General features: G+C 73.5%; 48 protein-coding genes and 1 pseudogene (1 of these 49 cut by a window edge). 16 read left to right on the forward strand and 33 right to left on the reverse strand.

What is annotated here, in order from left to right; all coding sequences use genetic code 11:
* Positions 1-264: 264 nt before the first annotated feature.
* Both OG823_RS02665 and OG823_RS02670 read left to right on the forward strand, forming a co-directional pair.
* Positions 265-603 carry a DUF1232 domain-containing protein gene (locus OG823_RS02665; RefSeq protein ID WP_371477110.1) on the forward strand — a complete coding sequence of 113 codons (339 nt, stop codon included), beginning with the start codon at positions 265-267 and terminating at the stop codon, positions 601-603.
* Between the two features lie 246 nt (positions 604-849).
* On the forward strand, positions 850-2,490 hold the full coding sequence (locus OG823_RS02670) for an FAD-dependent monooxygenase (protein WP_371477113.1): 1,641 nt from the start codon (positions 850-852) through the stop codon (positions 2,488-2,490).
* Between the two features lie 87 nt (positions 2,491-2,577).
* Here OG823_RS02670 and OG823_RS02675 read toward each other — a convergent pair whose 3' ends face one another.
* Complete coding sequence (locus OG823_RS02675; RefSeq protein WP_371477114.1) at positions 2,578-2,889, reverse strand: hypothetical protein; 312 nt, start codon at positions 2,887-2,889, stop codon at positions 2,578-2,580.
* A 286-nt stretch (positions 2,890-3,175) separates the two neighbouring features.
* On the opposite strand from OG823_RS02675, the gene OG823_RS02680 reads away from it, so the two are divergent.
* A complete protein-coding gene (locus OG823_RS02680; RefSeq protein WP_371477117.1) occupies positions 3,176-5,206 on the forward strand; it encodes a hypothetical protein in 2,031 nt (676 codons plus the stop codon).
* A 38-nt stretch (positions 5,207-5,244) separates the two neighbouring features.
* Here the strand turns inward: OG823_RS02680 and OG823_RS02685 are convergent, their stop codons facing one another.
* Both OG823_RS02685 and OG823_RS02690 read right to left on the reverse strand, forming a co-directional pair.
* Positions 5,245-5,985 (reverse strand): class I SAM-dependent methyltransferase, encoded by a 741-nt coding sequence (locus tag OG823_RS02685; RefSeq protein WP_371477119.1) that lies wholly within the window; start codon positions 5,983-5,985, stop codon positions 5,245-5,247.
* Positions 5,986-6,135: 150 nt separating this feature from the next.
* A complete protein-coding gene (locus OG823_RS02690) occupies positions 6,136-7,350 on the reverse strand; it encodes a C40 family peptidase (RefSeq protein ID WP_371477122.1) in 1,215 nt (404 codons plus the stop codon).
* A 422-nt stretch (positions 7,351-7,772) separates the two neighbouring features.
* On the opposite strand from OG823_RS02690, the gene OG823_RS02695 reads away from it, so the two are divergent.
* A complete protein-coding gene (locus OG823_RS02695; protein ID WP_371477125.1) occupies positions 7,773-8,531 on the forward strand; it encodes a methyltransferase domain-containing protein in 759 nt (252 codons plus the stop codon).
* 145 nt (positions 8,532-8,676) lie between these two features.
* Here OG823_RS02695 and OG823_RS02700 read toward each other — a convergent pair whose 3' ends face one another.
* Together OG823_RS02700 and OG823_RS02705 are read right to left on the reverse strand one after the other, a co-directional pair.
* Positions 8,677-10,224, reverse strand: coding sequence for a VWA domain-containing protein (locus tag OG823_RS02700; RefSeq protein ID WP_371477127.1), 1,548 nt, complete (start codon positions 10,222-10,224; stop codon positions 8,677-8,679).
* Between the two features lie 140 nt (positions 10,225-10,364).
* On the reverse strand, positions 10,365-12,095 hold the full coding sequence (locus tag OG823_RS02705; RefSeq protein WP_371477129.1) for a discoidin domain-containing protein: 1,731 nt from the start codon (positions 12,093-12,095) through the stop codon (positions 10,365-10,367).
* Positions 12,096-12,494: 399 nt separating this feature from the next.
* On the opposite strand from OG823_RS02705, the gene OG823_RS02710 reads away from it, so the two are divergent.
* Complete coding sequence (locus OG823_RS02710) at positions 12,495-15,707, forward strand: discoidin domain-containing protein (RefSeq protein WP_371477132.1); 3,213 nt, start codon at positions 12,495-12,497, stop codon at positions 15,705-15,707.
* A 29-nt stretch (positions 15,708-15,736) separates the two neighbouring features.
* Positions 15,737-17,296 (forward strand): beta-1,3-glucanase family protein, encoded by a 1,560-nt coding sequence (locus OG823_RS02715; protein ID WP_371477135.1) that lies wholly within the window; start codon positions 15,737-15,739, stop codon positions 17,294-17,296.
* Between the two features lie 228 nt (positions 17,297-17,524).
* On the opposite strand, the gene hypE is transcribed toward OG823_RS02715, so the two are convergent.
* The 15 genes from hypE to OG823_RS02790 all read right to left on the reverse strand — a co-directional run bounded on the left by hypE (position 17,525) and on the right by OG823_RS02790 (position 33,034).
* Positions 17,525-18,616 carry a hydrogenase expression/formation protein HypE gene (gene hypE / locus OG823_RS02720; protein ID WP_371477137.1) on the reverse strand — a complete coding sequence of 364 codons (1,092 nt, stop codon included), beginning with the start codon at positions 18,614-18,616 and terminating at the stop codon, positions 17,525-17,527.
* Positions 18,609-19,733, reverse strand: a complete 1,125-nt coding sequence (gene hypD, locus OG823_RS02725; RefSeq protein WP_371477139.1) for a hydrogenase formation protein HypD — start codon at positions 19,731-19,733, stop codon at positions 18,609-18,611. The genes hypE and hypD overlap by 8 nt, the downstream gene beginning before the upstream one ends.
* Entirely contained in the window at positions 19,730-20,014 is a 285-nt protein-coding gene (locus OG823_RS02730; protein WP_371477141.1) for a HypC/HybG/HupF family hydrogenase formation chaperone, read from the reverse strand. The genes hypD and OG823_RS02730 overlap by 4 nt, the downstream gene beginning before the upstream one ends.
* Positions 20,015-20,110: 96 nt before the next feature.
* Positions 20,111-22,603, reverse strand: coding sequence for a carbamoyltransferase HypF (gene hypF / locus OG823_RS02735; protein WP_371477143.1), 2,493 nt, complete (start codon positions 22,601-22,603; stop codon positions 20,111-20,113).
* A complete protein-coding gene (gene hypB / locus OG823_RS02740; protein ID WP_371477146.1) occupies positions 22,600-23,469 on the reverse strand; it encodes a hydrogenase nickel incorporation protein HypB in 870 nt (289 codons plus the stop codon). The genes hypF and hypB overlap by 4 nt, the downstream gene beginning before the upstream one ends.
* 4 nt (positions 23,470-23,473) lie before the next feature.
* A complete protein-coding gene (gene hypA, locus OG823_RS02745) occupies positions 23,474-23,854 on the reverse strand; it encodes a hydrogenase maturation nickel metallochaperone HypA (RefSeq protein ID WP_371477149.1) in 381 nt (126 codons plus the stop codon).
* A 234-nt stretch (positions 23,855-24,088) separates the two neighbouring features.
* A complete protein-coding gene (locus OG823_RS02750) occupies positions 24,089-24,190 on the reverse strand; it encodes a hypothetical protein (protein ID WP_371477152.1) in 102 nt (33 codons plus the stop codon).
* Entirely contained in the window at positions 24,175-24,771 is a 597-nt protein-coding gene (locus tag OG823_RS02755; RefSeq protein ID WP_371477154.1) for a hydrogenase maturation protease, read from the reverse strand. The genes OG823_RS02750 and OG823_RS02755 overlap by 16 nt, the downstream gene beginning before the upstream one ends.
* The gene (locus OG823_RS02760; protein ID WP_371477157.1) at positions 24,768-26,213 is read right to left on the reverse strand and encodes a hypothetical protein; all 1,446 of its coding nucleotides are present in this window, start codon (positions 26,211-26,213) and stop codon (positions 24,768-24,770) included. Before OG823_RS02760 ends, OG823_RS02755 begins: the two co-directional genes overlap by 4 nt.
* On the reverse strand, positions 26,210-26,905 hold the full coding sequence (locus tag OG823_RS02765) for a DUF6084 family protein (protein WP_371477160.1): 696 nt from the start codon (positions 26,903-26,905) through the stop codon (positions 26,210-26,212). Before OG823_RS02765 ends, OG823_RS02760 begins: the two co-directional genes overlap by 4 nt.
* Positions 26,902-27,555: a DUF5947 family protein gene (locus tag OG823_RS02770; RefSeq protein WP_371477162.1), complete on the reverse strand. Its 654-nt coding sequence runs from the start codon at positions 27,553-27,555 to the stop codon at positions 26,902-26,904. Before OG823_RS02770 ends, OG823_RS02765 begins: the two co-directional genes overlap by 4 nt.
* On the reverse strand, positions 27,552-28,106 hold the full coding sequence (locus OG823_RS02775) for a hypothetical protein (RefSeq protein ID WP_371477163.1): 555 nt from the start codon (positions 28,104-28,106) through the stop codon (positions 27,552-27,554). Before OG823_RS02775 ends, OG823_RS02770 begins: the two co-directional genes overlap by 4 nt.
* Entirely contained in the window at positions 28,103-29,887 is a 1,785-nt protein-coding gene (locus OG823_RS02780) for a nickel-dependent hydrogenase large subunit (protein ID WP_371477165.1), read from the reverse strand. Before OG823_RS02780 ends, OG823_RS02775 begins: the two co-directional genes overlap by 4 nt.
* Before the next feature lie 82 nt (positions 29,888-29,969).
* Entirely contained in the window at positions 29,970-31,052 is a 1,083-nt protein-coding gene (locus OG823_RS02785; RefSeq protein ID WP_371477167.1) for a hydrogenase expression protein HypE, read from the reverse strand.
* A gap of 260 nt (positions 31,053-31,312) precedes the next feature.
* A complete protein-coding gene (locus tag OG823_RS02790) occupies positions 31,313-33,034 on the reverse strand; it encodes an enoyl-CoA hydratase-related protein (protein WP_371477170.1) in 1,722 nt (573 codons plus the stop codon).
* A 371-nt stretch (positions 33,035-33,405) separates the two neighbouring features.
* Here OG823_RS02790 and OG823_RS02795 point away from each other — a divergent pair, with 371 nt between their 5' ends.
* A complete protein-coding gene (locus OG823_RS02795; protein ID WP_371477172.1) occupies positions 33,406-33,960 on the forward strand; it encodes a YceI family protein in 555 nt (184 codons plus the stop codon).
* Positions 33,961-34,162: 202 nt separating this feature from the next.
* Here the strand turns inward: OG823_RS02795 and OG823_RS02800 are convergent, their stop codons facing one another.
* Positions 34,163-34,882, reverse strand: coding sequence for a GntR family transcriptional regulator (locus OG823_RS02800; protein WP_371477174.1), 720 nt, complete (start codon positions 34,880-34,882; stop codon positions 34,163-34,165).
* Between the two features lie 150 nt (positions 34,883-35,032).
* On the opposite strand from OG823_RS02800, the gene OG823_RS02805 reads away from it, so the two are divergent.
* The 4 genes from OG823_RS02805 to OG823_RS02820 all read left to right on the forward strand — a co-directional run bounded on the left by OG823_RS02805 (position 35,033) and on the right by OG823_RS02820 (position 39,189).
* Positions 35,033-36,118 carry a bile acid:sodium symporter family protein gene (locus OG823_RS02805; protein ID WP_371477177.1) on the forward strand — a complete coding sequence of 362 codons (1,086 nt, stop codon included), beginning with the start codon at positions 35,033-35,035 and terminating at the stop codon, positions 36,116-36,118.
* A 175-nt stretch (positions 36,119-36,293) separates the two neighbouring features.
* Complete coding sequence (locus OG823_RS02810) at positions 36,294-37,061, forward strand: (Fe-S)-binding protein (protein ID WP_371477180.1); 768 nt, start codon at positions 36,294-36,296, stop codon at positions 37,059-37,061.
* Positions 37,058-38,545 carry a lactate utilization protein B gene (locus OG823_RS02815; RefSeq protein ID WP_371477181.1) on the forward strand — a complete coding sequence of 496 codons (1,488 nt, stop codon included), beginning with the start codon at positions 37,058-37,060 and terminating at the stop codon, positions 38,543-38,545. The genes OG823_RS02810 and OG823_RS02815 overlap by 4 nt, the downstream gene beginning before the upstream one ends.
* Complete coding sequence (locus tag OG823_RS02820; protein WP_371477183.1) at positions 38,542-39,189, forward strand: lactate utilization protein C; 648 nt, start codon at positions 38,542-38,544, stop codon at positions 39,187-39,189. The genes OG823_RS02815 and OG823_RS02820 overlap by 4 nt, the downstream gene beginning before the upstream one ends.
* Positions 39,190-39,330: 141 nt before the next feature.
* On the opposite strand, the gene OG823_RS02825 is transcribed toward OG823_RS02820, so the two are convergent.
* The 8 genes and pseudogenes from OG823_RS02825 to OG823_RS02860 form a co-directional block, all read right to left on the reverse strand.
* Positions 39,331-40,194 carry an alpha/beta hydrolase family protein gene (locus tag OG823_RS02825; RefSeq protein WP_371477185.1) on the reverse strand — a complete coding sequence of 288 codons (864 nt, stop codon included), beginning with the start codon at positions 40,192-40,194 and terminating at the stop codon, positions 39,331-39,333.
* A 38-nt stretch (positions 40,195-40,232) separates the two neighbouring features.
* Positions 40,233-40,403, reverse strand: coding sequence for a hypothetical protein (locus OG823_RS02830; protein WP_371477188.1), 171 nt, complete (start codon positions 40,401-40,403; stop codon positions 40,233-40,235).
* A gap of 332 nt (positions 40,404-40,735) precedes the next feature.
* Complete coding sequence (locus OG823_RS02835) at positions 40,736-41,812, reverse strand: right-handed parallel beta-helix repeat-containing protein (RefSeq protein WP_371484277.1); 1,077 nt, start codon at positions 41,810-41,812, stop codon at positions 40,736-40,738.
* 36 nt (positions 41,813-41,848) lie between these two features.
* Positions 41,849-42,298, reverse strand: a pseudogene (locus OG823_RS02840) (carbohydrate binding domain-containing protein); the annotation flags it as partial.
* 324 nt (positions 42,299-42,622) lie between these two features.
* Positions 42,623-43,513, reverse strand: coding sequence for a beta-glucanase (locus OG823_RS02845; protein ID WP_371477190.1), 891 nt, complete (start codon positions 43,511-43,513; stop codon positions 42,623-42,625).
* A gap of 258 nt (positions 43,514-43,771) precedes the next feature.
* A complete protein-coding gene (locus OG823_RS02850; protein WP_371477193.1) occupies positions 43,772-44,083 on the reverse strand; it encodes a hypothetical protein in 312 nt (103 codons plus the stop codon).
* A 78-nt stretch (positions 44,084-44,161) separates the two neighbouring features.
* Positions 44,162-44,986, reverse strand: coding sequence for a hypothetical protein (locus tag OG823_RS02855; protein WP_371477197.1), 825 nt, complete (start codon positions 44,984-44,986; stop codon positions 44,162-44,164).
* Between the two features lie 27 nt (positions 44,987-45,013).
* Complete coding sequence (locus OG823_RS02860) at positions 45,014-45,631, reverse strand: hypothetical protein (protein ID WP_371477199.1); 618 nt, start codon at positions 45,629-45,631, stop codon at positions 45,014-45,016.
* A 292-nt stretch (positions 45,632-45,923) separates the two neighbouring features.
* On the opposite strand from OG823_RS02860, the gene OG823_RS02865 reads away from it, so the two are divergent.
* The 3 genes from OG823_RS02865 (at position 45,924) to OG823_RS02875 (ending at position 47,653) form a co-directional block, all read left to right on the forward strand.
* A complete protein-coding gene (locus tag OG823_RS02865; RefSeq protein WP_371477201.1) occupies positions 45,924-46,151 on the forward strand; it encodes a hypothetical protein in 228 nt (75 codons plus the stop codon).
* 74 nt (positions 46,152-46,225) lie between these two features.
* Positions 46,226-46,675 carry an ATP-binding protein gene (locus OG823_RS02870; RefSeq protein WP_371477203.1) on the forward strand — a complete coding sequence of 150 codons (450 nt, stop codon included), beginning with the start codon at positions 46,226-46,228 and terminating at the stop codon, positions 46,673-46,675.
* 225 nt (positions 46,676-46,900) lie between these two features.
* Positions 46,901-47,653: a DUF4230 domain-containing protein gene (locus OG823_RS02875; protein ID WP_371477205.1), complete on the forward strand. Its 753-nt coding sequence runs from the start codon at positions 46,901-46,903 to the stop codon at positions 47,651-47,653.
* Positions 47,654-47,959: 306 nt separating this feature from the next.
* On the opposite strand, the gene OG823_RS02880 is transcribed toward OG823_RS02875, so the two are convergent.
* The 4 genes from OG823_RS02880 to OG823_RS02895 form a co-directional block, all read right to left on the reverse strand.
* A complete protein-coding gene (locus OG823_RS02880) occupies positions 47,960-48,523 on the reverse strand; it encodes an ATP-binding protein (RefSeq protein ID WP_371477207.1) in 564 nt (187 codons plus the stop codon).
* Positions 48,524-48,784: 261 nt separating this feature from the next.
* Positions 48,785-49,174 carry an STAS domain-containing protein gene (locus OG823_RS02885; RefSeq protein ID WP_371477209.1) on the reverse strand — a complete coding sequence of 130 codons (390 nt, stop codon included), beginning with the start codon at positions 49,172-49,174 and terminating at the stop codon, positions 48,785-48,787.
* A 240-nt stretch (positions 49,175-49,414) separates the two neighbouring features.
* Positions 49,415-50,320: a SigB/SigF/SigG family RNA polymerase sigma factor gene (locus tag OG823_RS02890; RefSeq protein WP_371477211.1), complete on the reverse strand. Its 906-nt coding sequence runs from the start codon at positions 50,318-50,320 to the stop codon at positions 49,415-49,417.
* Positions 50,321-50,570: 250 nt separating this feature from the next.
* A complete protein-coding gene (locus OG823_RS02895; RefSeq protein ID WP_371477213.1) occupies positions 50,571-51,638 on the reverse strand; it encodes an anti-sigma factor RsbA family regulatory protein in 1,068 nt (355 codons plus the stop codon).
* 378 nt (positions 51,639-52,016) lie between these two features.
* Here OG823_RS02895 and OG823_RS02900 point away from each other — a divergent pair, with 378 nt between their 5' ends.
* Together OG823_RS02900 and OG823_RS02905 are read left to right on the forward strand one after the other, a co-directional pair.
* Positions 52,017-56,351, forward strand: a complete 4,335-nt coding sequence (locus OG823_RS02900; RefSeq protein ID WP_371477214.1) for a HAMP domain-containing protein — start codon at positions 52,017-52,019, stop codon at positions 56,349-56,351.
* Positions 56,352-56,425: 74 nt separating this feature from the next.
* Positions 56,426-57,671, forward strand: partial view of a SpoIIE family protein phosphatase gene (locus OG823_RS02905; RefSeq protein ID WP_371477217.1) — the 5' end (the start) only. The gene runs 1,262 nt beyond the window's last position; the window shows 1,246 of its 2,508 coding nt (coding positions 1-1,246); its start codon is at positions 56,426-56,428; its stop codon lies beyond the right edge, outside the window.

The raw sequence follows: 57,671 nt of genomic DNA on the forward strand, positions 1-57,671 counted from the left end.
GACGAATCGGCGGCCGGCCGGCGATCGGACGCGGAGGGGCGACGATCGGACGCGGACGGGCGACGGCGGAGCACCGCCCGGGCCCCCGGGCAGGGGCGACCGGCCACCACCAGCGACCGTCCACCCGCGACCGGCCGAGAACGGCGCGGCCCCGGTGCGGGCTTCGGGACGTGCGAGAGTTGACGGAACCGCCTTCCGCGCACGGTATGCCGAAAGCGGGGCAGGCTCCGGGAGGAACCAGCGGATCGGGCGAGAGGTGGACCGGTGGACGGCAAGGGGATGTTCTGGCTGGTGGCCGGCGGGGTGGTGATCGCGGCCACCATCGCCGTCGCGGTCGTCCTGGTGGTGAAGCTCGTACGCGTGCGGCGGGTGCTCGGGTCCACCGGCATCCCGATGTCGAACAAGGTCCTGTTCTGGTCGTCGATCGTCTATCTGGTCAGCCCGGTCGACCTGCTGCCGGATCCCGTCCTGCTGGACGACATCGCCTTCCTGCTGGTCGCCCTGCGCTCGCTGAACAAGGCCGCGCTCCGGGCGGGCGTCCTGGGCGCCGGCCGCCGGCAGGCCGGCCAGGGGGACGGGCTGCCCGCCCGGCCGACCCGGTAGCGGACCGGACGACCCCGGCGGCGGACGCGAGCGGGTGCCCGGCACAGCACGGGGCTCCGACGCAGCCGGCGGCGCTCGGGGCGCGGGTGACGAAGCCGCAGACGCAAGCGCAGGCGCAAGCGCAAGCGCAAGCGCAAGCGCAAGGGGTGCGAAGTCCGGCCGGGCCGGCCTCGCAGGCGCGCGCCCACCACGCGGTGCAGACTGGCGAGGAGGGTCCGTCACCGTCCCGACGCACGGGAGGCCGTCATGGCCGATGCCGATACCGAGACCGATGTGCTGGTGGTGGGCGGGGGCCCGGTGGGCCTGACCGCCGCGGGTGAGCTGCGCCGCCGGGGTGTGCGGTGCCGCGTCGTCGACAGGCTGGCCGCCCCGATGCCGTACGCCAAGGCCGTGGGCGTCCAGCCCCGCACCCTGGAGATCTGGGACGCGATGGGGCTGGCCCGCCGGGTGCTCGACGAGGCCGTGCCGATGCGGGGCCAGCTGATGTTCGTCGACGGGCGGCAGACCGCCCGGATCACGATGGACTTACCGCCCGACATCCCGTACGGCTTCGCAGCCCTGCCGCAGTACACCACCGAACGGCTGCTGGCCGATTACCTCGCCCGCTACGGGACCGCCGTCGAGCGCGGGACGGAGCTGCTCTCCTTCGAGCAGGATCCGGCCGGTGTGGACGCCGTCCTCGCCACGGCCGCCGGACGGCGCACCGTGCGGGCCCGCTACCTGCTCGGCTGCGACGGCGCCCACAGCACCGTGCGCCGGGGCGCCGGGCTGGGCTTCGAGGGGGGTGCCTTCACCGAGCAGTACATGCTGGGTGACGTGGAGGTGGACTGGGACATGCCGGCCGGGTTCGGCATCCGCTCGGTGCACCTCGACGCCGAGGGCCGGATCGACGACGTGCTGGTCTGCATCCCGCTGCCCGGTCACGGCCGCTACCGGATGAGCATGCTCGTCCCGCCGGAGTTCACCGCGCCGACCGGCGGGCCGGAGAGCGAGCACGGTCTCCAGGACGGCGGCGGTCCGCGACTGCCGGACATCCAGGCGGTGCTCGACCGCCTCGCACCGCAGGCCACCACGGCCTCCGCGCTCCGCTGGTCGTCGGTGTTCCGGATCAGCCACCGACTCGCCGACCGCTACCGCGCAGGCCGGGTCTTCGTCGCCGGCGACGCCGCCCACATCCACCCGCCCACCGGCGCCCAGGGCATGAACACCGGGATCCAGGACGCCTACAACCTGGCGTGGAAGCTCGCGCTGGTCCTGCGCGGGCACGCCGGTGAGGCCCTGCTCGACAGCTACCACGCCGAGCGCCACCCCGTGGGCCAGGAGGTGGTCGGGCGGACGGTCCGGCACGCCCGGGACGGGTTCGAGGCCGAGCCGGCCGACCCCACCACCATGATGCTGCGCGAGGCTCAGCTCCTGGTCGGCTACCGGGACGGCCCGCTGACCGGCCCGGCTCCGGGTGGTCCCGGTCCTGCACCCGGTGACCGCGCACCGGACTGCGGCGGCCTGCACCGGGACATCGCCGCCTACCCACTACGCCTGTTCGACCTGCTCAGGAGCCCCGCGCACACCCTGCTGCTGTACGCCGGCCACGACACCCGTCCCGAGGAACTCCGCGATCGCGCGGCGGCGGCCCGCGGCGCCGCGGACGGACTGCTGGACGCGTACGCCGTCCTCGCCCCGGGTGCGCACCCGGGCGGCCTCGGCGTGCCGGTCGTCCGCGACAGCGAGGACGCGTTCCGCGACGCCTACGCCGCCCGGGCCGGGGAGGCGATCGTGATCCGCCCCGACGGATATCTCAGCGGGCGCTTCACGGCCGCCGACCCCGACGAACCGGCCGCCCACCTCCGGCGGATCTTCACCGCGCCCGGTGGAGCCGTCCGGCCCTGACGGCCCGCCCGGGGCTCCCGCCGTCGGATCGTCCGGCCGTCGGATCGTCCCGCCATCGGATCGACCGACTGTCGGATCCACGGGCCGTCAGATCGTCCCGCCGGCCGCCGGGCCCGGGGCGAGCGCCGGGGCCGCCCCCGGGCGCTCCAATCGCAGCCGCAGCGCCAGGGCGGGCTCCGACGCCTGCCGCTCCCAGTGGACCTCCGCGACCGTGTACGCGGGCCCGTCGGCCAGCCAGTCGGCGGCGGCCCTGAACAGGACGGCGGGGTCGGCGCCCGCCAGGATCAGGGTGCCGTCGTCCTCCACCGCGACCCACAGATCCACATGGTGGTTCACGAATGCGCCTGCCCGCGTGCGAAGCTCCTCCGCCACGGACATGTCTTCCAAATCGGTGATCATCCGGCCTCCTCGATAGCGTCCGAACAGCGACTACCGTGCGTATGCCCCGGTCACTGCGCGTCCATCCCTGCTTCGGGAGCGATCTTTCGGGAACCCCGCCTGCCGCGGTCCGGCGCCGCCCGGACGGTTCCGGCGGACGGGCGACGGACGGGCGACGGACGGGCGACGGACAGCGGACGGGCGACGCCCGCCGGACCGCGCCGCGGCCGGGGGCGCCGCTCCGGCGGCCGGCCGGGGCGTCTAGCCTCGTCGCGGTACGGTCGGAGTGGATCACCGGGGAGGAACCATGCAGCACGCGGAGTGCGGCGACGGGCGGTTGGCGGCGGAGGGCGAAGTGGCGGTGGCCCGGCTGGCCATCGACGGCGGAGATCTCCCGCACGCGGCGGACCACCTGGCCGACGCGATGGCGAGCGCACCACAACTTCCGGAGCTGCACGAGGCGTTGGCCGAGTTCTGTGCCCGGGCGGGCGGCCCGGCGGCGGCACTGGAGTTCTTCCCGCTGGACGGCGAGGTGTACCTCGGGACGCTGGCCTGCGCGGCGCATCTGCGGGCCGCGGCGGGCGAATGGTCCCACGCGGTGGGGCTGCTGGCCTCGGCGATCCGCTTCGCACCGGCCCTGCCCTGGGCCCAGGCTGCCTGGCTGACCCGTGAGGACCTTCCGGAGCTGCTGTCGCCGGACGACGTGGCGCAGGCCGTGGCCCGGGCGTCGGGCGGGCTCCCCGATCCGGTGGCCGAGGAGTCGCGGTCGGCGCTGCTCCCGTTCGAGGCGTTCGTCCGGGCCGTGGTGGCCCGCCACCCCGGGCATCCGATGCTCCTGGCGCTGGCGTCCGGGCTGACCAGACGACTCGGCGACACGGCGCGCGCGGTGGAGCTGGCCGAGCGCGCGTACCGGATCGCCCCCGAGCACATGTCCGCCGTCCTGCTCGGCTGCGCGCTGCGGGCGGACGGGCGCCCGCAGGAGGCTCTCGCGGTCTGGGAGAAGGAGGTGGCCCGCGATCCCGGCGACGGCTACCTGGCGGTGGACATCGCCGAGCTCCATGCCGCCACCGGGCGCCCCGACCTGGGCCTGCCCTGGCTGGAACGGGTGCTCGCGAAGACGCCGGAGCACCCCAAGGCCGGCCCGGCGCTGCACGCGCTGCGTCACGCGCTGGGCGGCGGCACCGCCCACCTGCTCGGGCTGACGGACCATCTGCGGGCCGAACCCGAGCACGAGTACGCGGCCGAGTTGCTGAACCGCCTCAGCCACCGGGAGGACTGGCTCGGCGCGGTACCCGGCGCGACCGAGGCGACCGTGAACGTCCTGCACCGGTTCCTGGCCTCACCGGGCTCGGACCGCTCCAGCCGGATCGACTTCGCGGCCTCCGTGCTGGAGCCGCCGAGTTCGCAGCTGGCCGTCCAGCTCGCCTTCCCCGAGGCCCGGGTGGCCTACGGCGCGGTGCCCGAGCCGGACCCGCGGCTGCCGGTCCGGGAGGTCGGCGTACGGGTCTGGCGGTACGAGGGCAGCGATCCGCGGCCGGCCGTCCCGGCGCCCTCGGCGCGGGCGGCGGAGCTGGTCCGGGAGACCGCGAAGATCGTCTGGCCCTCCCTCCCCGCGGCGTACGACCACGCGGTACGGCTGTCCGGGCTCTCCCCGGAGGACCTGCTCGGGGTGCTCGTCCACCCGCCGCTGCCGCGCGAGGACGAGTTGGGGCGGGCCCTGCTCGCCCACCAGCCGGAACTGTGGGTTCGGGCCGTCCAGTCCTTCGCCTGCCTCGGCATCGCCCACCACCGCACCGACCAGCCGTGGCCGGAGTCGGATCGGCGGCGGATCCTGGTGGACCTGCTCCTCGGCCCGGAGGACTGGGTGGCGGAGGCCGCGGGCTTCGCGCTGGTCGCACTGGCGTGGGTGCACCCGGAGGACCGCGAGGACATCGGGCAGCGGCTGCTGGAGCGGCTGCTGGCGGTGGCGGAGGCCTTCCGGCGGCGTGAGGTGAGCATCCTGCGGTCCGTCTGCACGCTGGTGCTGGCCTGCCCCTGGCTGGACGCCTCCGCCCTGGATCTGGCGAGGGGCCTGATCGCGGCCCGCGAGCGGGAGCTCGCCGAGCAGGCGTCCGCGCAGGAGCAGCAGGCCGGACCACGGGAGACGGCCGAACACGCCGGGTCGAGGCCGGCGGACGACGCCGCCCGGCCCGGCGGCGCGGCCGATCCGGCGGGAGCGGCCGGCGCGACAGCGGCCGGCGCGACAGCGGGCGGCACGACAGCGGGCGGCACGACAGCGGGCGGCGGCGTGGCCGACGCTCGTCCGGCCCTGCTGCGGCGGCTGTTCCGGCGGGGCTGAGCCCGGCCTCCGGGAACGGCCGGGCGGGCGGGGCGCGGTCAGGCCAGCACGAGCAGGTCCAGCCAGGACATCACCGGCTCCTGCGGCGCGACCGCCGCCTCGGCCCGCAGCCGGGCCATGCCGTCCTCGAACTCCTGGTCGGGGATGGCGCGCAGCTTGCTGTCCGTCTCACGACTGATCCCCTCCGCGAACTGCCGCAGGCTCGGCGCCGCCCGGTGCGGCACGGCCTGCAGCGCGACCCTGGCGAAACCGGCCCGGGCGAAGGCGGCGCACACCTGGTCGACCGTCCGGTACCCGTCGATGACGCGCGCCGTCCCGGGGAAGTACCGCACTCGCAGATCCCGTTCGCAGCGACCGGGGAAGGCGTTGCGGATCAGCACCGGTGCCCCGGGCCGCAGGGCCCGGCGCAGCTCGGCGACGGCCGCGTCGAGATCCGGCACGTGATGCAGCACCGACCCGAGCCACGCCGCGTCCGCACTCGCGTCCGGGACGGGGAGTTCGCCGGCGTGGCCGTCCAGGACCTCGATGGCCGGGCCGGCCGGGATCGCCGCCCGCATCCCCCTCGCCGGCTCGACCGCGACCACCCGGGTGCCGAACCACCGGTGGAAGGCCACCGCGAACATGCCGGTGCCCGCTCCGACGTCCAGCACCGTGGTGTCCGGGCCGAGTTCGGCGTGCGCGGCGACGGCCTCGCGCCAGTGCGCGAGGCCGTCCAGCGGAATCTCACGGGCCCTGCGGTACGCCTCGGCGCCCGCGCTGTCGTAGCCGATCTCCGCCACGCTCTCCCTCGTCCTCCGGCCGTGGGGCCGCCCTCGCGGTCGTCGTGGGCGGCCCGTCTGGCCAGGAGGATAGCGAAAGCGGGACGGGCGTACCCGGTGGGTGGCCGTCCGTCTCGGATGCCGGTCGGGCGCGCCCGCGGTCCGTCCCTCTCAGCAGTCGGGGATGGTGGTGCCGTTGTTGTCCTTCGCCACGTCGTTGCCCCACCGCGACAGATAGAACGCCGACACCCACTGCCCACCCGGACCGACGTCCGGATCGGTCTTCAACCACCAGTGGTTGAAACTCGACCCACTGGAGACCTCCCGCCCCCACGCCTTGCAGAACACGTAGTCGGTGCCCTGGTACAGCGTCCCCGTACTGGTCGTACTGCTCGGGGACGCGTAGACCGGGGCGTTGGCGAAGGTGTCCACCCAGTAGCGGCCGGTGGCCGGCGGCTGTCCGCCGCCCGCACAGTCGGGGACGGTGGTGCCGTTGTTGTCCTTGGCCACGTCGTTGCCCCACCGCGACAGATAGAACGCCGACACCCACTGCCCACCCGGACCGACGTCCGGATCGGTCTTCAACCACCAGTGGTTGAAACTCGACCCACTGGAGACCTCCCGCCCCCACGCCTTGCAGAACACGTAATTGGTGCCCTGGTACAGCGTCCCCGTACTGGTCGTACTGCTCGGGGAGCCGTAGACCGGGGCGTTGGCGAAGGTGTCCACCCAGTACTGGCCCGCGGTCGGCGGCGGTGTGGTGGAACCGCCGCCGGGGCCGTACAGGCGGATGGCACCGTAGTAGTCGCCGTGCGAGGAGAGCGCCGCGACCTGCACGTGACCGCCGGAGTAGGGCGCCTCGGCGATGTAGCCCTGTCCGAGGTAGAGGGCGACGTGATGGATGGTGGAGGGGGTGTTGCCGAAGAACACCAGGTCGCCGGGGAGCAGCGGGGCCGTCCCGTCCCCCCGGTAGTAGCGGGCGACGGCCCGCGCGGAGGGCCACTGGGTGGTGGTCACCCCGTTGATCACGTCGGAGCCGACGGCCAGGTAGTAGGCGTAGCGGACCATGCCGGAGCAGTCCAGGCCCCGGACGTGGCAGTCGTTGGGCGCGCCGTTGGAGGCGTCGCAGATCCCGTACGAGAGGCCCGGGTTCGCGCCGTGGCCGCCGCCCCAGGAGTACGGCGTGCCGATCAGCCCGCAGGCTGCGTTCACGGCCGCGTCGGCCTGCGGCGCGGCGCCCGAGGAGAGCACCGCACAGGCCGGGGCGGCGTGTGCCTTCGGGGCTCCGGAGAAGAAGACGACGAGGGAGGCCAGCATCGCCAGCAGTGCGGCGTACCGCAGCACCTGCGCGGCCCGGCGGGGTAAGAAGTCGACGCGCGTAGTCATGAGGGCGTCCTAGGCTCTTGTGCCGTAAGTGGCAGTGGAGGGGCAGGAGTTGATGGCGGCCATTCAAGCACTGCGAGGCTCCGGCCGGTAGGCCCGGACGGCACATTCGCGGCGACGTTCCGGCGCCGCCGAGCGGGGCACCCGGACCGGCCGGGGACACGCCGGCGCCGTCCCGTCGGCCACGGCGGAGCCGTCCCGTCGACCGCGGCGGTCCGGGCACGGCGGTGCGGCCACGGCTGTCCGGCCACGGCTGGTCCGGGCACGGCGGTGCGGCCACGGCGGTGCGGCCACGGCTGTCCGGGCACGGCGGTACGGGCACGGCGGTACGGGCACGGCGGTACGGATATGGCTGGACGCCCGGCGGACACTCGGCCCGTGGGACCTCCCGTGGATCACGTCGACCGCCCTGCGAGAATGACCCGATGGCCGCCGCTCCCGTCACCTCCGGAACACCTGTCAGCCCGGGGACGACCGTCGGCCCCGGCACGGCCCGCACCGTTGCTCCGCCGACGCCGCCTCGACTGCTTCCCGACGCAGAGTTGGAACGGTCCGACGTGGTGGCCAACAGCACCATGAACCGGGGTCGCGGCCTCACCGGCGTCAACAGCTATGCGCGCGAGCTGGGTTTCGACCCGGTCGTCCACCTGCTGGCCGGCCCGGGCCCGGCGCACTGGCTCGACCTGTGCAGCGGGGAGGGCCACGCCCTGCGCGCCGCGGCGCGCCTGCTGCCGGACAACGCCGTGCTGACCGGGGTCGACCTGGTCGGGCCACTCACCCCCCGGCCGCTGCCGCCGACCCTGGACCTGGTCACCGCCTCCGCCGCGTCCTGGCGCCCCACTCTCTCGTACGACCTGATCACCTGCGTCCACGGGCTGCACTATCTCGGGGACAAGCTGGCGCTGCTCGCCCGCGCCGCCGGGTGGCTGACCGCCGACGGCCTGATGGTGGCCGACCTCGACCCGGCCTTCCTTCGCCTCGCCGACGGATCGCCCGGTGCCCGACCGGTCCTGGCCGCCCTGCGCGCGGCCGGATTCGCGTACCACCCGCGGCGGCACCGGCTGACGCTCCAGGGGCGGCGGGAGGTCCGGCTTCCGTTCGACTACCTGGGCGCGGACGACGCAGCGGGCCCCAACTGCACCGGCCAACCGGCCGTCGCCTCGTACTACCGTCCGCGGGGGTGAGGCGGTCGCGGGCGCCGGCCGTCGCCCGGTTGCGGGCGGGGCCCGTCGAACCGAGCGCCGACCGCCGTCCGCTCGTCCGGAGCGGGCCCGGCGGGGGCGGGGACCACCACCCGGTACGGCGCGGCCCCGAAGGAACGGAAGGCGCTCAGCGCACGATGCCGAGCCCTCGGGCGGCGGTCAGCCAGGTCGGGAACTCACCGAGCAGCCGGTCGTAGAGTTCGGCGTCGGAGATCGCGCTGATGTCGTCGACGGCGAAGAAGCCGACGTTGTCCACCCGCCGTCCCGTCATGGTGTCGAGGCGCTCCAGCACGCCGTAGTCGGCCCGCCCCATGCCGACGAACTGCCAGAACACGGGCTCCTCGGTCGCCTCGCGCAGCTCCCGCTCGATCTCCTCGTTGCGGTGGATCCCGCCGTCGGAGAAGAACAGGACCAGGGTCGGCACCGGCGCGGGGTTGCCCCGCACGAAGGCCCGGACCTCGGCGATGACCTTCTGCTCGTCGTTGAGCATCCCCACCGCGCGCATGTCCACCTGGCCGGGCCGGTGCCCCTTCGGCGGCTTCTTCCTGCCGAACAGGCTGATCGCGCCCACCCGGACGTGGAGGGAGATCCATTCGGGCAGATCGCCCAGCCGCAGGTCGGGCAGGCGGGCCGGGTTGGTCGCGAACGTCCAGGCCTGGAGTTCTCCGTCGTCGTCGAGCACGGCGGCGACCGCGGCCATCCGCTCGACGACGTCGCCCACGACCCCCCGCGCGTACAGCGCGGCCATCGAGCCGGAGGCGTCCAGCACCAGGACCACCCGGGCGCGGACCTGTTCGGCGCCGTGCTTGCGCAGGCTCAGGGCGACCTGCTGCTTGCGCAGCGAGAGGCGCTTGCGCATGTCGACGGGCAGCCGTTCCTCGCCCGCCACGGGTCTCGGCGCGTTCGGCGCAGGCGCCCCGGCCGTCGGGGAGAGCGCCGAGGCCGGGGAGGGCGGCCAGGGCGGGGAGGGCGCCGAAGGCGGGGACGCCGGGGAGGGCTGCGCCAGTACCGGAGCCGGCCCGGGCGACGGCGCGGCCGTGGGCGACGGGGCCGACGACGACGCAGGCGCCGGGGCGCCGGCCCCGTCCTCGTCGACGCTGATGCCGAAGTCGGTGGCCAGGCCGGCCAGGCCGGCCGCGTACCCCTGGCCGACCGCGCGGAACTTCCACCGGCCGCCGTGCCGGTACAGCTCTCCTCCGATCAGAGCCGTCTCGGTGGTGGCCAGGATGGCGAACCGAGCCACCTCGACTCCGGTCGCGCGGTCCACCAGCCGCAGTTCCAGCCCCGTCAGGCCGCCGAAGGTGCCGCCGTCCGCCGAGGCGCAGAGCAGCACCCGCTCGACGGCGGGCTCCAGCGCTTCGAGATCGACCTCGACGGTGTCCGTCACGACGGCCGCCGCGCCGCCCGGCGTGGGACGTCCACCCGTCGGCCGTCCACCGGTGGGCGGCTCTGCGACCGTCCGCTTTCCGACGTGCCGGACGGCTCCGGAGGCATGCCGCGGCTGGTTGTAGAAGACGAAGTCGCCGTCGTCCCGTACCTTGCCGCGGGCCGTCAGCAGCAGCGCCGAGGCGTCCGCGTCCGGACCGCCGCCCACCGCCCGCCAGGACAGCTCGACCCGCAGGTCCGGCACGTCGATCGGCAGGTTGCCGCCCTTGGTCATGGTCACTGCTGTCATGCCATCAGTGTGCCCAGGAACCGGTGCCGTCGCGCGTTCGCCGAGCCGTGTCCTCGCCCGCCCCGGCCCGGCGAAGGCCCGGAGGGCGGGCCGGCGCGGGCCGGCGCGGGCCGGCGCCGGCGGGGCCGGGCGCGCCGGCGTCAGGAGGCGTAGACCTGGAGCCCGGAGAGCTGGCCGGCCGGCCAGCCGGTGTTGGCGGTGAAGACGACCCGCAGATACCGGACGGTCGCCTGGGCGGGCAGGACGACGGTGGTGGTGTTGCCGGTGGCCGGGTCGAAGGTCCGGGTGAGCTGGCCGGCCAGCGAGGTGTGCGGGACGTCGGTGGTGTCTCCCAGCAGGGTGAAGGTCTGGCTGCGGGTCGACCAGGCGGCCGCCGGCGGCAGGGTGAGGACGATCCGCCCGACCGGCCTCGGCACCCCGAGGTCGACCTGGATCCACTGCGGGAAGCTGTTGTTGGCGCTCTCCCAGTAGCTGTCGGCGCTCCCGTCGACCGCGTTGGCGCTGCCGTAGCCCTGGGTCTGACTGCTCTGCGTGGTCGGGTGGCCGAGGGCGAGATCACCGGTGGGCGGCGGGGGCGGCGGGGTACCGAGGACGGGCGCCGTCGGGCGGGTGGCGGTGAGCGCGAGCTGGCCCTTCAGCATCCGGCCGCCGTCGGCGGTGAGCCGCAGGTAGTAGTCGGCGGAGCAGGCGGTGCCGTCCTCGTCCAGTGCCGGCAGACCCGAGCCGACCGGGACCCCGGCGGTGGTCTCGGCGGTCTTGGCGATCTGGTTGCCCTCGTTGAACTCGTCGAACATCGAGATGTAGATGCCCTGCGCGCCCGCACGCACCACGTTGTAGAACTGCCGCCACATGAAGTCGCCGTGCGCGCGCTGGTGTTCGGCCAGATCGCCCGGCAGGACGCAGGGCTGGTAGTCGATGCCGTGCGCCTGGCAGTCGGCCTCGTCCGGCACCGTGCAGGAGGCGTAGAAGGCGTCGGAGTCGGCGGCGGTGCCGATCCGGCCGACCATCCACGGGGAGAGCATGTGGAAGGCGTGGTAGACGTCCAGGTAGCCGGGCCGGGAGTCGTTGACGCCGGTCCGCCAGTAGGTCGGCACCCCGCCCATCACGTAACAGCCCTGGCTCTTAAACCAGTTGACGACGTCGAGACAGGCGGCGGGCGTCCACGGGTGGTTCGGGTCGTTGAAGCCGAAGCCCCAGATGCCCACCACGGGGCGGCCGCTCTGCCGCGCGTAGGCCGGGGAGGCGGTGTGCGCGGCCATCTTGGCCGTCCAGTCGGCCTTGATCTCCTCCTGCATCGAGGTCCAGCCGCTGACGTCGTACATGACGTAGAACTTCCGGTCGTGCGCCTCGGCGGCGGCCCGGACCTTGGCGGCCATCGCGTCCCGGGTGGGGCCCTCCCCGCCGGTCGGGTTGAACCGCTGGAGAGCGGCGGTGTCACAGCCGTTCTGCTGCATCCAGAGGAAGTGGGTGTCGACGGTCTGCTGGTCGTAGGAGGAGAACAGGGCGGCGGGGGCGCCGGTGGGGAGGTTGGCGTAGGCGGTCGGGTAACTCCGGCTGTACTCACGGGTGTCGGGCCAGGCCTTGATGACGTTGGTGCTCGGCGAGGGCGAGCGTGACCAGTCCTGGCTCCAGTGCCACCAGCCGTTGATCGGCGCACCGTCTCCGGGGCAGGCGAACCAGCCCTGGTAGCCGACGGTGATCTTGCCGACGACGTCCCCGGCGACACCGGCGGCGAGCGCGGCGGCGGCCGGAGCGACGGGCGGGGCCCCGGGCACGGCGGCCTGCGTCGGCGTCAGGAGGGCGGCGGACAGCGGGCCGAGGGTGGATCCGGCCAGGGCGGAGCCGATGAAGGTGCGGCGCGTGATTGCCATGCGGGGGAGCGTAATCCGCCGGTTACATGACAGCAATAGTCTGCGCAGTTCTAGCAATTTTCTTACTGATACAACGCAAGTGGATCTCGTGCCCCGAGTGGGCGCACCCCGGAGGCCAGCGCCCGGCCCGCAGGCGCCGGGGCACCCGCCGGCTTACCCGCCGGCCGACTGCCTTCCGGAACTGACGGCGGAAAGCCGCAAACCCTGCCAGAGCGTCCGCCCGATCGTGCACTTGTCTTGACACTCCGGAGAGCCGGTCGCCATCATCACATGGCCCCGAGAGCGCTCTCCCGTTGAACTGCCAACCCTCATCCCCCGCCCGGACCCCACCCATCCGGAGACACCATGGCAGGTCTGTCCTTAGATGTCCGAACTCAACGGCCGCCCCATTCACGGCGGTTGCGCCGCGAGCGGCGAGGCCCCCTCATCCTGATCCTGCTCACCGCGCTGCTGGCCGGCTTGCTGACAGCGGCCGCCAACTCCCCCGCGCGGGCCGCCGCCACCCTGCTCTCGCAGGGCCGGCCGGCGACCGCCTCCTCCACCGAGAACACCGGCGCCCCCGCCTCGGCCGCCGTGGACGGTGACCCGGGCACCCGGTGGTCCAGCGCCTTCGGCGGTCCCCAGTGGCTGCAGGTCGACCTCGGCGGTGCCATGACGATCGGTCAGGTCGTACTGCGCTGGGAGGCCGCGTACGCGAAGGCGTACCAGATCCAGACCTCCACCGACGGAACCACCTGGACCACCGCCTACTCCACCACCACCGGCGCCGGCGGCACCGAGACGGTCAACCTCACCGCCACCGCCCGCTACGTACGCCTCTACGGCACTCAGCGCGCCACCCAGTACGGCTACTCCCTCTGGGAGTTCCAGGTCTACGGCAGTGCCGGGCCGCCGCCCTGCGCAGTCACCACGGCGGCACTGGGCCACCCCGCCTCGGCCTCCTCCGCCGAGAACGCCGGGACCCAGCCGAGCGCCGCCTTCGACGGCAACGCCGGAACCCGCTGGTCGAGCGCGGCGAGCGACCCGCAGTGGATCCAGGTCGACCTCGGCGCGGCCCAGCAGGTCTGCGGCGCCACGCTCGCCTGGGAGACGGCGTACGCGAAGGCGTACCAGATCCAGACCTCCACCGACGGAACCACCTGGACCACCGCCTACTCCACCACCACCGGCGCCGGCGGCACCGAGACGGTCAACCTCACCGCCACCGCCCGCTACGTACGCCTCTACGGCACCCAGCGCGCCACCCAGTACGGCTACTCCCTCTGGGAGTTCACCGTCCTGACCCCCGGCGGCACCACCACCCCGCCGACCGGCGGTGACGGCACCTGCCCCTGGGTGCACTCCACCGCCCCGGTGGCGCAGCGCGTCGCTCAGGTGATGGCGCAGATGACCCAGGCGCAGAAGATCTCGGTGCTGCACGGCAACGGCAACTCCTCGCCCTACATCGGCAACCTCTCCCCCGTCCCCTCGCTCTGCATCCCGGGGCTCAACCTCCAGGACGGCCCCAGCGGCGTCGGCGACGGGCTCGGCGGGGTCACCCAGCTGCCCTCCGCCGTCGCCTCGGCCGCGACCTGGGACGTCGGCCTCCAGCAGAGCTACGGCGCCGTCGCGGGTGCGGAGTTCGCGGGCAAGGGCGCCGACGTCGCGCTCGGCCCGACGCTCAACATCACCCGTGACCCGCGCTGGGGCCGGGCCTTCGAGACCTACAGCGAGGATCCGTACCTCACCGCGAGGATGGCGACCGCGAGCATCCAGGGCCTGCAGAGCCAGGGGGTGATGGCCCAGGCCAAACACGTCGCGGTCTACAACCAGGAGACGTACCGCAACGGCCCCGAGGACAACGCGGTGCTCGACACCCGAACCCTCCAGGAGACCTACCTGCCGGGCTTCCAGGCAGCGGTGCGCGACGGCGCCGCGGCGTCGGTGATGTGCGGCTACTCCACCGTGAACGGCACCTTCTCCTGCCAGAACCCCTACCTGCTGAACACCGCGCTCTACCAGCAGGCCGACTTCGGCGGCTTCGTCACCTCCGACTGGGGCGCCATGCACTCCACCGTCGAGTCCGCGAACGCGGGCATGACGATGGAGATGCCGGGCGGCTACTTCTACGGCGACTTCCTCAACCAGGCGCTCGCCAACGGCCAGGTCAGCCAGGCGACGCTGGACACCATGGTGAGCCGGGTGCTCACCCAGATGTTCGCCTTCGGCCTCTTCGACAGGGCGCGGACCGGCTCGACCGCCTCGGTGGTCACCAGCGCCGCCCACCAGGCGACCGCCGCCAAGGTCGCCGAGCAGGGCACCGTGCTGCTGAAGAACACCGGTGTGCTGCCGCTCTCCACGGCCACCACCAGGTCGATCGCCGTGATCGGCGTGGACGGCGGCGCGGGGGTGCAGAGCGTCGGCGGCGGCAGCGCGACGGCCACCAGCTCCGGCACGGTCTGGCCGATCACCGGCATCCAGAACCGGGCCGGCAGCGGAGTGAACGTCCAGTACGAGCCGGCGGCCGACGACGCGGGCGTGGCCCGGGCCGTCACGCTGGCACACGGCTCCGACGTGGCGGTCGTCTTCGCCAGCTACCCCGAGCAGGAGGGCACCGACCTCACCTCGATCGACCTGCCCGGCAACCAGAACTCCCTGATCGCCCAGGTCGCCGCCGCCAACCCGCGCACCGTCGTGGTGCTCAACACCGGATCCGCCGTCACCATGCCCTGGCTCGGCCAGGTGCAGGCGGTGATGGAGAACTGGTACGCGGGCCAGGGTGCCGGCACCGGCCTCGCGGCGCTGCTGTTCGGCGACGCCAGCCCGTCCGGCAAGCTGCCGGTGACCTTTCCGGTGAGCCTGGCCGACGTACCGGCGCACACCACCGCCCAGTGGCCCGGGAACGGCACCGACGCCGTGCAGTACTCGGAGGGGCTGGAGGTCGGCTACCGCTGGTACGACGACCACGGCATCACTCCGCTGTTCCCCTTCGGCTTCGGGCTCTCGTACACCACCTTCGGCTTCTCGGCCCTGCAGATCGGGGTACCCGACAGCGGCGGCAACACCGTCGTCAGTGCCACGGTGACCAACACCGGCACCCGGGCCGGGGCCGAGATCGCCCAGCTCTACCTGGGCGCCCCCGCCGGCACCGGCGAGCCCGCCAAGCAGCTCAAGGGCTTCCAGCGGGTCGACCTCCAGCCGGGGGCGAGCGCGCGGGTGCAGTTCACCCTCGGCGCGCACGACCTCTCCCAGTGGTCGGACGCGGCCGGCGGCTGGACGGTCGGGGCGGGCACCTACCAGATCATGGTGGGCGACTCCTCCCGGAACCTGCCGCTCGCCGGCACCCTGGCGGCGGGCCCCTCGATCGTCCCGACCCGGACGGTCACCCTCACCAACCCGCACGGTATGAGCAGCCCGCTGAGCACGCCGGTGAGCCTGGCGGTCGCCGGGCGCAGCTCCGCCGGGGCGCAGCTCACCTTCACCGCCACCGGACTGCCGGCCGGACTGGCGATCAGCCCCGCGGGGGTGATCTCCGGTACGGCCACCGCGGCCGGGACCAGCACCGTGCGCGTCACCGCGGCCGACGGCAGCGGGGCGTCCGGCAGCGCCTCCTTCGTCTGGACCGTCAGCTGACCGCGCCCCGCATCCACGAGAGGACCACCGTGCCAACCCGACGTACCGTACTGGGCTGGGCCGCCGCTTCGGCCGCCGTCCCGCTCCTCGGCCTCTCGGCCGCCACCCGCGCCTCGGCCGCCACCTCGCTGCCGGTGACCGTGGTCAACAACACCGGGGTCCACCCGAACTCCGCGCTCTGGATCCACGTGGTCGGCACCAACCCGGCCGGCGCACAGTGCTACCTGCGCGCGGACGGCGTACTCGTCCCCGTCTCGGCCTCGCTCAACGGCCCCGACGGGTACGCCGATCTGGCCATTCCGTTCAGCGCGGCGGGCAACACCCTGCTCTCGCTGCCCAACATGTCGGGCCGGATCTACCTGTCGGTCGACGAGAAGCTGAAGTTCCGGGTGGTCACCGACGGCAACGGCCGTGCGGCGCTGCAGTATCCGGCCGCCTGGGTGACCAGCGACCCGAGCTACCACGTGCTGCACGACTGCATGGAGTTCACCTTCGCGCCGAGCGGGATGTACTGCAACACCACCATGGTGGACATGTTCAGCGTGCCGCTGGCGATCACCCTCAACGGCGCCGCCCACCAGAGCACCGGCACGCTGGTGCCCGGCGGGCGGGACGCGATCTTCGCGGGCGTCGCCGCGCTGCCCGCCTTCGCGCCGCTGGTCAGTGCGAACGGGCTGCGGGTGCTCGCCCCCGGACACGGCATCGAGGCCGGGCTGTTCGCCTCGAACTACTACGACCCGTACATCGACCAGGTGTGGAACACCTACAGCGGCACGGACCTGCGGGTGGCCATCAACGGCACCACCTACACCGGGCGGGTCTCCGGCGGGCAGCTGCGGTTCAGCGGCGGGGTCGCGCCGCTCAACAAGCCCACCACCAAGGACGTCTTCTACTGCAACGGCGCACTGGGCGCTCCCAACGACGGCCTGAGCGGCCCGGTCGCCGCGCAGCTCGGCGCCGCCTTCAACCGGTCCACGCTCACCGACCACCCGGATCAGCCGGTCGCCGACCCGGCGGCCTTCTACCGGCAGTCGGTGACCAACCACTACTCCCGGGTGATCCACGCCAACACGGTGGACGGGCGGGCCTACGGCTTCCCGTTCGACGACGTCGGCGACTTCGCCTCGTACATCCAGGACGGCGCGCCGACCTCGATCACGCTGACCCTGACCCCGTTCAAGGACGGTGGCCCGGCCACTGCCGCCCTGCTCTCCCGGGGCCGCCCGGCCACCGCCTCGTCTGTGGAGAACGGCGGCACACCGGCCTCGGCGGCCTTCGACGGCGACGGCGGCACCCGCTGGTCCAGTGCCTTCGCGGATCCCCAGTGGCTCCAGGTCGATCTCGGCTCGACGCACAGCGTCAGCCGCGCGCGGCTCGTCTGGGAGACGGCGTACGCCGCCGCGTACCAGCTGCGGGCCTCCACCGACGGCAGCACCTGGACGACCGTGTACGCCACGACCGCCGGGCGGGGCGGCACGGAGGAGATCGGATTCGCGGCCACCCCGGCCCGCTATCTGCGGTTCTACGGCACCGGGCGGGCCACCGTCTGGGGCTACTCGCTCTGGGAGATGGAGGTCTACGGCGTGTGAACCCCGCTCGGCGGGCCGGCCCGGGTCAGGGGGCCGGGCCGCCGAGCGGCTTCGTCCCCTCCGGCCTACCCCGCGGACCACGCCGGCCGGTTGACGCCCCGGGGGCGCAGTGGAACGGCAGTCGCAGCAGCTCGTTCTCGGTCCGGCCCTTCTCGTTCTCGGTCCGGCCCTCAGAAGGATGACGTTCCCGCCCGCCGGTCCGGTGACCGGCGGGCGGGAATCCGCGAGTCAGCAGATCCGGGGCAGCTGCTCCCCGATCGGCAGGTCCACCACCCGGGTGCCGCCCAGCCCGGTGCGGGCGACCACCATGCCGGGGTGGTCGGCGACGCACTCGCCGATCACCGCGGCCCGCGCGCCGAGCGGGTGGGCCCTCATCGCGTCGAGCACCGCGTCGGCGTGCTCGGGCGGCACGAAGGCGACGAGCTTGCCCTCGTTGGCGACGTACATCGGGTCCAGGCCGAGGACGGCGCAGGCGTTGGCCACCTCGGCCGGCACCGGGATGCTCCGCTCCCGTACGACGACGCCCACCCCGGCGGCGCCGGCGATCTCGTTGAGCGCGGCCCCGAGCCCGCCGCGGGTGGGGTCGCGCAGCACGTGCAGGTCCGGGGTGACCGCGAGCATCGCCTCCACCAGGCCGCCCAGCGGCGCGCAGTCGCTCTCGATCCGGACGCCGAACTCCAGGCCCTCGCGCACGCTCATCACCGCGACACCGTGGACGCCGATGTCGCCGCTGACGATCACCACGTCGCCCGGCGTGGCCCGCTGCGCCCGGATGTCCACGCCGGCCGGGATCAGGCCGATTCCGGCGGTGTTGACGTAGATGCCGTCGCCGTGGCCGGACTCGACGACCTTGGTGTCACCGGTCACCACCTCCACGCCGGCCCGGCGGGCGGCCGCGCCGAGGGCCTCGGCGACCCTGGCCACCACCGCCATCTCCACGCCCTCCTCCAGGATGAAGGCGCAGGACAGGTAGGCCGGGCGGGCCCCGCTCATGGCCAGGTCGTTGACCGTCCCGTTGACCGCGAGGTCCCCGATGCTCCCGCCGGGGAAGAACAGCGGGCGCACCACGAAGGAGTCCGTGGAGAAGGCGAGCCGGGCGCCGCCGAGGGTGAGCGCCGCCGAGTCACCGAGCGAGGCGAGCACCTGCCCGCCGAAGGCCGGCGCGAAGACGTGCTCGACCAGCTCCGCGGACATCGCGCCGCCGCCGCCGTGGCCCATCACCACCCTGGGGTGGTCGCGCAGCGGCAGCGGACAGTTCCAGCCGGAGAAGTCGGGCGCCGTCGGGGCCTGGGTGTTCAGCACGTCGGTGGTGTCAGGCAACGGGACTCGCCTCCAGGGGTGCGGCCGGCATGCCGAGCCGTCGGTACAGGTAGTAGGCCGCGCAGGCACCCTCGCTGGAGACCATGGTGGCGCCGAGCGGACTGCGCGGGGTGCAGGTGGTTCCGAACGCCTCGCACTGGTTGGGCTTCAGCAGGCCCTGGAGCACTTCGCCGCTGCGGCACTCGGCCGGTTCGCGGGTGTTGATGCCGGAGACCTCGAAGCGGTGCTCGGCGTCGTACTCGCGGTAGCGCGCGGAGAGCCGCCAACCGCTCTGCGGGATGACCCCGATGCCGCGCCAGGCACGGTCGGTGACCTCGAAGACGTCCGCCAGCATCGCCTTGGCGGCCGGATTGCCCTCCGGGCGCACCGCGCGCGGGTAGGCGTTCTCCACGGTGTGCTCACCGCGCTCCAGCTGGTGCACGGTCCGGCGGATGCCCTCCAGGATGTCCAGCGGCTCGAAGCCGGTCACCACGATCGGCACCTTGTGCCGGGCCGCGAGCTCCGGGTACTCGTCCACGCCCATCACGCTGCACACGTGACCGGCGGCCAGGAAGCCCTGGACCCGGCAGTCCGGGGAGGTCATGATCGCCTCGATCGCCGGGGGCACCCGGACGTGCGAGACCAGCAGGCTGAAGTTGCGGATCCCCAGCCTGCGCGCCTGGTGGACCGTCATGGCGTTCGGCGGGGCGGTGGTCTCGAACCCGATGCCGAAGAACACCACCTCGCGGGTGGGGTTCTCCCGGGCGATCCGCAGTGCGTCCAGCGGCGAGTAGACGATCCGGACGTCGCCGCCCTCGCCGCGGACCCGGAACAGGTCGCGATCGGTGCCGGGAACCCGCAGCATGTCACCGAACGAACAGAAGATCACGCCCGGCCGGGACGCGATCTCCAACGCCTTGTCGATCACCTCCAGCGGTGTCACGCACACCGGACAACCCGGTCCGTGGATCAACTCGACCTCGTCCGGCAGCAGCTGATCGATCCCGTGCCGGATGATGGTGTGCGTCTGGCCGCCGCAGACCTCCATCAGCGCCCACGGCCTGGTCACCGTGGCACGGATGTCGTCGAGCAGGCCGCGTGCCAGCTCCGGGTTCTGGAACTCCTCCAGGTACTTCACAGCAGGTCCTCCCCCACAGCGGCGGCCGCCTCCCACGGGTCGCCGAACTCCTCCTGCAGCAGGCCGAGTTCGGCGAACAGCTCCAGGGTCCTTCGGGCCGACTCCTCGTCCAGTCGCTGCAGGGCGAAGCCGACGTGGACCACCGCGTACTCACCCACCTTCAGATCCGGCAGGTACTCCAGGCACACGTCCTTGACCACGCCGCCGAAGTCGACGACGGCCATCCGCGTACCGTCCCGCTCCTCGATCTCCACAACCCTTCCGGGTACTGCCAGGCACATCGGGCTCTCCTCGCTCCTTGTGGCCGAACTCCTCGTGACCGAGCTTCCGTCGTCCCACCCGCTGGTGACCGGCCCGCCTCTCAACCGGCCCGCCTCTCAACCGAACTGCTCTCGGCCGAACTGCTCTCGGCCGAACTCCCCGTAGCAGGCCGGTTCGGCCGCTTCCCCCGCTCGGCGCTCCGCCGCGCCGGCGCGCGCCGCCACCATCAGCTGGCCCAGCGCCAACCCGCCGTCGTTGGGCGGGACCAGCCGGTGGCGCAGCACGGTGAACCCGTCGGCGCGCAGGCCGCTCGCGCAGGCCGTGGACAGCACCGTGTTGGCGAACACCCCACCGGTCAGCGCCACCGTGCCGACATCGCAGCGCTCGCGCGCACTGCGACAGACCTCCCGGACGAGATCCGCCACCGCGCGGTGGAAGCGCGCCGCGATCAGGCCGGGGCCGCTCCCCGCCCGGAGGTCCGCGATCACCGCCGCCAGCACCGGCGCCGGATCGGCCACCAACTCGGCGTCCCCGGAGCGGCTTTCGTGCGACGTCCCGCCGGCCGAAGAGATCCGGCCAGCAGTGCCGCGCCCCGGACTGCTCCGGGCGGGGCTCAGTGCGAAGGTGTAGCCGTGGTCGACCGGCGGGTGTCCGACCGCCGCCGCCTCCAGCTCGACGGCTGCCTGCGCCTCGTAGCCGGCCAGCTGGCACACCCCCGCCAGGGAGGAGACGGCGTCGAAGAGCCGGCCCATGCTGGAGGTGGCGACGCAGTTCAGGTTCCGTTCCAACTGGCGTGCGAGAGCGCGTCGTTCGTCCGGGGGGCAGGCGCCGACGCAGGGCAGGTCCTCGTCCCAGGGCAGGCCGGCGCTGTACAGCTGGGCCAGCGCCATCCGGTAGGGGCGGGCCACCGCCGCGTCACCGCCGGGCAGCGGCACGTAGCCGAGGCGGGCGTGGCGGTGGTAGCCCTCGTAGTCGGCGAGCAGCACCTCGCCGCCCCAGACGGCGCCGTCGTCGCCGTAGCCGGTGCCGTCGAAGGCGACACCGATCACGGGCCGGCTGCCGTCCAGTCCGTGTTCGGCCATCGCGGCGGCGACATGGGCGTGATGGTGCTGCACCCGGGCGAGGGGACGTCCGGCGGCGGCGCCCCGCGCCCACCGGCCCGAACGGTAGCCGGGGTGGCGGTCGGCGACCAACAGCTCCGGAGCCACACCGGTGATCGTCCCCAGCTGGCCGACCGCACGGTCGAAGGCCCGCAGGGTGGCCAGATCGTCCATGTCCCCGACGTGCCCGGAGAGCCAGGCTCGGCGGCCCTCGGCGAGACAGAAGACGTTCTTGAGGTCCCCGCCGACCGCCAGCACGGGCCGCACCGGGAGTGGCAGCCTCAGCGGTACCGGTGCGTAGCCTCGGGAGCGGCGCACGAGGAGCGGTTCGCCGTCGCAGACCCGGACGACCGAGTCGTCGCAGGGTACGTGGATCGGGCGGTCGTGGGTGAGCCAGCCGTCGACAAACGGAGCCAGCCGCTCCAGCGCCTCGGCGTCGTCGGTCACGATGGGTTCACCGGACAGGTTGCCGCTGGTGAGGACGAGCAGCCGGGGCCCCGGCGGGTCACCGGGCAGGCCGAGCAGCAGATGGTGGAGCGGCGTGTAGGGCAGCATCACCCCGAGGTCGGGGCTGCGCGGTGCGACCGCCTCCGCGAGTGCCTTCGCGTCCGGCGGGCCGTCGGCGCGGCGCCGCAGCAGGACGATCGGCCGGACCGCGCCGGTGAGCAACTGCCGTTCCAGGGAGTTCAGTCGGACGAGCGGCTCGATGTCCGCGATCTCCCGGGCCATCAGCGCGAAGGGCTTGTCGCCCCGGGCCTTGCGGCGTCGTAGCAGGGCCACCGCCGCCGGGTTCGTGGCATCGCACGCGAGGTGGTAGCCGCCGATGCCCTTGACGGCCAGGATCGCGCCGGCCGCCAGCATCTCCCGGGCCCGGGCCATCGCGTCCGGGCCGTTGCGTTCCGGCGCGCCGGGCACGATCGAGGAGAGCCGGGGCCCGCAGGCGTGGCAGGCGATCGGCTGGGCGTGGAAGCGGCGGTCGGCCGGGTCACCGTACTCGCGGGCGCAGTCGGGGCACATCGCGAACCCGGCCATGGTGGTGTCGGCCCGGTCGTAGGGCAGCGCGGTGACGATGGTGAAGCGCGGGCCGCAGTTGGTGCAGGTGATGAAGGGGTGACGGTGACGCCGGTCGGCGGGATCCACCAGCTCAGCGAGGCAGTCCGCGCAGGTGGCGGTGTCCGGCGGGATCAGGGTCCGGCGGGGGCCGCCGGCGCGTGAGGCGACGATGGCGAAGCCCCGCCCGCCGGTGGGCGGCATCCGCTCCTGCGCCACCGACTCCACCTCGGCCAGCGGGGGCGCGTCGGCGGCGACCCGGCGGCAGAACTCCGCCACGGCGTCGGGAGCGCCCTCGACCTCGGCGGTGACGCCCTCCCCGGTGTTCGTCACCTGCCCGTGCAGCCCGAGTTCGCCGGCGAGGGTGTAGACGAACGGCCGGAACCCGACGCCCTGCACCACGCCCCGGACGGAGATCCGGCACCGCTCCCGGATCGCGGTGTCCTGACGGAGCGTCAAGACCGCTCCCCCACCGGGGCCGGCGCGGTCTCGTGCTCGTGCGGGTGGCCGTGGTGCGCCGGGCCGTGCTCGTGGCCGTGAGTGTGGTCGTGGCCGGTGCCGTGCTCCTGGTCGTGGCCGGTGCCGTCGTCGTGGCCGGTGCCGTGGTCGTGGTCGTGCCGGTGGGCGGGGGCGCCCTGGTGCCGGCCCATCACCGGCCGGTGCACCGGTGTGCCCGTCAGCACCGCCAGTGCGCGGTCGAGCAGGATGCCCACGCCCGCGCCCGTGCGGGCGGAGGTGAACACCACCTCGACCCCCGGGTTGACCCGCTGCACGTTGGCGCGGAACGCCGCCTCGTCGAAGTCCACGGCCGCCGCGATGTCGGTCTTGGTCACCACCACCAGGTTCGCCAGCCCGAACGCGGTCGGGTACTTGAGCGGTTTGTCCTCCCCCTCGGTGACCGAGGCCAGGGCGACCCGCAGTGACTCACCGAGGTCGTACGAGGCCGGGCAGACCAGGTTGCCGACGTTCTCCACGAACAGCAGCCTGGTCTCCTCGGGGAGCCATCCCGCCAGATGCCCCCGGACCATCGAAGCCTCCAGGTGGCAGAGGCCGTCGGTCAGCACCTGCTTGACCGGCGCTCCGGAGCGGGCGAGGCGGGTGGCGTCGTTCTCGGTGGCCAGGTCGGCGGTGATCGCCGCGACAGGGACGGCCCGCTCGCGGGCGAGGGTGAGTTCGGCCTCCAGCAGTGCGGTCTTCCCGCTTCCCGGGCTGGAGAGCAGGTTGACGGCGATGGCTCCGCGGGCGGCCAGCTCGGCCCGCAGCTCCAGTGCGCTCCGCTCGTTCTTGGCGAGCACGGCCTGCTGCAGGTCGACGACTCGGCACATGGGCTCAGCCTTCCTGGTGTGCTGGGACGTGCGCCGGGCCGTCGGCCCACCGCACATTGAGGATCTGGAGTTCGCGTCCGGCGAGCAGCTCGGCCCGCCCGCCGTCGCAGCGCGGGCAGATCAGGTCGGGCGGCATGCCGACCTGCCACTCGACCCCGCAGGGCGCGCACTCGGCGACCGCCGTGACGGGCTCGGTGACCAGCTCGGCGCCCTCCAGCACGGTGTCCGCGCAGGCCAGTTCGAAACAGAAGGCGAGGGCCTGCGGTACGACCCCGGCGAGTTCGCCGACCTGCAGATGGACGGCCTCCACACCGGTGGCGCCCGCCCCCCGGGCGGCCTCCTCGACCTGCTCCACCACGGCCATCGCGATCGACATCTCGTGCATCGGTCTCTTCTCCCGCGCGAAGCCGGTGAGGCGTGGTCGGCGGCCCGGCCGGTCCGTCCGGACCCCGGCGTGTCCGTCGGGGGCCGCGTGGGCCCGGCCCCGGCTCCGCCGTTCGGGCCCGTACGGTCGGGGCCCGTTCGGGCTCCATTACAGGGCGCGGTGACGATGCGGCCGGGTAGCCGCGCCGTCACCGCGCCCTGGCCTAAGCCATTCGCCGCAACCGGGGTGCCCCGGTCACATGCAGCGCATCCGCAGGTAGCGCTTGATGTCGGGCAGGCTCACCACGACGAGGGCCGCGGCGGCGCCGGCCAGGCCGATGATCAGGATCTTCCGCATGTTGGTGCCCTTCTCTCATCTCGGTCTCGGTCCCCCGCCAGGACGGCCGCCGGCTCTCCGGCGACCGGCAACGACAGTTCGTCCCGCAGCACGTCCAGGACCACCCGGACCGCCTCGTCGACGGCGGCCGCCACCGGCGCACTGAGACCGATGTCCTCCTCCAGCGACTGCGGCTCGCACCCGACCACCAGGACGCGCCCCGGCGGCGCGCCGCCGGTGCCGGCGCTCAGTGTGTCCAGCAGGGCGAGCACCGCGTCGGGGCCCATCCGGTGCCCGTCGAGCACCGGGGACTGCGGCTCCACCTCACCGGGGGCCGCGGCCTCGATGAGGTAGACGGTGCCCGCCGGCCCTCCCCGCGCGGTGGCGTCCACCAGAATCAGCGCCCGGTAACCGTCCAGGAGTTGGTAGGCCAGGTGCACACCGCGCACCCCGAAGTCGACCACCTCGACGTCCTCCGGCAGCCCGAGCGCCGCGAGCCGGCGGACGGTCTCGACGCCGAAACCGTCGTCTCCCAGGAAGATGTTGCCCACGCCCGCCACCAGGACCGGGCCACGCTCCCTGCCGGGATCCGCCGCGCTCATCCCTGCTCCAGCGGGTCGGCCGGGGCGGCCGAGACGGTGACCGCACCCTCCAGCGGCGCGACCTCGTCGGGCTGGAAGTACAGGAAGCGGCCCTGCTGGCGCCAGAGGTCGGCCCCCGGGTCGCCGTCGACGGTGACCGCCAGGTGCACCGCGCCGTCGACGTCGTGCAGGACGGCCTCGACCAGCGCCTCGCGCCCGTGCAGGAAGAGATCCTGGGCGTCGGTCCGGCGCAGCCCGGGCTTCAGCAGCACCTTGCTGCCGGCGCTGACCGCCGTGCCGTCGATCACCACGTGGTCGCGCTCCGGGTCGACGCTGCCGTCGCTCGCCGGATCCCACCACGGGGTGTCGGGCGGCCCCTCCTCCAGCGGCCTGGCCGGCGCCACCGGATCGGTGACCTCGCGCAGCGCCCGGACGGCGCCGTGCAGTCGCTCCCACACCTCCGCGGGCAGCGAGTCGGCGAGGTCGATGACGGCGCCCGCGCGGGGGTCGGTGCCCCGCGCCTCGCGCTTCTCCTGGTCGGTCAGGGCGGTGGTGCGCAGGGCGAGGATCTCGTCGATCTCGGTCGCGTCGTACAGCTCGCCGACGCTCTCGGGGGCGACCATCGGGTGGTCCTCCAGGATGATCGGGGCGGAGAGCACGACGTCGGCCCGGCCGTCCCCGCCCGCCAGCACCGGCCAGGTGTGCTCGTTGCGGCACTCGGCCACGGCGCCCCTGGCCCACTGCGGCGGGTCGGTCATCGACAGGAAGGATCCGTCGCTGAGGCCGAGCAGCAGGTGGGCCGAGACGAGCGAGTGCGGCAGCGCGGCGTCCCGTTCGTCCCCCTCCCCCGGGGTCCAGGTGGCGGCGTTCGACAGTTCCGCGGTGAGGCGCACCGCCGCGTACGGGCCGGGGATCTCGGTGGTGCGCAGCCGCAGCAGTCCGTCGACCTGCTCCCAGCGCCGATGGAGCCGGCCGGTGACCTGCCCCTCCTCGGTGTGGACGAGTTCGCTCTCCTCGCCGGCCGGGCGGCTGAACGGGACGCTCACTCCTTCCCCGGTCAACTCGTCGACCGGGATCTGGAGTTCGATCCGCTCCTCGACGCCCTCGTCCCAGGGGACGAGCACCCGGTCGGGCAGTTCCAGCGCGTCGGTGGTCTCGAACGCCCAACCGGGCAGGGCCCGTTGGACGGTGCGCCGCTGGGCCCGCAGGAAGCGCACCTCGACGGCGAGGGTGGCGCCCCTGCGCGGCTCCATCAGGCACTCGGTGCGCTGCGCGCTGTGTTCGGCGCTGTCGGCGCCCCAGGCGGGCGGGACGAGCACACCGAACTGCCAGCGCAGGCGGTTCTTGGCCGCCGACGCCCGGTAGGGGTAGAGCACATAGCCCTCGAAGAGCACGGCGTCGGCGATCTGGCGGGCGACGGAGAAGCGGGACTCCGCCTCGGGCAGGGGCGGGCTGGTGGTCACCGTGCGCTCCCTTCGGTCGAGAGGTGGGCGGTGGGAGCGCCGAGGAGGCGGGCCGCGCTCGGCGTCGGGGCCGCGGCGGTGAGCAGGGCCTCGACGGTCGCCTCCCAGGACGGCAGCGCGTGCCGGGAGCGGTAGTCGAGCAGGGCGGCCATGGTGTCGTGCGGCAGCCGGATCCAGCCGCAGCCGGGGAAGTGCTGCTCGATCATCTGGTGCCAGACCGCGACGGGCATCGCGAAGCGCGCCTCGCGGTCCCAGGGCACCGGTTCGACCTGGAAGCCGCCCGCGCCGGTGAAGGCCGTCCCGGAGAAGAGCAGCAGCAGCGGCGCCTCACCGTCCTCCAGCGCGCCGAGGTAGCGGGAGGCCGCGATGTCCGTGTCGTAGGTGCAGGGCACGACCAGGTCGGCCTCGGTCACACCGGTGAAGCCGGGCACGGTCAGCGAGACCTGCGCGAACTGCACGGGGTTCAGTGTGCTGCCCCACCGGGAGCGTTCGCCGAACAGGTCGGCGAGCCGCCGGCCCTCGCCGTCGCCGTAGCGGCGCCGGGAGGGTTCGATCCGCAGCTGGCACTGCAGCGCGAGGGCGTGCACCCGGGCGTCGTCGGCGGCGGTGATCCGCAGCCGGAAGACCAGCGTCGGGCCGGCCGCGTACGGGTCGGCGCGGACCCCGGTGCAGGTGAACGTCAGCTCGGTCACGGCAGTTCGTCCTCCCCTGTGGTGCGGGCCCGGGCCGCGACCCGGTCGAAGAAGGCCGCGAGGTCCGCGCGGGCCTCGGCGCCGCCGTCGAAGCCCTGCCAGTGCAGGCGCATCCGGCCGACCAGTTCGTAGCAGATGTCGATCGGCACCAGGAAGCACTCGGTGCGCCCCGGTTCGCGGCGCAGCAGCAGCGCCTCGACGTCCGGCTCCAGCCGGGCGGCCAGCGGGCTGGTGCCTAGGACGGCCTCCCAGGTCTGCGGGTCGAGTTCGCTCTCGGTGGCGCCGGCCGGGCTCGGGTAGAGCGCGATCAGCCGCTCCAGTGCGGCGTTGCGGAAGAAGAACGCGGTGCTGACCGGGATCTGCAACTGCTCCCAGGCGCCGTCGTCGATCCGGTGGTCCGGGTCGACCAGGTAGCGGTCGGGGACGGTTCGGTAGCGGCCGCCTCCGGGCGCGGCGCGGTCGAACAGCATCGCGCAGGCCTGGCAGGCGCAGGCCAGTGCGCGCAGTTCGGTCTCCACCAGGTGCCGGTGCCGGTCCGGCACCGCCTGTCCGCACAGCTCGCAGCGCTCCGGCTGCGGGGGCGCCGGTGCCCGGAAGCGGCGCAGGGCGCCTGCCGCCGGCCGGGCCGGCGCGATCGGCTGTCCGTTCACCGCGCCTCCACCGGCCGGGAGCCGATCTGCAGCAGCACGGGTTCGGCGGCGCGCGGCTCGGCCTCCTCCAGCTCGACCGCCGTCGCCTCGGGCGCGAAGCAGGCCAGGGCCGCCTCGATGGCCTCGCGGGCGCTCTGCGCGGTGCTCCCGCAGCCGCAGCCGCCGCTCTGCGCGGCGACGCGCAACCGCAGCGTCCCGGTCTCCGGTTCGAAGGCCAGCACCTCGGCGGGGTGCGCCGGGACGGCGGCCAGTGCGCGCTCGATCCGGGCGGCGACGGGCTGCGGGTGCAGGTCGTGCAGCACCAGCAGCCCGGTCACCAGTTCGTCGTCGAGGAGCCGGGTCAGGGCGGGCGAGCCGGCCCCGGCGCTCTCGGTCAGCAGGGCCATCGTGCGGGCGAGGCCCGCGCCGTAGAAGTCCATCAGGGCGCGGACGAGCTCCTCGGCGGCGGCGCAGACCGCCTGGTCCCCGGTGGCGGCGAGGCGCTCCAGCACCTCCTCGACCCGTCGCCCGGTCTGCTCGGCGCTCACGGCGCCCCGGGTCGCGGTGCTCATCCGCCCATCCCGCTGAGTCCGGTGGGCACGTGCATCTGCTTGACGGTGCGACCGTCGCCGACGTACATGTGGACGCCACAGGGCAGGCAGGGGTCGAAGCTGCGGACGGCCCGCATGATGTCGATGCCCTTGAAGTTCTCCGGGGTGTTCTCCTCGAAGATCGGCGTGTTCTGCACCGCGTCCTCGTACGGGCCGGGCGTGCCGTAGGTGTCGCGCACGCTGGCGTTCCACGGGGTCGGCGGGTACGGGTGGTAGTTGGCGATCTTGCCGTCGCGGATCACCATGTGGTGCGACAGCACGCCGCGGACGGCCTCGGTGAAGCCGCAGCCCAGGCCCTCGTTCGGGACCTCGAACTTCTCCCAGGTCTGGGTGCGGCCGGCGCGCACCTCGGCGAGCGCCTTCTCGGCGAAGTGCAGCGCGGCGCCGGCCGCGTACGCCTGGAAGTACGTCCGGGCGCGGTTGCGCTCGATCGCGTTGCTCCACTGCGGGATCTTCCACTCGAAGGTGGTCTCCGGCTTGGTCATGGTGCGGGGCAGGTTGATCTGCACGCTGTGGCCGGTGGCCTTGACGTACCCGAAGTCGACCAGTCCGGAGAGCGCGGTGGACCAGAGCCGGGCGAGCGGTCCGCCGCCGGTGTCCAGCGCCAGGTAGTCCTTGCCGTCGAACCAGCGGGGCGACATCACCCAGCTGTACTTGTCGTCGAAGTTGCGCTTCTGCGGCGCGGGGATGGTGTGCTGGTTCCACGGGTGGCGGGGGTCGACGGGGTTGCCGAGCGGGTCGTGGGTGACGAACTGCTCCTGGCCCTCCCAGTCCTGGTAGTAGGAGCTGCCGAGCAGGATCCGGATCCCGAGGTTGATCTCGGTGAGGTCGTTGGTGACCAGCTTGCCGTCAACCACGATGCCGGGGGTGACGAACATCCGCCGGCCCCAGTCGGTCATGTTGCGGTAGGTGAAGTCGCAGTGGTCCGGGTCGTTGAGGCTGCCCCAGCAGCCGAGCATGATGCGGCGGCGGCCGACCTCCTCGTACCCGGGCAGGGCCTCGTAGAAGAAGTCGAACAGGTCGTCGTGCAGCGGGACGACGCGCTTCATGAACTCGACGTAGCGCATCAGCCGGCTGAGGTAGTCGGTGAAGAGCTGCACGGTGGCGACCGTGCCGACGCCGCCCGGGTAGAGCGTGGAGGGGTGCACGTGGCGCCCCTCCATCAGACAGAACATCTCCCGGGTGTAGCGGCTGACCTGCAGCGCCTCGCGGTAGAACTCGCCCTCGATCGGGTTGAGCGAGCGCATGATGTCCGCGATGGTCCGGTACCCGTGGTCACCGGCGTGCGGGGCCTCGGTGCGCTCGGCCTTCTCCAGCACGCCGGGGTTGGTCTCGCGGACCATCTTCTCGCAGTAGTCCACCCCGACCAGGTTCTCCTGGAAGATGTTGTGGTCGAACATGTACTCGGCCGCCTCGCCGAGATTGATGATCCACTCGGCCAGGTGCGGCGGCTTCACCCCGTACGCCATGTTCTGCGCGTACACCGAGCAGGTGGCGTGGTTGTCGCCGCAGATGCCGCAGATCCGGCTGGTGATGAAGTGGGCGTCGCGCGGGTCCTTGCCGCGCATGAAGACGCTGTAGCCGCGGAAGACCGAGGAGGTGCTGTAGCACTCCGCGACCTTCTTCTGCTTGAAATCGATCTTCGTGTGGATGCCGAGACTGCCCACGATCCGGGTGATCGGATCCCAGGACATCTCGGTCAGGCCGCTGCCGTCGCCGGCCGCCTTCGTCGTCGGTGCCATGGTCTGTCTGCTGCCTTTCGTGAGAGGGAGGTCACCGGGCGGAGAAGCCGGCCGGCTCGTACGGCGTCAGGTGCTCAGGACGTCACCAGGGCGGCCGGTAGCCGGTCGCCAGCTTCTTCCCGGTGCGGCGCCACTTGGGCTCCGCGTCCACGGTGGAGGCGGTGATCGACCGCAGCTTGCGGATCACCACGCCGTAGGCGGTGCTGGCGGTGCTGGAGACCTTGCCGCCGGGCGGCTCGTCCATGAACGGCATGAACTTGTCCGGGAAGCCCGGCATGGTGCAGGCGATGCAGATGCCACCCACGTTCGGGCAGCCGCCGACGCCGTTGATCCAGCCCCGCTTGGGGACGTTGCACTTCACCACCGGCCCCCAGCACCCGAGTTTGACCAGGCACTGCGGCGAGCCGTACTCGGTGGCGAACTGGCCCTGCTCGTAGTAGCCGCCCCGGTCGCACCCCTCGTGCACGGTGGCGCCGAACAGCCAGGTCGGGCGCAGCTTGTCGTCCAGCGGGATCATCGGCGCGGCGCCGGCCAGCTGGTGGAGCAGGTAGAGCAGGGTCTCGGAGAAGTTGTCGGGCTGGATCGGGCAGCCGGGCACGCAGACGATCGGCAGGCCCGCCTTGGAGGTCCAGTCCCACCCGAGGTAGTCCGGGACGCCCATCGCCCCGGTCGGGTTGCCCGCCATCGCGTGGATGCCGCCGTAGGTGGCGCAGGTCCCGATGGCGACCACCGCGGTGGCCTTGGGCGCCAGCCGGTCGAGCCACTCGCTGGTGGTGATGGGCTGGCCGGTCGCGGGATCGTCGCCGAAGCCGCACCAGTAGCCCTCGGCCTTGATCTTCTCGTTCGGGATGGAGCCCTCGACGACGAGGACGAACGGTTCGAGCTCGCCGCGCTCCGCCTTGAAGAACCACTCGACGAAGTTGTCGGCGCCCTGGACGGGCCCGCACTCGAAGTCGATCAGCGGCCAGTGGACGGCGACCGGGGGGATGCCGGGCAGTTCGCCCGTGACGATCTGTTCGATGCTGGGCTGCATCGCCGCGGTCAGCGACACGGAGTCACCGTCGCAGCTCAGGCCCGCGTTGATCCAGAGAATGTGCACCAGCGGCAGTTCCTGGTCGCCCGGCGGGGCGGAGCGGCCGACGGTGGTCGTATCTGTTGCACCCATGAGGATGCCTCCTCAAGCACTGGGACAAGCCCGACAAAACGGGCTCGATTCTTCATAACAGCACCACGGCCGAACCGTGTCGCCAGGCAGAGCCGAAGCGGTGGTGGCGCTGATCGCAACCGGAGCGCGCGCACCGGTGCCGGGAGCGCGGGAGGGCGGCGGCCCGGGGGCGGCCGGGGAGGCGGAGAGCGACCGCGCCCGGCGCCCCCGCCGCCACGCCCGCCCGGGCCGACCGGCTCCGCCGGGGGCCGCCGGCTTCCTCAGCCCTCCCGGTAGGTCCGGTCCATGGCCGGTGGCCGCAGGTGCGCGGGCGTGCCCGGCGGCGACTTCTTGGCCACGAAGGCGGAGCGCAGGGCGTGGTAGGGCTCCTGCGGGGTGAAGAACGTGCGGTGCATCCGGGCCAGCTCCCGGGCCCGGTACCCGGCGAGCGGCCGGAGGGCCTCGTCGCGCTCCCGGACCTCCTTCTTCGCCGCGATCCGGTCGTGCACGGCCGGGCCGGCGGCCAGCAGCCCGGCGAAACGCTCCACCTCGGTCCCGAAGTCCTGCGGGCCCGCCTCGACGACCCGGTCCACCAGCCCCAGCCGCTGGGCCGTGCCGGCGGTCACCGGAAGCGCCGCCCGGGACAGCCGGTCCGCGACCGCGGGTCCGACCCGCCTCGGCAGGGTGTACGTCCAGTACTCGGAGCCGTACAGCCCCATCAGGCGGTAGTGCGGGTTCAGCACGGCGCCCTCCCGGCACCACACCTCGTCCGCCGCGAGGGCCAGCGCCACCCCGCCCGCCGAGGCGTTGCCGCCCAACGCGGCCACCACCAGCCGGTCGGTGGTGGTCAGGACGGCCTCGACCAGGTCGTCCATCGCGGTGATGTTGGCCCAGGACTCCTGGGCCGGATCGGCCGCCGCCTCGATCACGTTGAGGTGGATGCCGTTGGAGAAGAAGTCCCGGCCCCCGCCGAGCACCAGCGCCGTGGTCGGCCGGGCGCACGCGAAGCGGTAGGCCGCGAGCAGCCGCCGGCAGTGCGCGGTGCTCATCGCCCCGCCGGGGAAGGAGAACCGCAGCAGGCCGACCGGGCCGCGCTCCCGGTAACCGATGTCCGTCCAGGTACGACGGCCCTCGGGCAGTTCCAGCGGAGCCGGCACCTCGGGCAGCCGGGGCAGCCGCTCCCCCAGGGCCAGGGTCGCCGGCAGCGTGAAGGTCGCCGGGCCGTCGGGTTGCCGGCGCGCCCGCAGCTGCGGGATCCACACCGCGCCGTCCGCGGTGGCCCGGCACACGGCCCCGGCCCGGGTGGCGAGCAGCTCTCCCGGGCGCCCGCGCAGTTCGTCCTCCGGATGGCCGCCGTGCAGGTACCACTCGCCGCCGAGGAGCTCGTCCAGGACGCCGGGCTGCGAGTCGGCGGCCCGCAGCCTGCGCAGGACCAGCTCGGTCGGGTCGGTGGCCCAGTCGATCCGCCGCAGCTCCTGGCGCAGGTACGGGCGGGTGCGGTCGGGGACGTCCCAGTCGGGACCGTGCTGAGGGCGCGGGCGGTGGTCGCCGGCGGCGAAGCGCTCCACCGCCAGCAGGACGGCCGCCACCGCCGCGTCGGAGACCTCGTTGCGGTAGAGGTCGCTCTTGCCGACCGGCGGCACGGAGAACTCGGTGCTCGCCCAGATGTCACCGGCGTCCATCCGCTCGTCCGCCTGGAGCACCGTCACGCCCCAGCGGGTGGCGCCCTCCTGGATCGCGTGGTCCAGCGAGGACGGCCCCCGGTCGCCGGGCGGCCCGGGGTGGACCACCAGGCAGGTGTACGCGGACCACACGTCCGCGGGGATGGCCGTCCTCAGCATCGGCGCGAGGACGAGCTCCGGCGGGTCCGCACTGATCACCGCCCGCAGCGCTGCGTCCCCCTCCGCCAGATGGACCCTCAACCGGTGTCCCCGATCACGCAGTTCGGCGAAGACGCGCTGCGTCAGACTGTTGAACGCGCTGGCCACGAGCAGGATTCGCATGACGACCTCCGGAACCGTACGGGCCGGCCAGAACGCGGCGGGCCCCGCCGGCAGCGATCGTCCCCCGCCGGACGCCGCGGGCGGCGCAGACACCGCCCGGAGGTCACCCGGTCGGCTCACGGCCGAGGGGCGCACCGACGGTGCGAGCGGACCGGGGCACACGTCTCCGCGGCCGGGCGGCCACCTCCGGGTGAAGCGGGCGATGTCCTCCTCGAACCCGGCGAGCGCCTGCTCGCGGCCCCGGGCGTCCGAGGCGGATCTCTGGGCCGAATGGCTGAATCCGTCTGCGGGCCTCGGACGTCGTGAGCGGGCCCAGCGCCTAGCGTGGAGTACCGAACCGCACCCGCGCCCCGACCGATCTGGAGCCCGCCATGACCGACGCCCCGCCCGCAGACCTGACCGGGACCTACACGATCGACCCCGCCCACACCCAGATCGGTTTCGTGGCCCGCCACGCGATGGTGACCAAGGTGCGCGGTGCGTTCAACGAGTTCGAGGGCACCGCGCACCTGGACGGCGCCGACCCGGCGAAGTCGACCGCGTCCGTCACCATCAAGGCCGCCAGCATCGACACCCGCAACGAACAGCGCGACGGCCACCTGCGGACCAACGACTTCCTGGACGCGCCGAAGTACCCGGACATCACCTTCACGTCCACCGGCGTGGAGAAGCTCGACGACACGCACTACCGGCTCTCCGGCGGCCTGACCATCAAGGAGACCACCCGGCCGATCAGCATCGACTTCGAGTACCAGGGCGCCGCGCGCGATCCGTTCGGCAACCTCCGGGTCGGCTTCGAGGGCTCGGTGCCGATCAGCCGCAAGGAGTACGGGATCACCTGGAACGCGGCCCTGGAGGGCGGCGGCGTACTGGTCGGCGACAAGGTGGTGCTCGAATTCGAGATCTCCGCGATCAAGCAGGACTGAGCGGGCCGCCGGGCGGCCGACCCGGCTGCCGTCGCCCCGCCCGGCTCGGCCGGGTGCCACCCCGGGTCCCCGGGCCCCCGGGCGCAGAGACGCGAGCCCTGAGACGCGGGCCCGCCTGCCGGGCCCGCCTGCCGGGATCGCGAGGCGGACCCGGCGGGCGGGGCGCCGGGCATCGCTGTATACGAAACCGGACGCTCCCGGCTCACTCCTGCGCGGCCTGGCTCCCGGCGGTCCGCCGCCGGTAGGCGGTACGGGCGGCCGCGATGTGGCCCGCGACGGCCGCCCGGGCCCGCTCCGGATCGCCGTGTTCGACGGCTGCGACGATCTCCGCGTGCTCGCGCCAGGAGTCGTCGGCCCGCCGGGGCAGCTCGACCGAGTAGACCCAGGCGATCTTCTGGCTGAGCTGGGTGACCAGCCGGCTCAGCGTCCGGCTGCCCGACGCCTCGGCGATCACCTCGTGGAAGCGGCTGTTGAGCCGGGCCAGCTCCTCCAGCCGGTCGTCCTCCAGCGCCTCCTGGCCGAGCAGCAGAAGCTCCTTCAGCCTCCCCACCTGCTCGTCCGTGCGCCGGGCGGCCGCCCGTTGCGCGCCCAGCGGCTCCAGCAGGGCGCGCACCTCCAGCAGGTCCTCGGCCTCGGCGTCGTCCAGTTCGACCACCACGATCCCGGCATAGGGCCGGGACTGAACGAAGCCCTCGGCCTCCAGGGTGCGCAGTGCCTCCCGGACGGGGACCCGGGAGACGCCGTAGCGGGCCGCCATCGCCTCCTCGGTGAGTCGCCGACCGGGGCGGTGCACGCCCCGGATCACGTCCTCGCGCATCGCCCGGCAGAGCGCCTGGGGCGTGAGCCGCCCGGCACCGCGACCACCGCCGGGCCGCTGCTCGGCGTCCCCATCGGCACCCGCATCGGCACCCGCATGCTCCATCGCCCACTCCAATTGCATACAATCGCCGCACGAGCAGCGAGAGGAATGATCTCGCGAACGTACTACAGCCCGGCGCCCCGGCCTGCGCGCAGGACCGCAGGGACCGACCCGCACGACCGACCCAGCGAACGCACGGAAAGGCAGCACCCGGTGAACAGCCTCACCCGCGCGCTGCGCGGCACCGCCGGCCGGCTCGGCGTGGACCCGTACATCCTGGCCATCCTCGCCACGGTCGGCCTCGCCCTGCTGCTCCCGGCCCGGGGGGCGGCGGCGAACGGGTTGGAGCACGTCACGACCGCCGCCATCGCGGTGCTCTTCTTCCTCTACGGTGCCCGCCTGTCCACCCGCGCCGCCCTGGACGGGATGCGGAACTGGCGGCTGCACCTGACCATCCTGCTGGCCAGTTTCGCCGTGTTCCCCCTGCTGGGGCTGGCCGCGGAGGCGGCGGCCCGGCCGCTGCTCACCCCGGAACTGGCCAAGGGTCTGCTCTTCCTCTGCCTGCTGCCCTCCACCGTGCAGTCCTCCATCGCGTTCACCTCGATCGCGGGCGGAAGCGTCGCGGCCGCGGTGTGCGCCGCCTCCTTCTCCAGCCTGCTGGGCATCGTCGTGACACCCGTGCTGGCCTCCGCCCTGCTGGGCGGCGGCGCCGTCCGCGTGGACGCCGGATCGGTGCTGACCCTGGTCCTGCAGTTGCTGGTGCCGTTCCTGCTCGGGCAGTTCTCGCGGCGCTGGACGGCGCACAGGATCGCGGCGCACCGGCGGGTGCTGACGCTGGTCGACCGGGGATCGATCCTGCTGGTCGTATACAGCGCCTTCAGTGCGGGGGTGGTGACCGGGGTCTGGCACTCGGTGTCGGCCGGCCGGCTGCTGATCCTGACGGGGTTCTGCGTACTCGTCCTGGCGGCCGCGCTCGCGCTCACCGACCAGGCCGGACGACGGCTGCGGTTCTCCCGGGCGGACCGGATCGCCATCGTCTTCTGCGGCTCCAAGAAGAGCCTGGCCGGCGGGCTGCCGATGGCCGCCGTACTGTTCGGCGCCCAGGACCTGGCGCTGATGGTCCTGCCGCTGATGCTCTTCCACCAGATCCAGTTGATGGTCTGCACCGTGCTGGCCAGGCGCTGGGCCCCCGCCGGACCGACCAGTGCGCCGGCCGGCACCGCGGCGGTCCGCCCGGCCCGCACCGCACCGGCCCGGCACACCGTGCCCGCACCGCCCCGGTCGCAGCCGGTCCGCTGACCGCCACCGGCGTCGCCGGTCCGGGCCGTACGCCCTCGGCGACCCACCGCCTTCGGTAGCATCCTGCCCCGGGCCCCCGTGCCCGGAGCCGCGGCCGGACACCCGGGCGAAGGCGGCCGAGCGTTGCGGGATCCCTTACCCACGGCAGGTCCGAGGAGTTCGAAAGGGTGCACTCGTGCGCGTAGCGCTGTTCGTCACCTGCGTCAACGACGCGCTGTACCCCCGCACCGGCCGGGCCGTGGTCGCGCTGCTGGAACGGCTCGGTGTGGAGGTGGACTTCCCCGAGGCCCAGAGCTGCTGCGGCCAGCCGCAGTTCAACACCGGCTACCGCCACCTGACCGAGCCGCTGGTCGGCCGGCACGCCGCCGCGTTCCGCCGGTACGACCACGTGGTCACCCCGTCCGCGTCCTGCGCGGCCATGGTCCGTGACAACTACCCCCGGATCGCCGCCAAGGCGCGGGCCGAGGGTCGCGGCGCGTTCGCCGAGGCGGCCGAGGCCGCGGCGCCCAGGACGTACGAACTCACCGAGTTCCTGCTGGACGTGCTGAGAACGGACGACGTCGGCGCGTACTTCCCGCACGCCGTCACCTACCACCCGACCTGCCACGGCCTGCGCGCACTCGGCCTCGGCGAGCGGCCCCGGCGACTGCTGGGGCAGGTCAGGGGTCTCGAACTGCGCGAGCTGGAGGGGGCCGAGGAGTGCTGCGGCTTCGGCGGCACCTTCGCGGTCAAGAACCCGGCCGTCTCCGCCGCGATGGGCGCCGACAAGGCCCGGCACATCCGTGACACCGGCGCCCGGGCCGTCTGCGCCGTCGACAACTCCTGCCTGATGCACATCGGCGGCACGCTCGCGCGTGACGGTTCACCGGTGCGCCCGATCCACCTCGCCGAAATCCTCGCCTCCACCGAGGAGACCCCCTACCCCTGGGACGAGGCCCGATGAGCGGCACCTATCTCGGCATGCCCGCGTTCCCGGCGGCGGCCGCCACCTCGACCCGGGACACCCGGCTGCGCGCCAACCTGCGCCGCGCCACCCACACCATCCGCGACAAGCGCGCCACCGCCGTCGCGGAACTCGACGACTGGCCACTGCTGCGGGCCGCCGGGGCGGCCGTCAAGGACCGCACGCTGCGCCACCTCGACCACTACCTGGAGCAGGCCGAGGCCGCCGTCACCGCCGCCGGCGGCCGGGTGCACTGGGCCGCCGACGCCGAGGAGGCCAACCGGATCGTCACCGAGCTGGTACGGGCCACCGGCGAGCGAGAGGTGGTCAAGGTCAAGTCGATGGCCACCCAGGAGATCGGCCTCAACGACGCCCTGGAGCGGGCCGGCATCCGCGCCTACGAGACCGATCTCGCCGAGCTGATCGTGCAGTTGGGCGACGACCTGCCCTCGCACATCCTCGTCCCGGCGATCCACCGCGACCGCGCCGAGATCCGCGACATCTTCGCCGGCGCGATGGCCGACTGGGGCCGGCCCGCCCCCGAGGGCCTGACCGACGATCCCCGCGCGCTGGCCGAGGCCGCCCGGCTGCACCTGCGGGAGAAGTTCCTGCGGGCCAGGGTCGGGATCTCCGGCGCCAACTTCCTGGTCGCGGAGACCGGGACGCTGGTGGTGGTGGAGTCCGAGGGCAACGGACGGATGTGCCTGACCCTGCCCGAAACGCTGATCTCGGTGGTGGGCATCGAGAAGGTGGTGCCGACCTGGCAGGACCTGGAGGTGTACCTGCAGTTGCTGCCCCGTTCCTCCACCGCCGAGCGGATGAACCCGTACACCTCCACCTGGACCGGCACCACCGACCGGGACGGCCCGCGCTCCTTCCACCTCGTCCTGCTCGACAACGGCCGCACGGACACCCTCGCCGACACCGTCGGCCGGCAGGCGCTGCGCTGCATCCGCTGCTCCGCCTGCCTCAACGTCTGCCCCGTCTACGAGCGGGCCGGCGGCCACGCCTACGGCTCCGCCTACCCCGGCCCGATCGGCGCCGTCCTGACACCGCAACTGCGCGGTGTGCAGAGCGATCTGGACGCCTCCCTGCCGTACGCCTCCACGCTCTGCGGCGCCTGCTACGACGTGTGCCCGGTCGCCATCGACATCCCCGAGATCCTGGTGCACCTGCGCGAACGGGTGGTCGAGGGCGGGCCGGTGACGATTCGCGGCACCCGCACCACCATCCGGCCGGCGAAGGGCCACGCCCTCGAACGGGCCGCCCTTCGAACCGCCGGCTGGACGCTGGACCACCCCGGTGTGCTGCGCGCCGCCCAGCGCCTGGGCAGCCGTACCCGCCGCTTCCACCCCCGCCGCCTGCCCGGCCCCGGCCGGGCCTGGAGCGACACCCGTGACCTGCCGACGCTCCCCGCCGAATCCTTCCGGGACTGGTGGCGGCGCACCCGCGAGAGCGACCACCAGGAGGGAAAGGCGCCATGAGCAGTCGCGAGGAGGTCCTCGGCCGGATCCGCCGCGCCCTGGCGGACGTTCCCGCCGACGAGCGGCCGCAGGACGTGCCGGTCGCCCGGACGTACCGGCGGGTGCACGGCGAACGCACAGCGGCGCAGCGCGTGGACCTGCTGGCCGAGAACCTGGCCGACTACCGCGCCGTGGTCCACCGCTGCCGGCTGGACGAACTCCCCTCCGTACTGGCCGCACTGCTCGCCGCGAGGGGCACGCGCTCGGTCGTCGTCCCGGACGGCCTGCCGAGCTCCTGGCTCGCCGGGGCGCACGGGGTCGAGCACGTTCCGGACGACGCCGCGCTCGGCACCCGGGCACTGGACACCGTGGACAGCGTCGTCACCGGCTGCGCGGTGGCGATCGCCGAGACCGGCACCCTCGTACTGGACGCCGGACCCGCCCAGGGCCGACGCCGGATCACGCTGATCCCCGATCACCACGTCTGCGTCGTTCGCACCGGCGACCAGGTCGTCGACTCGGTGGCCGAGGCGCTCGAACGGCTGGACCCGCTGCGCCCGTTGACCTGGATCTCCGGTCCCTCCGCCACCAGCGACATCGAACTCGACCGGGTCGAGGGCGTGCACGGCCCCCGGACGCTGGAGGTCGTGCTGGCGGACGGCTGACGCGGGCCCCGGAGCGACACCGCACCCCGATCAGCGCGCCGGAGCCCGGCACGGCGCCCGGCCGTCACCCCCGGCCGTCAGAACCTTCGGTCGCCACAACCCCCGCCCGTCACAACCCGCGCCCGCCACAGCCCGCGGTCGTCAGGCCGTCGGGCCCTCCGCTGACGCGCTTCGCCCCGGGTCCGGCCGTCCGTCGACCGGAGCCACCCGGCCCAGTGCGTCCAGGACGGCGGGCCAGGCCGCCGAGTCCGGGTCGATCAGCTCGAAGTGGCCGGTGCCCGGCAGTTCGATCAGCTCGGCCCCGGCGGTGTCGCGGTAGCCGCGGCCCATGACCACCGGCACCCGCTGGTCCTGGTCCCCGTGCACGAGCACCACCGGCGCCTCCGGGGCTCCGAAGGTGCTCGGGTCGGCGGCGGCGTACCGTCCGGGGAACTCCTCCGGGCCGCCGCCGAGGAGCTCGGCCACGGCGCCCTCGCCGTTGCCCAGCCGCCAGGACAGCGCCAGATCGGTGATCGCCCCCAGTCCGACGACGCCGGCCACCCGGGGTGGTCGCGCCAGGCTCCCGGGCGCCCCCGGGGGAAGGCGGTCGCGCGCGGCCGCCCAGAGCGCGAGGTGGCCTCCGGCCGAATGGCCGGCGTACACCATCCGGGCACGGTCCACCCGGCCCGGGAACGCCTGCTCGATCATCGCCGGCAGCACGTCGGCGGCCAGCGCCACATCGGAGAACGTGGCCGGCCAGCCGCCACCCGCTCCGACCCGCCGGTACTCCAGGCTCGCCACCGCGTAGCCGTGCGCGGCCAGCGCGTCGACCACCGGGCGGGCGTGCGACCGGTCGTACCGCGCCCGCCAGAATCCGCCGTGCAGAAACAGCACCAGCGGTACCGGCCCGCCCGCCGTGGACGGGAGGGTCACGTCCGCGATCTGGTCCGGGTGCTCGTCGCCGTACGCCAGGGTCAGCTCCGGCCCCGCCTGCGTCCGGCTCCGCTCGCCCTCGGTCGCTGCCATCGTCGCGCTCCCCTCGTGGTCCCGCGCCGGCGCACGCCTCAGCAGTCGGTCGGGCGCTTCCAGCGAGCCGGAAGTGTCTCACGCAGACCGGTCCAGGGCTGCTCCGCTCGCCGGGCGTGCCGCGGTCCGCTGTCCCAGCGGCGCGCGTCGGCGACGAGCGCCGCCAACGCCTGGTCGTCCCGGGTACCCCTGCCTTTCCGGCCGAACATGGGTCCGCTCCTCTCTGGTGACACGCTTCGCCCGGTCGTGCGAGTGCTCTTCCGAAGTGCGAGTGCTCTTCCGAGTCTTCCCCGGCCGGGCGCGCCACGCCGGGCGGCGGCGCCGCGTGTCATGTCACGAGGCGGTAACGGTCAACCCGGGGCCGACGGCTGCCGGTTTCGACGGTTGCCGGTTTCGACGGTTGCCACGGGCGACGGTTGTCGGTGGCGACGGTCGCCGCCGACGACGGTTACCTCCGGCGACGGTCCCGGTGCCGACGGTTCCCGGTGTTGACAGGTTCCCGCTGCCGACGGTTCCCGATGACGACCGGGGCGGGCCTCGCTCAGCCGACCGGGATGCCCGGACCGACCAGGCCGTCGCCGCCCGTGACGGTGTTGTCGGCGGTGATCGTCACGGGGCAGGAGACGGCGTCGTAGTTGGTGATGTCGAAGGCGTACCGGCCCGTGCCGACCGCTCCGGTGAGGTCCGAGGCGTTGTGTCGGAAGATCGTGCCGCAGCCCCAGCCCGGCTGCTGGGTGTGGGTCTGGAAGCCGTCGTTCAGGGTGCCGAAGCCCCTGTTGTTCTCGACGACGTAGTCGTTGCCCTTCACGTCGACCCAGGAGTCGTCGAAGTTCTTGTTGGTCAGGCCGTCGCCGTAGAAGGTGTTACCGGACACCAGGCCGCCGGTGGTGCCCTCCTTGAGGTCGACGTTCTCCGCGCCGATCCGCGGGCCGATCACGTTGTCGAGGATCTGCACGTGGTCACTGCGGTCGGCCAGGGTGTTGGCCGTGCCGACGTACACGCCCTCGCCCTTGCCGTCGTTCTGGGTGCCGGTGTCCTGGATCGTGGAGTTCTTCAACACCCCGTAGCTGCTGGAGTTGCGGAAGTGCACGCCCTCCATCGTCAGATTGCGGACGGTCACCGAGTCGATGACCACGTGGTCGGCGGCGTCGACCACGATGCCCTTCTGTGCCCCCGTCACGGTGATCCCCTGAACCGTCCAGTAGGCGGCGCCGTTGAGGTACAGGCCGTAGCCGCCGCCCGTGGTGGTGGTGAGGACCGCGGCGGTCGATCCGACCAGCGTGATCCGGCGATCGGCCGTACCGGGCGTGAGGGCCGTGAAGTTGCCGACGTAGCTGCCGTCGGCGAGCCGGATGGTCTGACCCGGCACGGCCGCTGCCAGCGCCGCCTTCAACTCCTTGGCGTTGGTGACCTGGACGACTCCCGCTCCGGTGGTCGCGGTGGCCGTTGCGGTCGGCGGCGCCGTGGCCGTGGGCGACGCGGTGGCGGAGGGCGATGCGGTGGGCGAGGCGGTGGCCGTGGGCGACGCGGTGGCGGAAGGAGATGCCGTGGGCGACGCGGTGACCGTCGGAGTGGGTGAGGCCGTTCCGGCCGTGCCGGTGAGCGAGACGTCGTCCACCGCGGTCGCCCCGCTGCCGTACCAGCCGCTCAGCGTGACCGTCACCCGGGTCGTCTGCGGACCGGCCGTGAAGCTCGTGGCGAGCTGCGTCCAGGCGGTTCCGGCCGTCCAGTTGGAGGCGCTCACTCCGGTACCGGAGGCGGCGATCGCGACGTATGACCCCTTCACCCAGGCACTCAGCACGTATGCGGCGCCCGGCTGCACCGTCACCGTCTGGGTGCACGGCGCGGTGTCCCCCGCGCCCGGCAGCGAGGCCAGCGCGTAGCCCCCGGAGTGCGGTGTGCCGGTGCTCGCCTGCGAACTGCCCGCGCAGACCCAGCCGCTGAGATCTCCGCTCTCGAAGCCGCCGTTGACCAGCAGTTGCGCACTCGCGGCGCCGGCGAAGGTGGCGGGCAGCGCGAGGGCCGCTCCGGCGAGGCCCAGCGTGGCGGCAACGGCCACCGCGCCGAGCCGACGCTCACGGGAGGGCTTGCTGGCGTGCGTCATTGCGGGCTCCCACGGACGGAGGAGTCGGGCACCGATTCGCCGGCACCCGACGAGCACACAATGTGGACTAGACCATGTATCGCCGTCAAGAGCTCCGGGGGCCGCGCGCGACCCGGGTCGGAACCCGATGGGATGGAGGTGCCGCCCCGGACCGGAGTTCGTCAAGTCCGGGGCGGCTACCCGGGGTCGGCTCGCCGGTGAGGAGGCGGGCCGGTCCCACCGTCCGCCTGTCCGTCCGAGCGGATGCCAAACACTCTGCCGGGAAACTCCGGTGCTCCGCCGTCGTCCGGTGCCGGGCCGTCCGCCCGGCCTGGCACCGCGCGATCAGCGGTCGACCGTCAGACTGTGGCACGTCCAGGAGAGCCTGGTGCCCGGCGGACCCGACGGCCGGGGGTGGTAGGTGCCGTCGCTCACCGACATGTTGACGATCAGATAGGCGTGCCACCCGGTGCCGACACCGCGCCCGTCGGAGAACACCCGGCGATCGTTGACGTACCACTCGACGGACCTCGCCCCCAGGACCGTCCGCAGGTCGATCGTGCTGCCCGGGGCCACCGCTCTGGACGGGTCCCGCCAGTAGAGGTAACCGCCGCGGCCGACGTGGTTGGAGAGTTCCAGCAGATTCGGGTTGTCCGGGTGGTACTCGAAGGCGTCGACCTCGTTGCGTCCGTCCCGCCAGGTCCAGATCGCCGGCCAGGCCCCCGCTCCGGTCGGGAGGGTGACCCGGGCACGCAGGACGTCGCCGGTGCGGAGCTGGAAGCCGTCGGGGCTGCCCTCCGTCGTGAGCAGGTTGCAGTCCCACAGTCCACCGGCACGGGCGACCGCGGCGAAGACCCCGCCCGGGCAGTACTGGCCGACCAGGTGGTCGAGCTTGTGGTCCCCCGGATTGGTCGGCCCCATGTTCGGATAGGCGCTGCTGCGCCCGGCGATCCACTGCCGGGCCGAGCCGAAGTCCGCGGTGAAGACCCTCGCCAGGGCGGCCGCGGCCGCCGGAGCCGCGTCCGGGGAGGGCGCAGCTTCCGTGGCGGGCGCGGGGGCCGTTGTCGTGGCAGGAGCCGCATCCGGGGCGGGCGCGGCCTCCGTGGTCGTGGTGGGCGCCGGGATCGGCGCCGACGGCGCCGGGGGGACGCTCTGCGGCGTCCGGGGCGGTATACCGTCCTGCCCGTGCCTTCGCTGCCGGCCGATCCACGACCGGATGTCGGACCAGAGCGCCATGTCCGCCCCTTCCCAGAACAGTGCGAGTCCGGTGGAACCACCGGGCGTAGCCGGAATCCGGCACTCCGGACTGTTACCCACCGCACACGACGGCAACCGACAGTGACGCCGATGGCCGATAGCAGCAGAACAGGGCGCACAACAGCGCATGCGCCGCGCGCCCGCCGGAGCTCGCCCGAGGTGGGCGGGCGCCGAGGCGGGCGCGCGGCGGGACGATCCGGTCGGGGTGGCGGGGACGGGGTCGGGGCCCCGCCGGGGTCAGACCTCGACGGTGCTCAGCATCCGCTCGTCGCGGTCGAGCACGCTCAGCCGGGCCGGCGGATCCTTCCGCAACCCCTTGAAGTGGTCGCGGACCCGGACGGCCGCCGAGGGCAGACCGGCCACCAGGGACTCCGGCAACGGTTCGTCGGCGAGCCAGTGGACGTAGAGCGTCCATTCGGGCGCCTGCTCCTCGGATCTCTGCTCCGCCGTCTCCACCGTCCCGGCCAGATGGCCCAGCAGGCCGATTATCGCCGTCATGTCCTCGCTCTCGATCCTCGTCGGGTTCGCCTCCACCAGCAGTCGGGTCATCGTCGTTCCTCTCATGGGGCTCCGGCCACCGGGAATCCGCCCGTGCGGCCGGTGGCCGGTGCACTCGCGGCCGGACGCTCAGGCCGCGAGCAGCCGGTCCAGCAGCGTCCGGTACTCGCGCATCGCGAGCCGCAACTCCTCGGTGGGGATGCCCTCCTCGCGCTCGGCCGTCCGCTCACCGCCGCGCAGCCTGCCGCACCGCTCGTCCAACGAGTCCGTGAACAGCTGGGCGGCCTTCGCGACCAGTGCGTCCGCCTGGGTCACGGCGTCGCGCGGATCGTCGACGAACCCCGTCTGCACGGAACGCCACTGCGCCCCGAGCAGCCGGATCTGCTCCTCGTCCAGCAGCCCGCCGGAGTCGACCGTCGACCGGTCACCCGTCGGGGCCGGGACGGCCGGTCGACGCGAACCCTGGTGAACCGGATCCTGGTGACCCGGCTCCTGGTGACCCGGCTCCTGGTGAACCGGCTCCTGGTGAACCGGATCCTGGTGACCCGGCGATCCGGCCCCGGAGGCGGCCGGCTTCTCGGGGGTCACCGATCCGGCCCCGGACCGCGCCGATCCGGTTGCGGACGGCGCCGACGTCGGGTCGGCGGAGGCCGATACCGACTCGGACGACTCCGGTCCGGCACCCTGTCGGGGGACCCGCAGCCCGGACGGCTTCCGGAACACGGCGGTGGGGCGCTCGGCGGCGGCGTCCGGCTGCCCGTCGGCACGCTCCGAGCGCTCCGAGCGCTCCGAGCGCTCCGAGCGCTCCGGCCCACTGTCGGGGTCCTGCTCCTGCTGCGGGTTCTCGGGGCCGGCGGGCGACGGTTCCACCCGGCCGTCCGGCCTGGTGGCGTTGCGGCTGCCGTCCCGGCGGGCGGGACCGTCCTGCGGCTTCGCGGCATCGTTGTCGATCATGGGGTCGTCTCCTCGGGTCTCGTCGGATCAGCCGGCAGAGGGGGTGGGATCGGTCGTGCGGGTGGCAGCGGCGTCGGTGGCCCGGCCCTCCCGGTTGTTCCCGGCCGGTACGGCCCGGCCGGCCGGGGGTTCGTCCCGCAGGACGGCCTGGGCCAGGGCCCTGATCGCCAGCAGGGCCGTCCGGAGCTCCTCGGTGCCCACCTGTACGGCCTGGGCCCGGTCCAGCGACCGGCGGGCGCTCCGGTAGGCGGGGGTCAGCTCGCCGTGCCGTACGGACAGCGCGTCGAGCCGCCCGTCGGCGGGGTAGCCGACCTCGTCGAGCAGGGACGTCAGCAGGCGGTCGGCCTCGGCCACCGCGCGGCCGGGGTCGTCGACGAACATCTCCTGGAGCGAGCCGAGTTCGGCCTCGGCCTTCTCTCGTTCGGCCGCGCTCGGCGCCCGCAGGCTCAGGTTCCGGACCTGCCGCAGACGCTGCGAAAGCTCGCGCTCGGTCTCGTCCACCTTGCCTCCGTGGCCGAGCAGCACGCGGTCGTACTCGGGCCCGAACCTCTCGCGAAGCCGACGCGTCCGCACTCTCGGTACGGCGACGGCGACCGCCGCCCCCACCACGAGCAGGCAGACGACCAGGATGGTCACCACGGTCATGTCCGTTCCCCTTTCGGTCACTTCCGGACGGTCACTTCCGGATCCGGTCCGGCCGGTGGAGCGTCTTGCCCCCGGCCGCGGTCCCAAACACCGGGCACGGCAGCGGTCCGCCGTCGTCGCCCCCGGTGGTCCGTCGGCCCTCGCCCCCGGCGTGCCCGGGCCCGGACCGGGCCGCCGGGCCCGCGGCCGCCCGGCGCGCATGCCGCGAACAGGGCCGGGTAGGCGCCGCCCGACGAGTTCACCGGCGGCATCCGCCGGTGCCGAGCGGTATGCGATCCAAGAGGTGGTTTCCATGGGTATCGGTGGCTGCGTCATCGTCTTCGCGATCGGCGCCATTTTGACCTTCGGCGTCGACTGGCACCTGTCCGGAGTGAACGTGCAGGTGGTGGGGGTGGTGCTGATGGCGGCGGGCCTGCTGGGCCTGTGCACCTATGTGGCGGTCTTCCGCCGCCGCCGCGTCGTGGGCGGCCGGGGCGCCACCGAGACGGTCGTGGAGGACCGCCGCTACTACGACGCGTAGGCACCGCCGCACGCCGCCCCGAACAGCGGCCCATCCGGACGGGCATCGGCGACGAACCCCTCACGGAGGATGCCATGACCACGCTGACAACCCTGGCGAACCGCCCTTGCCGGGCCGAGTCCGACCTCTGGCGACTGCCCCCGGACCGCACCGCCGCGCGCGCCCTGCGCGCCCGCGTGCTGAGCCAGTTGGACGCCTGGCACCTGGCCCCGCTGGCACCGGATCTCGCCCTGATGGCGAGCGAACTGGCCGGCAACGCCGTCCGCTACGGCCGGCCGCCGATCTGGGCGAACATGCACGTCCTGACCGACTCCGCCCACCGGGAGTTCGTACGGCTCGTGGTCGCGGACTTCGGCCCCGGGTTCACCCGGACCGAGATCGTCAGGTCCTGGGGGCTGGACGACGCCCTCGGCAGCGTCCACGGGCGGGGACTGCTGCTCGTCGACACCCTGGCCGACCGATGGGGCACCGAACTCCGGGCGCCGCTGAGCCTCACCTGGGTGGAGCTCTCCACCCTGGACTGACACCGCTCCACCCCGACGCCCGTGACGCATCCCGCGTCGCGGGCGTCCTGTCGTGCCCGCGTCGCGGGCGTCCTGTCGTGCCCGACGGCCGAGTGATCGGAGCACCAACTGACCGGTCATCAATTCTGTTTGTGGACGTAGTGATTGCTGAAGACGTCGATCCTGGGCAGAAGGCAGGTGGATGGGTGGAGCACCCGGCTCCGCCCCGAGCTCAGAGGACACACGATGGCACTCCCCCGGATCGGCCTGACCTCCCGCAGACGCGGTCTGCCCGACGAGCCCGCGCCGTCCGACGGCCCGGATTCCCGGCGGGACGACCCACCGGCGGCCGCACGACCGGCCCGCCGACTGCCCTGGTACCTGAGTCTGCCCATCACGCTGGCGGTCATCGTCGCGCTCTTCCTGGCCGCGGGCCGCTTCAACCTGCTGCCGGGCCTGCCGAACCCGTTCGCCGAACGCCAGGTGGACCGGAGTCAGCCGGCCCTGCTCAAGTCCATCCAGGACATGAGCCGCTACACCGGCGCCACCGGCAACTTCCAGATCGTGCTGGATCTCGACAACGACGCGAAGTTCCTGCCGTCCCAGATCCTGGGCAAGCGCACGCTCTACGTGGCCGCCGGCACCGTCGGCGCCTACACCGATCTCGGCGGCGTGAAGTCCGGGGCGGTGAGCGTCTCGGACGACCGCCGCTCGGTGACCCTCAAGCTGCCGCACGCGCAGCTCGCCGAGACCGCGCTCGACGTCAAGCGGTCCTACATCTACTCGCAGCAGCGCGGGCTGTTCGACCGGCTCGGCGACTTCTTCTCCGGTAACCCCGGCAACCAGCAGCAGCTGGAGGTCTTGGCCACCGAACGGATACAGACCGCGGCGAAGGACACCGCGCTCGCCACGACCGCCGAGACCAACACCAGGACGATGTTCCAGGGTCTGCTGACTTCGCTCGGATTCACCTCGGTGACGGTGACCTTCGGCGACTGATCCCGGATCGCGAGGCCGCCCTCGGCCCCGCCTCCGGGCGCGGCCGCAGCAGACTCGGCACACGCAGCACACTCTGCACACTCGGCACACGACCGGGCAGGGCACGGACACCGCTCGACACAGGTGCCGCTCGACACAGGTGCCGCTCGACACAGGTGCCGCTCGACACGGGCGGCACTCCACCACAGGCACCGCTCGGCGGGTTCCCCGCGGCCCGGCGGCCCCGGGGAACCCGCCGGGGCCGCCGGGGCCGCCGTGGCTTCCGGCGGGGTCCGACCGACCGGGCCGGACCGACCGGCGGGGCCGTCACGGGGCCGGGGACTCCTCGGCGTGCCGGTGCAGCCCGGGCACCGGGTCGGAGTCGGTGGCGCCGCCCGGGGCGATCCCGTACGCGGTGTACGACCCCAGCACCTCGGCCTCGAAGGCCGGATCCTCGAAGTCGTCCTCGTCGAAGTCCTCGTCGAAGTCCTCGTCCTGCGGCTCCCGCACCTCGGCGGCGAACCGTTCGGCGGCGAACTCGAGCCAGACCGATTTGCCGTGCTCCCCGGGTGTCGAGCCCCAGCTGTCGGAGAGCTTCTCGATGATGTGCAGCCCGTGGCCGCCCGGACGCCCCGGATCGTGCGGCGACGTGAGCACCGGCACGGCGGGCTCCCCGTCCAGCACCTCGACCCGGAGCAGCCGCTCCGAGGCGTGCAGCACGAGTTCGTGCGGCCCGCCCGCGTGCAGGCAGGCGTTGGCCAGCAGCTCGGAGACCATGAGCAGGAGGTCGTCGGCCGCGTTCTGGCCGTGCGGGTCCTGTTCGTCCAGCCAGCCCCAGTCCGCCAGCGCCCGGCGCGTGAAATCACGGCCGCGCGCGACCTGGCCGGTCACGCCGGACAGGGCCAGCCGACGGCGTTGACCCGTCGCCGGCAGACCCGGGCGGGTGGGCCCGGTCTCCCTAGGAGTGTGCAAACTCATCTGGTTCACCCCGCCATGGTGCTGTGCACTCGTCAGTGTCGGCTGCTGCCGACCGTTCCCGGCCCGCAGATGGCCGGTTCGCGACCGGTCCGATGCTGCTCCGTCTTCCCGCCGCCCCGCGGCCGATGCGCCGGAACCGGTCCGGATAACCGATCGACCCCTCGCAGCGCGCGCTCACCGGGCCGCGAACGCCTCGTCGACGGAGGCGTGAATGCTGAACACGCTCTCCGCGCCGGTGATCTCGAAGACCCTGGCCACCTGCGGGACGAGCGAGACCAGTGCCAGCGGCACGTCGGCGGCCTGCGCGGCGAGCCGGGTCTGCAGCAGCAGGTTGAGCCCCGAGGAGTCGCAGAACTGCACGCCCGCCAGGTCGACCACCAGTTGCGCCGGACCCGAGCCGACGGCCTCGTCCAGAGCGGCCCGGGCCGGGGTGAGACTGTCGAGATCCAGCTCCCCGACCAGCGTGCAGACCACCGCGCCTCCGGTCTGCCGGGTGTCCACCCTCAGACGGCCCTGGTCGGCCACCGGCCCGGCCGAGCTCGTCCCCGCGTCACCGATCGTCATTGCCCAAACACCTTCCAGAACGCTCTTACGACCCACTCCGGGTACTGCCCGGTGCCCGGCTCCGGCAACCCGGGCGTCCGTGACCTGCCGCCACCCGTGGCGGCCCGGCCACCGGACACTGCGAACCGGACGTCCAGGGCCGTCCAGCAGCCTACCCCGGGCGCCCCTCCGGGCACAGGTCACGGGGCCGCCGGTCGGCCCGGCCCGCACCTCGGCGGGCTCGGGCCGGCCACGAAGTGCCTACTCCTCCGCCAGCAGAGCGGCGCGCAGCGCCGCCAGGGTGCGGGTCAACAGCCGGGACACGTGCATCTGGGAGAGCCCGAGCCGGGCCCCGATCTGCGACTGGGTGAGCTCCTCGACGAAGCGCATCGAGAGGATCGCGCGCTCGCGCTCGGAGAGGCCGGCGATCAGCGGCCGGAGCGCGTGCAGGTTCTCCGCGAGCTCGAAGCCCGGGTCCTGGAACCCGAGCCGTGCGGCCAGCGCGCTCTCGGCGCCCTCCTCGGTGCTCGCGTCGAGCGAACCGGCCGTGTGGCTGTTGCTGGCGACCAGGCCCTCGACGATCTCCTCCTGCGGCAGCCCGAGGTGCGCGGCGAGGTCGGCGACGCCGGGTGCCCGGTCGAGTCGCTGCTCCAGTTCGTCGGCCGCCTTGGCGATCGTCAGGCGCAGCTCCTGGAGCCTGCGCGGGACGTGCACGTGCCAGGTGGTGTCACGGAAGAACCGCTTGATCTCGCCGGTGATCGTCGGCAGCGCGAAGGTGGAGAACTCCAGACCGCGCTCCGGGTCGAACCGGTCGATGGCCTTGATCAGGCCGATCGTGCCGACCTGGACGATGTCCTCCATCGGCTCCCGGCCGGCACGGAACCGGCGGGCCGCGAAGTGCACCAGCACCTGGTTCAGCTCCACGAGGGTGGCACGCGTGTACGAGTACTCGGCGGTGCCCTCCTCCAGCGTGCGCAGGCGGGCGAAGAGTGCCCTGGAGAGTTCCCGGGCGTCGGCGGGGGCGACCTCCGAGGGAAGCTGCTCCAGGCCGTCCGTCGACCGCGACCCCGCGGCCGTCCGCCGGGGCGCCGGTACGGCGCGGCGGAGTGCGCCCGCCTCGACCGTTCCGGGGTCGGCGGTCGGTGCAGCGTTGAGTGACGTCGTCATGGCAGTCCTTCCACCGGGTCGTCTCAGGTCAGGGCCCCGGTTACCCGGGTTGTCCGACCATACGCACACCGGAAGCAGACTTCACAATTACTTCACTGCCTCTCCGTACGACCACCGTTTTCTCTCGGTCACCGCTGCCGTCGCCCCCGGATCCGCCGTCCCGTGTCCACGCCGCCACCGCCCGTCCCGCCCTGCCACCGCCCGGTCACCGGACTCGGCCGCCCCGCTCCAGGCAGCCCGGCCGCCGCCGTCACCCCGCTGCCGGGCCGCCGCCGAGCGCCATGTGCAGCCGGATCGTGAACCCGGGGCCCACGGTCCGGGTCTCCACCAGGTCGCAGAGCTGATGGATCATCCACAGCCCGCGCCCGCCGTCCGCCCCGGTCAGGCTCGGCCGCGCCCGGCCGGCCAGCGGGTCGGTCAGCCGCCCGGCGTCCCGGATCTCGGCGACGGCACGGCCGTCGGTCGTCCACAGCCGCAGACGCCCCCGCCCACCCCCGTGGGCGAGCGAGTTCGCCGTGGCCTCGCCGATCGCGAGCACCAGGTCGGCCCGGCGCTCCTGCGCCAGCTCGACGGCCCCGGCCCACTCCTGGACCAGGGCCCGGACCTCGGCCAGCCGGCCACCGCCGTACTCCAGCTCACGGAAGGTGACGGGCTCGGGCAGCGGGGTGTCGCAGTCGGCGCAGACCAGCAGCGGATCGGTGTAGGCGGCGCTCGGCCGCGTGATGCCGTCCTCGGTCACCACCGGGTGGGTCCGCCTGGCCTCGGCCACCACGGCGGCCGGCAGGCCCGCCACGTCGTAGGGGCACAGGATCGTCGCGGCCCTGCCCCGGAACGCGAGGTTGATGAGCGCCTCGTGCCGGGTCGCCTCGGTGCTCTCGGCCGGGGAGCGGCCGGCCCAGATCGGCTCGCCGACGATCCGCACGCTCCGTCCGGCGTGCTGGTCGGCGAAGGCCCGCAGGTGGGCCAGGATCCGGCCGGGATTGCGGCCCAGGCCCGTCATGTCAGCGCTCTGCACGCCGTCGAACAACGGCCCGAGGCTGTCGCGCAGGACCTCCAGCCGGCTGGGCGGCACGGCTACCAGGACGGGCTCGGACGCCGCCAGCGCGGTCGACACGAAGCCGCCGACCCCGGCCCGGTAGCCGGCCTCGTCCCGGTAGAGGAGGGCGGGGTGCACGAAGGACTCGGACGGCGCCGGCCCGGCGGCCGCGTGGGGCGCACCGGCGCTCTCCCACGGTGTGCGATGCTCCGCCCGGCCCGGCCGTACCGGCGGGAACGACCGTGCGCAGGTCTGCTCGGAGCGACTGCCGCCCTGGTTCAATGCCTCACACCTCCTGGCCGCTGCCGTCGCCCGACCGCCGTGCTCCGACCCGGTCGCGACGCCCGCCCGCCGGGTGCCGGCGCTGCGGCCGACTGACCGCCCGTGTACCCGGCACCACTCGGGTCACACGTTCCGGGACGACCAGTCTGCCCTACGCGCCCGCGCCCGGCGGCCGGAAAGCGGGCCCCGGAGCGGATCCGGGGCCGCCCGACCGTCCCGGTCACGGGTTCCGGTGGGATAGCCTCGAAGTTGACCACCGGCCGCGCCGACCCGGCGTGGCGGCAGGCCGCGTGAGGAGCCGGGAGCGCCGCACCATCCAGCGTGTCTCCCGATGGACTCTCCGACCCCGGCAGCGGACGAGGGGAAGTACGGGACGAGATGTCTGACACCAGCAGCGCGGGACGGCCTGCCCCCGGCGACGAGGCGTCCACCGCCGCGGCCGCCCCTGCGGTCGACGGCGTCGGGGAGCCGCAACTGCGTCAGTTGCTGGCGGGTCTGACGGCGGTCCGCGACGGCGACTTCGGTACCCGCCTGCCGGACGACGACGGCTTGCTGGGCGAGATCGCCACCGTCTTCAACGGCATGGTCGACCAGCTCTCGCTGTTCACCTCCGAGGTGACCCGGGTCGCCCGCGAGGTCGGCACCGACGGACGCCTGGGCGGCCAGGCCGACGTCCCCGGGGTCTCCGGCACCTGGGAGGACCTCACCGACTCGGTCAACGCCATGGCCGGGAACCTCACCACCCAGGTCCGCGACATCGCCCAGGTGGCGACGGCGGTGGCCAAGGGCGACCTGACCCAGAAGATCCGGGTGGACGCCCGGGGCGAGATCCTCGAACTCAAGGAGACCATCAACACGATGGTCGACCAGCTCTCCGCGTTCGCCGGCGAGGTGACCCGGGTCGCCCGCGAGGTCGGCACCGACGGACGCCTGGGCGGCCAGGCCGACGTCCAGGACGTCTCCGGCACCTGGCGCGACCTCACCGACTCGGTGAACTCCATGGCGGACAACCTGACCGCGCAGGTCCGTTCGATCGCCGAGGTGGCGACGGCGGTCGCGGGCGGGGACCTCTCGCAGAAGATCCGGGTGGACGCCCGGGGCGAGATCCTCGAACTCAAGGAGACCATCAACACGATGGTCGACCAGCTCTCCGCGTTCGCCGGCGAGGTGACCCGGGTCGCCCGCGAGGTCGGCACCGACGGACGCCTGGGCGGCCAGGCCAACGTCCAGGACGTCTCCGGCACCTGGCGCGACCTCACCGAGTCCGTCAACGTGATGGCGGACAACCTGACCGCGCAGGTCCGTTCGATCGCCGAGGTGACGACGGCCGTCGCGCGCGGGGACCTCTCGCAGAAGATCCGGGTGGACGCCCGGGGCGAGATCCTCGAACTCAAGGAGACCATCAACACGATGGTCGACCAGCTCTCCGCGTTCGCCGACGAGGTCACCCGGGTCGCCCGCGAGGTCGGCACCGAGGGCAACCTCGGCGGCCAGGCCACCGTGCGGGGCGTCTCGGGCACGTGGAAGGACCTCACGGACAACGTCAACGTGATGGCGTCCAACCTCACCGGCCAGGTCCGCTCGATCGCCCAGGTGGCGACGGCCGTGGCACGCGGCGACCTCTCGCAGAAGATCACCGTCGAGGCCAAGGGCGAGGTCGCCGCGCTCGCCGGGGTGATCAACACGATGGTCGACACCCTCTCCGCGTTCGCCGACGAGGTCACCCGGGTCGCCCGCGAGGTCGGCACCGAGGGGACCCTGGGCGGACAGGCCCGGGTGCCCAACGTGGCCGGCACCTGGAAGGACCTCACCGACAACGTCAACTCGATGGCGAACAACCTCACCGGCCAGGTCCGCAACATCGCCCAGGTCACCACGGCGGTCGCGCGCGGAGACCTGACCCGCAAGATCGACGTCGACGCCCGGGGCGAGATCCTGGAGCTCAAGACCACCATCAACACCATGGTCGACCAGCTCTCCTCGTTCGCGGCCGAGGTGACCCGGGTGGCCCGCGAGGTCGGCAGCGAGGGCCGCCTCGGCGGACAGGCCGAGGTCGAAGGCGTCTCCGGCACCTGGAAGCGGCTGACCGAGAACGTCAACGGCCTGGCCGGGAACCTCACCCGGCAGGTCCGCGCGATCGCCGAGGTGACCAGCGCGGTCGCCGAGGGCGACCTCACCCGCTCGATCACCGTCGAGGCGCCGGGCGAGGTCGGTGACCTCAAGGACAACATCAACTTCATGGTGGAGTCCCTGCGCGAGACCATCCGGGCCAACCAGGAGCAGGACTGGCTGAAGTCCAACCTGGCCCGGATCTCCGCCCTCATGCAGGGCCGGCGCGACCTGCCGCTGGTCGCCGAACTCGTCATGGACGAGCTGACGCCACTCGTCTCCGCCCAGTACGGCGCCTTCTACCTGGCCGACGACACCACCCACGGCCCCGAACTGCGGCTGATCGGCTCCTACGGGATGCCCGACCACCCCGCCGTGAGCGGACCGCCGGTGGTCTTCCGCTTCGGCCAGTCGCTGGTCGGGCAGGCGGCCCGCAGCCGTCGGATCATCTCGGTGGACGAGGTGCCCAGCGGGTACGCGACCATCTCCTCGGGTCTGGGTGCCGCCGAACCCGCCTCGCTGATCGTGCTGCCCATCGTGGTCGAGGGCCAGGTGCTGGGGGTCATCGAGCTGGCCTCGGTGCGCCGGTTCACCCAGGCCCACCGGGACTTCCTGGACCAGCTGATGGAGACCGTCGGCGTCAACGTCAACACCATCGTGGCCAACGCGCGTACGGACGAGCTCCTCGGAGAGTCCCAGCGGCTCACCGCGGAGCTGCAGATCCGCTCGCGCGAACTGCAGTCCCGGCAGGAGGACCTGCAGTCCTCCAACGCCGAGCTGGAGGAGAAGGCGGCGCTGCTGGCAGCGCAGAACCGCGACATCGAGACCAAGAACCTGGAGATCGAGCAGGCCCGCCAGGAGCTGGAGGAGCGCGCCCACCAGCTGACGCTCGCCTCGACCTACAAGTCCGAGTTCCTGGCCAACATGAGCCACGAGCTGCGTACCCCGCTGAACAGCCTGCTCATCCTGGCCCAGCTGCTGGCCCAGAACCCGACCCGCAACCTCACCGCCAAGCAGGTCGAGTACGCCGGGATCATCCACTCGGCCGGCTCCGACCTGCTCCAGCTCATCAACGACATCCTCGACCTGTCCAAGGTCGAGGCCGGGAAGATGGACATCAACCCGGAGCGGGTGCCGCTGCGCCAGCTGCTCGACTACTTGAAGGCCACCTTCCAGCCGCTCATCACCCAGAAGAGCCTGAGTTTCGACATCACCACGGCCGCCGGTGTGCCGACCGACATGGTCACCGACGACTACCGGCTGCGGCAGGTGCTGCGCAACCTGCTCTCCAACGCGGTGAAGTTCACCGAGTCCGGCAGCGTGCAGCTGACCGTCGAGAACGCCGACGCCGCCGCGATCCCGGAACTGGCCCGCCACACCGGGCCGGTGCTCGCCTTCCACGTCCGCGACACCGGAATCGGCATCGCCGAGGAGCACCTGCAGACGGTGTTCGGTGCCTTCCAGCAGGCGGACGGCACGACCAGCCGCAAGTACGGCGGCACCGGCCTGGGCCTGTCGATCAGCCGCGAGATCGCCTACCTGCTGGGCGGCGCCATCAGCGCGCGGAGCACCCTGGGCCAGGGCAGCACGTTCACGCTCTACCTGCCCGCCGCGCGCACCGACCTGGCCGCCGGGCCGGCCGGCGGCCAGGGGCGTCAGCAGCTCCCCCCGGCCGACGGCCGGGCGGTGCACGCCCTGCCCGCCCGGACGCGCGAGCAGGGCACGGACGTCTCCCTGCCCCGGCAGCGACGCCGGCTGCTGGTGGTCGAGGCACGCCCCAACGGCCTGCTCTCGCTGGTCGCCGAGAGCGCGGTGGCGGACCTCGACGCGGCCGGCGAGCGCGGCCACTCGGCGCACTCGGTCGAGCTCGTCACGGCGCTCGGGGTACGGGAGGCCGCCGCCGCGCTGGCCGAGGCGGCCTGCCACTGCGCGGTGCTCGACCTCGACCTGCCCGACGGCGCCGCCCTGCGGTTCCTGGAGGAGGTCAACAGCGATCCGGCGCTGCGCGGGGTGCCGATCCTGGCGCACAACAACCGCCGCATGCGGGCCGAGCAGGAGCTGTCCCTGCAGTCGCGCACCGCCTCCCAGCCGCTCGAACTGCTCTCCAGCCTGGACGAGCTGCGCGAGAGGATCGCCCTCCACCTCAGCGCGGACCAGCCGGGCGACGTCCTGCCGCTGGTCCGCTCCGGCAAGTCGCCGAAGCCCGCCGAACGGGAGATCGACGACACACTGGCCGGCCACACCGTGCTGGTGGTCGACGACGACGCCCGCAACCTCTACGCGATCACCGGCATCCTCGAACTCCACGGGATGCGGGTGCTGCACGCCGAGAACGGCCGGGCCGGCATCGAGGCGCTGGTCGCCAACCCGGCCATCGCGATCGTCCTGATGGACGTGATGATGCCGGAGATGGACGGCTACGCGGCGACCGCCGCGATCCGGGCGATGCCGCAGCACAGCGCCCTGCCGATCATCGCGGTGACCGCCAAGGCCATGCCCGGCGACCGGGAGAAGAGCCTCGCCTCCGGCGCCAGCGACTACGTCACCAAGCCGGTCGACGCCGCCGATCTGATGGCGTGCATCGGGCGGTGGCTCGGGCAGTAGCGCTCGCACCGCCCTCCCGCCCGCCCGCCTCGCCGGCAGCAGCCGACGGCCCCGTCCGATCGAAGGAGCAGCCCGTGCAGGTCCCCCCGCAGCCGAAGGAGGCCGGCCGGTCCGGCGACGGACAGCTGCCGGCGCCCCGCCCTCGGTGGCAGGCCCCGGAGCTGTCGGAGCCCTCCGCGGACGGCTCCGCTCAGGCCGGGAGTTCGACCGGGGGCTCCCCCGAGAGCGACCCGCACGCCGCCGCGCTGGCCGTGGGGCGGCTGGCCACCACGGTGGAGCGGCTGCGGCTGCAGGTCCAGGAGGCCCAGGCCGCCGCCGACGGCCGGGCGCTGGTCGAGCTCGCCAAGGGCATCCTGGTCGAGCGGCTGCACTGCGGTCCGGCGCACGCGGCCCAGCAGCTCGACGACCTGGCCCGGCAGGCCGGCCAGTCACCGCTGGAGCTGGCCGCGGACATCATCAACCAGGCGGCGCGGGACCACCTCAGCGACGCGGCGCGGGAGCTGCTCGCCCCGCCGGCCGGCGGCGGAGAGTCGGCCTCACCGGCCCTGCGGCTGCGCAGCGCGGAGAGCGGCGTGCTGGCCGCCGCCGACACCCAGGCGGTGGCCGCGTCGCTCCTCGAACACGCGCTCGCCCCGCTCGGTGCCACCGCCGTCGCCATCTGGACCGCGCACCCGGACGGCTCGCTCACCCTGGCCGGACACGCGGGCTTTCCGGAGCACGAGGCGGGCCGCTGGCACTACGTGCCGCCCGGCGTGGCCACGCCCGCCCGGCAGGCGCTGACCCGGCGCGGCGCCGTCTGGATCGAGTCACTGGCCCGGGCGGGCCTGGCCTCGATCGGGCGGGAGCACAACTCCGGCGGCCGGGCGGCCGTACCGGCCGGCATCGGCGGGCGGATCATCGGCGTCCTGGAGATCTGCTGGCCCGACCCGCTGCCGCCGCAGTCCCCCCAGATCCGCCGCCAGGCCGAAGCGCTCGCGGAGCTCTGCGCCCACACCCTGGAGCCGCACGCCGGGCCCTCCCCCTACCGCCCGGGCGCCACCGGTCCGGTGCCCTCGCAACAGCTGCGCGAGCTGGTCGAGCTCGCGGACGGCCTGCACGACCCGGCCCTCGTCCTGCTGCCGCACCTGGACGGCGACCGGGTCGGCGACTTCCGGATCCACCACGTCAGCAGCCGATTCGTCGACTTCGCCGGCCGTCCGCGCTCGGACGTCGCCGGCGCCCTGCTGCTGGAGGCCTACCCGCTGGCGGCGGAGCCGGGCGGGCTGTTCGAGAAGGTGGAGCACGTGCACGCCACCGGCGAGCCGTTCCGGGTGGCGGAGA

It is taken from the genome of Kitasatospora sp. NBC_00315 (assembly GCF_041435095.1).
In the GTDB taxonomy this organism is placed as follows: domain Bacteria; phylum Actinomycetota; class Actinomycetes; order Streptomycetales; family Streptomycetaceae; genus Kitasatospora.

What these genes read in the sequence shown, in the direction of transcription:
- OG823_RS02785 (WP_371477167.1), bottom strand. Translation starts at nt 31,052, where the DNA reads ATGGGTGCAACAGATACGACCACCGTCGGCCGCTCCGCCCCGCCGGGC.
- OG823_RS02795 (WP_371477172.1), top strand. Translation starts at nt 33,406, where the DNA reads ATGACCGACGCCCCGCCCGCAGACCTGACCGGGACCTACACGATCGAC.
- OG823_RS02790 (WP_371477170.1), bottom strand. Translation starts at nt 33,034, where the DNA reads ATGCGAATCCTGCTCGTGGCCAGCGCGTTCAACAGTCTGACGCAGCGC.
- OG823_RS02800 (WP_371477174.1), bottom strand. Translation starts at nt 34,882, where the DNA reads ATGGAGCATGCGGGTGCCGATGCGGGTGCCGATGGGGACGCCGAGCAG.
- OG823_RS02690 (WP_371477122.1), bottom strand. Translation starts at nt 7,350, where the DNA reads ATGACTACGCGCGTCGACTTCTTACCCCGCCGGGCCGCGCAGGTGCTG.
- OG823_RS02830 (WP_371477188.1), bottom strand. Translation starts at nt 40,403, where the DNA reads ATGTTCGGCCGGAAAGGCAGGGGTACCCGGGACGACCAGGCGTTGGCG.
- OG823_RS02755 (WP_371477154.1), bottom strand. Translation starts at nt 24,771, where the DNA reads ATGAGCGCGGCGGATCCCGGCAGGGAGCGTGGCCCGGTCCTGGTGGCG.
- OG823_RS02705 (WP_371477129.1), bottom strand. Translation starts at nt 12,095, where the DNA reads ATGGCAATCACGCGCCGCACCTTCATCGGCTCCGCCCTGGCCGGATCC.
- OG823_RS02850 (WP_371477193.1), bottom strand. Translation starts at nt 44,083, where the DNA reads ATGACCCGACTGCTGGTGGAGGCGAACCCGACGAGGATCGAGAGCGAG.
- OG823_RS02675 (WP_371477114.1), bottom strand. Translation starts at nt 2,889, where the DNA reads ATGATCACCGATTTGGAAGACATGTCCGTGGCGGAGGAGCTTCGCACG.
- hypA (WP_371477149.1), bottom strand. Translation starts at nt 23,854, where the DNA reads ATGCACGAGATGTCGATCGCGATGGCCGTGGTGGAGCAGGTCGAGGAG.
- OG823_RS02855 (WP_371477197.1), bottom strand. Translation starts at nt 44,986, where the DNA reads ATGATCGACAACGATGCCGCGAAGCCGCAGGACGGTCCCGCCCGCCGG.
- OG823_RS02875 (WP_371477205.1), top strand. Translation starts at nt 46,901, where the DNA reads ATGGCACTCCCCCGGATCGGCCTGACCTCCCGCAGACGCGGTCTGCCC.
- OG823_RS02825 (WP_371477185.1), bottom strand. Translation starts at nt 40,194, where the DNA reads ATGGCAGCGACCGAGGGCGAGCGGAGCCGGACGCAGGCGGGGCCGGAG.
- OG823_RS02870 (WP_371477203.1), top strand. Translation starts at nt 46,226, where the DNA reads ATGACCACGCTGACAACCCTGGCGAACCGCCCTTGCCGGGCCGAGTCC.
- OG823_RS02885 (WP_371477209.1), bottom strand. Translation starts at nt 49,174, where the DNA reads ATGACGATCGGTGACGCGGGGACGAGCTCGGCCGGGCCGGTGGCCGAC.
- OG823_RS02900 (WP_371477214.1), top strand. Translation starts at nt 52,017, where the DNA reads ATGTCTGACACCAGCAGCGCGGGACGGCCTGCCCCCGGCGACGAGGCG.
- OG823_RS02730 (WP_371477141.1), bottom strand. Translation starts at nt 20,014, where the DNA reads ATGTGCCTGGCAGTACCCGGAAGGGTTGTGGAGATCGAGGAGCGGGAC.
- OG823_RS02775 (WP_371477163.1), bottom strand. Translation starts at nt 28,106, where the DNA reads ATGAGCACCGCGACCCGGGGCGCCGTGAGCGCCGAGCAGACCGGGCGA.
- OG823_RS02750 (WP_371477152.1), bottom strand. Translation starts at nt 24,190, where the DNA reads ATGCGGAAGATCCTGATCATCGGCCTGGCCGGCGCCGCCGCGGCCCTC.
- hypB (WP_371477146.1), bottom strand. Translation starts at nt 23,469, where the DNA reads ATGTGCCGAGTCGTCGACCTGCAGCAGGCCGTGCTCGCCAAGAACGAG.
- OG823_RS02820 (WP_371477183.1), top strand. Translation starts at nt 38,542, where the DNA reads ATGAGCAGTCGCGAGGAGGTCCTCGGCCGGATCCGCCGCGCCCTGGCG.
- OG823_RS02890 (WP_371477211.1), bottom strand. Translation starts at nt 50,320, where the DNA reads ATGACGACGTCACTCAACGCTGCACCGACCGCCGACCCCGGAACGGTC.
- OG823_RS02815 (WP_371477181.1), top strand. Translation starts at nt 37,058, where the DNA reads ATGAGCGGCACCTATCTCGGCATGCCCGCGTTCCCGGCGGCGGCCGCC.
- OG823_RS02780 (WP_371477165.1), bottom strand. Translation starts at nt 29,887, where the DNA reads ATGGCACCGACGACGAAGGCGGCCGGCGACGGCAGCGGCCTGACCGAG.
- OG823_RS02670 (WP_371477113.1), top strand. Translation starts at nt 850, where the DNA reads ATGGCCGATGCCGATACCGAGACCGATGTGCTGGTGGTGGGCGGGGGC.
- OG823_RS02695 (WP_371477125.1), top strand. Translation starts at nt 7,773, where the DNA reads ATGGCCGCCGCTCCCGTCACCTCCGGAACACCTGTCAGCCCGGGGACG.
- OG823_RS02860 (WP_371477199.1), bottom strand. Translation starts at nt 45,631, where the DNA reads ATGACCGTGGTGACCATCCTGGTCGTCTGCCTGCTCGTGGTGGGGGCG.
- OG823_RS02680 (WP_371477117.1), top strand. Translation starts at nt 3,176, where the DNA reads ATGCAGCACGCGGAGTGCGGCGACGGGCGGTTGGCGGCGGAGGGCGAA.
- OG823_RS02845 (WP_371477190.1), bottom strand. Translation starts at nt 43,513, where the DNA reads ATGGCGCTCTGGTCCGACATCCGGTCGTGGATCGGCCGGCAGCGAAGG.
- OG823_RS02700 (WP_371477127.1), bottom strand. Translation starts at nt 10,224, where the DNA reads ATGACAGCAGTGACCATGACCAAGGGCGGCAACCTGCCGATCGACGTG.
- OG823_RS02865 (WP_371477201.1), top strand. Translation starts at nt 45,924, where the DNA reads ATGGGTATCGGTGGCTGCGTCATCGTCTTCGCGATCGGCGCCATTTTG.